Source organism: Photobacterium sp. GB-210 (assembly GCF_003026075.1).
Classification (GTDB): domain Bacteria; phylum Pseudomonadota; class Gammaproteobacteria; order Enterobacterales; family Vibrionaceae; genus Photobacterium.
In genome coordinates this window covers 1-57,671 of sequence record NZ_PYNU01000016.1, presented here as the reverse complement: position 1 = coordinate 57,671, position 57,671 = coordinate 1, and the positions used below count along the sequence as shown (strand labels likewise).

Annotated in this window: 51 protein-coding genes (1 of these 51 running past the window's edge); 25 read left to right on the top strand and 26 right to left on the bottom strand. The window is 43.6% G+C overall.

Annotated elements, in window-relative coordinates; genetic code table 11:
- Both groL and C9J38_RS15965 read right to left on the bottom strand, forming a co-directional pair.
- Window positions 1–259: the 5' portion of a chaperonin GroEL gene (gene groL, locus C9J38_RS15970; RefSeq protein WP_105061388.1), read on the bottom strand. The gene continues 1,385 nt to the left of window position 1, outside the view; the window shows 259 of its 1,644 coding nt (coding positions 1–259); it begins with the start codon at window positions 257–259; its stop codon lies beyond the left edge, outside the window.
- 41 nt (window positions 260–300) lie between these two features.
- Window positions 301–591 (bottom strand): co-chaperone GroES, encoded by a 291-nt coding sequence (locus tag C9J38_RS15965; protein ID WP_005372610.1) that lies wholly within the window; start codon window positions 589–591, stop codon window positions 301–303.
- Between the two features lie 209 nt (window positions 592–800).
- Here C9J38_RS15965 and C9J38_RS15960 point away from each other — a divergent pair, with 209 nt between their 5' ends.
- On the top strand, window positions 801–2,174 hold the full coding sequence (locus C9J38_RS15960; RefSeq protein ID WP_107207978.1) for an MATE family efflux transporter: 1,374 nt from the start codon (window positions 801–803) through the stop codon (window positions 2,172–2,174).
- A gap of 74 nt (window positions 2,175–2,248) precedes the next feature.
- On the opposite strand, the gene C9J38_RS15955 is transcribed toward C9J38_RS15960, so the two are convergent.
- Window positions 2,249–2,764 carry an FxsA family protein gene (locus C9J38_RS15955; RefSeq protein WP_107207977.1) on the bottom strand — a complete coding sequence of 172 codons (516 nt, stop codon included), beginning with the start codon at window positions 2,762–2,764 and terminating at the stop codon, window positions 2,249–2,251.
- 446 nt (window positions 2,765–3,210) lie between these two features.
- Between C9J38_RS15955 and aspA the strand changes: the two genes are divergently transcribed.
- The 7 genes from aspA to C9J38_RS15920 all read left to right on the top strand — a co-directional run bounded on the left by aspA (window position 3,211) and on the right by C9J38_RS15920 (window position 10,578).
- On the top strand, window positions 3,211–4,674 hold the full coding sequence (gene aspA, locus C9J38_RS15950; RefSeq protein WP_107207976.1) for an aspartate ammonia-lyase: 1,464 nt from the start codon (window positions 3,211–3,213) through the stop codon (window positions 4,672–4,674).
- 132 nt (window positions 4,675–4,806) lie between these two features.
- Window positions 4,807–6,114 (top strand): anaerobic C4-dicarboxylate transporter, encoded by a 1,308-nt coding sequence (locus C9J38_RS15945; protein ID WP_107207975.1) that lies wholly within the window; start codon window positions 4,807–4,809, stop codon window positions 6,112–6,114.
- A 136-nt stretch (window positions 6,115–6,250) separates the two neighbouring features.
- The gene (locus tag C9J38_RS15940) at window positions 6,251–6,832 is read left to right on the top strand and encodes a thioredoxin fold domain-containing protein (RefSeq protein WP_107207974.1); all 582 of its coding nucleotides are present in this window, start codon (window positions 6,251–6,253) and stop codon (window positions 6,830–6,832) included.
- A gap of 159 nt (window positions 6,833–6,991) precedes the next feature.
- Window positions 6,992–7,621, top strand: a complete 630-nt coding sequence (locus C9J38_RS15935) for a response regulator transcription factor (protein ID WP_005372631.1) — start codon at window positions 6,992–6,994, stop codon at window positions 7,619–7,621.
- Window positions 7,622–7,766: 145 nt separating this feature from the next.
- The gene (locus C9J38_RS15930; protein ID WP_107207973.1) at window positions 7,767–8,399 is read left to right on the top strand and encodes a MarC family protein; all 633 of its coding nucleotides are present in this window, start codon (window positions 7,767–7,769) and stop codon (window positions 8,397–8,399) included.
- A 197-nt stretch (window positions 8,400–8,596) separates the two neighbouring features.
- Window positions 8,597–8,863 (top strand): DUF4212 domain-containing protein, encoded by a 267-nt coding sequence (locus C9J38_RS15925; RefSeq protein ID WP_005372635.1) that lies wholly within the window; start codon window positions 8,597–8,599, stop codon window positions 8,861–8,863.
- A gap of 11 nt (window positions 8,864–8,874) precedes the next feature.
- Window positions 8,875–10,578: a sodium:solute symporter family protein gene (locus C9J38_RS15920; protein ID WP_107207972.1), complete on the top strand. Its 1,704-nt coding sequence runs from the start codon at window positions 8,875–8,877 to the stop codon at window positions 10,576–10,578.
- Between the two features lie 85 nt (window positions 10,579–10,663).
- Here C9J38_RS15920 and C9J38_RS15915 read toward each other — a convergent pair whose 3' ends face one another.
- Both C9J38_RS15915 and C9J38_RS15910 read right to left on the bottom strand, forming a co-directional pair.
- Entirely contained in the window at window positions 10,664–14,116 is a 3,453-nt protein-coding gene (locus C9J38_RS15915) for a PAS domain-containing hybrid sensor histidine kinase/response regulator (protein WP_107207971.1), read from the bottom strand.
- 170 nt (window positions 14,117–14,286) lie between these two features.
- The gene (locus tag C9J38_RS15910) at window positions 14,287–15,462 is read right to left on the bottom strand and encodes a 3-phenylpropionate MFS transporter (RefSeq protein ID WP_107207970.1); all 1,176 of its coding nucleotides are present in this window, start codon (window positions 15,460–15,462) and stop codon (window positions 14,287–14,289) included.
- Window positions 15,463–15,847: 385 nt separating this feature from the next.
- Between C9J38_RS15910 and acs the strand changes: the two genes are divergently transcribed.
- From acs to fis, 9 genes are all read left to right on the top strand, one after another.
- Window positions 15,848–17,797, top strand: a complete 1,950-nt coding sequence (gene acs / locus C9J38_RS15905; RefSeq protein WP_107207969.1) for an acetate--CoA ligase — start codon at window positions 15,848–15,850, stop codon at window positions 17,795–17,797.
- A 497-nt stretch (window positions 17,798–18,294) separates the two neighbouring features.
- Window positions 18,295–18,747, top strand: coding sequence for a type II 3-dehydroquinate dehydratase (aroQ, locus tag C9J38_RS15900; RefSeq protein ID WP_105061395.1), 453 nt, complete (start codon window positions 18,295–18,297; stop codon window positions 18,745–18,747).
- A gap of 27 nt (window positions 18,748–18,774) precedes the next feature.
- Entirely contained in the window at window positions 18,775–19,245 is a 471-nt protein-coding gene (gene accB, locus C9J38_RS15895; protein WP_107207968.1) for an acetyl-CoA carboxylase biotin carboxyl carrier protein, read from the top strand.
- 14 nt (window positions 19,246–19,259) lie between these two features.
- Complete coding sequence (gene accC, locus C9J38_RS15890) at window positions 19,260–20,603, top strand: acetyl-CoA carboxylase biotin carboxylase subunit (protein WP_105061397.1); 1,344 nt, start codon at window positions 19,260–19,262, stop codon at window positions 20,601–20,603.
- 197 nt (window positions 20,604–20,800) lie between these two features.
- A complete protein-coding gene (locus tag C9J38_RS15885; RefSeq protein WP_045084725.1) occupies window positions 20,801–21,082 on the top strand; it encodes a YhdT family protein in 282 nt (93 codons plus the stop codon).
- On the top strand, window positions 21,075–22,532 hold the full coding sequence (gene panF / locus C9J38_RS15880; protein WP_107207967.1) for a sodium/pantothenate symporter: 1,458 nt from the start codon (window positions 21,075–21,077) through the stop codon (window positions 22,530–22,532). Before C9J38_RS15885 ends, panF begins: the two co-directional genes overlap by 8 nt.
- A gap of 163 nt (window positions 22,533–22,695) precedes the next feature.
- Window positions 22,696–23,580, top strand: coding sequence for a 50S ribosomal protein L11 methyltransferase (prmA, locus tag C9J38_RS15875; RefSeq protein ID WP_107207966.1), 885 nt, complete (start codon window positions 22,696–22,698; stop codon window positions 23,578–23,580).
- A 176-nt stretch (window positions 23,581–23,756) separates the two neighbouring features.
- Window positions 23,757–24,722 carry a tRNA dihydrouridine synthase DusB gene (dusB, locus tag C9J38_RS15870; RefSeq protein WP_199187146.1) on the top strand — a complete coding sequence of 322 codons (966 nt, stop codon included), beginning with the start codon at window positions 23,757–23,759 and terminating at the stop codon, window positions 24,720–24,722.
- Window positions 24,723–24,745: 23 nt separating this feature from the next.
- The gene (gene fis / locus C9J38_RS15865; protein ID WP_005372656.1) at window positions 24,746–25,042 is read left to right on the top strand and encodes a DNA-binding transcriptional regulator Fis; all 297 of its coding nucleotides are present in this window, start codon (window positions 24,746–24,748) and stop codon (window positions 25,040–25,042) included.
- Window positions 25,043–25,153: 111 nt separating this feature from the next.
- Here the strand turns inward: fis and C9J38_RS15860 are convergent, their stop codons facing one another.
- From C9J38_RS15860 to malX, 3 genes are all read right to left on the bottom strand, one after another.
- Entirely contained in the window at window positions 25,154–26,791 is a 1,638-nt protein-coding gene (locus C9J38_RS15860) for a methyl-accepting chemotaxis protein (protein WP_107207964.1), read from the bottom strand.
- Window positions 26,792–27,094: 303 nt separating this feature from the next.
- The gene (locus C9J38_RS15855) at window positions 27,095–28,273 is read right to left on the bottom strand and encodes a MalY/PatB family protein (protein ID WP_107207963.1); all 1,179 of its coding nucleotides are present in this window, start codon (window positions 28,271–28,273) and stop codon (window positions 27,095–27,097) included.
- 71 nt (window positions 28,274–28,344) lie between these two features.
- Complete coding sequence (gene malX, locus C9J38_RS15850) at window positions 28,345–29,925, bottom strand: maltose/glucose-specific PTS transporter subunit IIBC (RefSeq protein ID WP_107207962.1); 1,581 nt, start codon at window positions 29,923–29,925, stop codon at window positions 28,345–28,347.
- A 286-nt stretch (window positions 29,926–30,211) separates the two neighbouring features.
- On the opposite strand from malX, the gene malI reads away from it, so the two are divergent.
- Window positions 30,212–31,237 carry a Mal regulon transcriptional regulator MalI gene (malI, locus tag C9J38_RS15845; protein ID WP_107207961.1) on the top strand — a complete coding sequence of 342 codons (1,026 nt, stop codon included), beginning with the start codon at window positions 30,212–30,214 and terminating at the stop codon, window positions 31,235–31,237.
- A gap of 71 nt (window positions 31,238–31,308) precedes the next feature.
- Here the strand turns inward: malI and C9J38_RS15840 are convergent, their stop codons facing one another.
- Window positions 31,309–31,590 carry a pyrimidine/purine nucleoside phosphorylase gene (locus tag C9J38_RS15840; RefSeq protein ID WP_006647687.1) on the bottom strand — a complete coding sequence of 94 codons (282 nt, stop codon included), beginning with the start codon at window positions 31,588–31,590 and terminating at the stop codon, window positions 31,309–31,311.
- Between the two features lie 181 nt (window positions 31,591–31,771).
- On the opposite strand from C9J38_RS15840, the gene C9J38_RS15835 reads away from it, so the two are divergent.
- Window positions 31,772–31,975, top strand: a complete 204-nt coding sequence (locus tag C9J38_RS15835) for a hypothetical protein (protein WP_105061403.1) — start codon at window positions 31,772–31,774, stop codon at window positions 31,973–31,975.
- A 10-nt stretch (window positions 31,976–31,985) separates the two neighbouring features.
- Here C9J38_RS15835 and zntR read toward each other — a convergent pair whose 3' ends face one another.
- On the bottom strand, window positions 31,986–32,453 hold the full coding sequence (gene zntR / locus C9J38_RS15830; RefSeq protein ID WP_107207960.1) for a Zn(2+)-responsive transcriptional regulator: 468 nt from the start codon (window positions 32,451–32,453) through the stop codon (window positions 31,986–31,988).
- Window positions 32,454–32,689: 236 nt separating this feature from the next.
- On the opposite strand from zntR, the gene purH reads away from it, so the two are divergent.
- Entirely contained in the window at window positions 32,690–34,282 is a 1,593-nt protein-coding gene (purH, locus tag C9J38_RS15825) for a bifunctional phosphoribosylaminoimidazolecarboxamide formyltransferase/IMP cyclohydrolase (RefSeq protein WP_107207959.1), read from the top strand.
- A 105-nt stretch (window positions 34,283–34,387) separates the two neighbouring features.
- Window positions 34,388–35,677, top strand: a complete 1,290-nt coding sequence (gene purD / locus C9J38_RS15820) for a phosphoribosylamine--glycine ligase (RefSeq protein ID WP_107207958.1) — start codon at window positions 34,388–34,390, stop codon at window positions 35,675–35,677.
- 70 nt (window positions 35,678–35,747) lie between these two features.
- On the opposite strand, the gene C9J38_RS15815 is transcribed toward purD, so the two are convergent.
- The gene (locus C9J38_RS15815; protein WP_233218515.1) at window positions 35,748–36,434 is read right to left on the bottom strand and encodes a DUF1481 domain-containing protein; all 687 of its coding nucleotides are present in this window, start codon (window positions 36,432–36,434) and stop codon (window positions 35,748–35,750) included.
- A 43-nt stretch (window positions 36,435–36,477) separates the two neighbouring features.
- Window positions 36,478–36,750: a nucleoid-associated protein HU-alpha gene (gene hupA, locus C9J38_RS15810; protein ID WP_005372678.1), complete on the bottom strand. Its 273-nt coding sequence runs from the start codon at window positions 36,748–36,750 to the stop codon at window positions 36,478–36,480.
- 226 nt (window positions 36,751–36,976) lie between these two features.
- Between hupA and C9J38_RS15805 the strand changes: the two genes are divergently transcribed.
- Complete coding sequence (locus tag C9J38_RS15805; RefSeq protein WP_005372680.1) at window positions 36,977–38,035, top strand: CNNM domain-containing protein; 1,059 nt, start codon at window positions 36,977–36,979, stop codon at window positions 38,033–38,035.
- Between the two features lie 66 nt (window positions 38,036–38,101).
- Here C9J38_RS15805 and brnQ read toward each other — a convergent pair whose 3' ends face one another.
- From brnQ to C9J38_RS15795, 3 genes are all read right to left on the bottom strand, one after another.
- Entirely contained in the window at window positions 38,102–39,409 is a 1,308-nt protein-coding gene (gene brnQ / locus C9J38_RS15800; RefSeq protein ID WP_107207956.1) for a branched-chain amino acid transport system II carrier protein, read from the bottom strand.
- Between the two features lie 115 nt (window positions 39,410–39,524).
- Window positions 39,525–39,647 (bottom strand): hypothetical protein, encoded by a 123-nt coding sequence (locus tag C9J38_RS22130; RefSeq protein ID WP_255418321.1) that lies wholly within the window; start codon window positions 39,645–39,647, stop codon window positions 39,525–39,527.
- 352 nt (window positions 39,648–39,999) lie between these two features.
- Window positions 40,000–40,587 carry a YjaG family protein gene (locus C9J38_RS15795; RefSeq protein ID WP_005372684.1) on the bottom strand — a complete coding sequence of 196 codons (588 nt, stop codon included), beginning with the start codon at window positions 40,585–40,587 and terminating at the stop codon, window positions 40,000–40,002.
- Window positions 40,588–40,654: 67 nt separating this feature from the next.
- On the opposite strand from C9J38_RS15795, the gene C9J38_RS15790 reads away from it, so the two are divergent.
- Entirely contained in the window at window positions 40,655–41,566 is a 912-nt protein-coding gene (locus tag C9J38_RS15790; protein ID WP_107207954.1) for a D-2-hydroxyacid dehydrogenase, read from the top strand.
- A gap of 31 nt (window positions 41,567–41,597) precedes the next feature.
- Window positions 41,598–42,185, top strand: a complete 588-nt coding sequence (locus C9J38_RS15785) for a uracil-DNA glycosylase family protein (protein ID WP_107207997.1) — start codon at window positions 41,598–41,600, stop codon at window positions 42,183–42,185.
- A 54-nt stretch (window positions 42,186–42,239) separates the two neighbouring features.
- Here C9J38_RS15785 and hemE read toward each other — a convergent pair whose 3' ends face one another.
- Together hemE and nudC are read right to left on the bottom strand one after the other, a co-directional pair.
- Complete coding sequence (gene hemE / locus C9J38_RS15780; protein ID WP_005372689.1) at window positions 42,240–43,307, bottom strand: uroporphyrinogen decarboxylase; 1,068 nt, start codon at window positions 43,305–43,307, stop codon at window positions 42,240–42,242.
- A gap of 118 nt (window positions 43,308–43,425) precedes the next feature.
- Window positions 43,426–44,202, bottom strand: coding sequence for an NAD(+) diphosphatase (nudC, locus tag C9J38_RS15775; RefSeq protein ID WP_107207953.1), 777 nt, complete (start codon window positions 44,200–44,202; stop codon window positions 43,426–43,428).
- Window positions 44,203–44,351: 149 nt separating this feature from the next.
- Between nudC and rsd the strand changes: the two genes are divergently transcribed.
- Window positions 44,352–44,834, top strand: coding sequence for a sigma D regulator (gene rsd, locus C9J38_RS15770; protein ID WP_107207951.1), 483 nt, complete (start codon window positions 44,352–44,354; stop codon window positions 44,832–44,834).
- 166 nt (window positions 44,835–45,000) lie between these two features.
- Here rsd and rpoC read toward each other — a convergent pair whose 3' ends face one another.
- The 9 genes from rpoC to C9J38_RS15725 all read right to left on the bottom strand — a co-directional run.
- Entirely contained in the window at window positions 45,001–49,218 is a 4,218-nt protein-coding gene (gene rpoC / locus C9J38_RS15765) for a DNA-directed RNA polymerase subunit beta' (protein ID WP_107207949.1), read from the bottom strand.
- A gap of 100 nt (window positions 49,219–49,318) precedes the next feature.
- On the bottom strand, window positions 49,319–53,344 hold the full coding sequence (rpoB, locus tag C9J38_RS15760) for a DNA-directed RNA polymerase subunit beta (RefSeq protein ID WP_105061413.1): 4,026 nt from the start codon (window positions 53,342–53,344) through the stop codon (window positions 49,319–49,321).
- A 228-nt stretch (window positions 53,345–53,572) separates the two neighbouring features.
- A complete protein-coding gene (gene rplL / locus C9J38_RS15755; protein WP_105061414.1) occupies window positions 53,573–53,938 on the bottom strand; it encodes a 50S ribosomal protein L7/L12 in 366 nt (121 codons plus the stop codon).
- A gap of 59 nt (window positions 53,939–53,997) precedes the next feature.
- Window positions 53,998–54,492: a 50S ribosomal protein L10 gene (gene rplJ / locus C9J38_RS15750; RefSeq protein ID WP_107207948.1), complete on the bottom strand. Its 495-nt coding sequence runs from the start codon at window positions 54,490–54,492 to the stop codon at window positions 53,998–54,000.
- A gap of 234 nt (window positions 54,493–54,726) precedes the next feature.
- A complete protein-coding gene (rplA, locus tag C9J38_RS15745; protein WP_107207946.1) occupies window positions 54,727–55,431 on the bottom strand; it encodes a 50S ribosomal protein L1 in 705 nt (234 codons plus the stop codon).
- 4 nt (window positions 55,432–55,435) lie between these two features.
- Complete coding sequence (gene rplK / locus C9J38_RS15740) at window positions 55,436–55,864, bottom strand: 50S ribosomal protein L11 (protein ID WP_005372708.1); 429 nt, start codon at window positions 55,862–55,864, stop codon at window positions 55,436–55,438.
- Window positions 55,865–55,989: 125 nt separating this feature from the next.
- Window positions 55,990–56,535, bottom strand: coding sequence for a transcription termination/antitermination protein NusG (nusG, locus tag C9J38_RS15735; RefSeq protein ID WP_045084741.1), 546 nt, complete (start codon window positions 56,533–56,535; stop codon window positions 55,990–55,992).
- 11 nt (window positions 56,536–56,546) lie between these two features.
- Window positions 56,547–56,924 carry a preprotein translocase subunit SecE gene (gene secE, locus C9J38_RS15730; protein ID WP_107207944.1) on the bottom strand — a complete coding sequence of 126 codons (378 nt, stop codon included), beginning with the start codon at window positions 56,922–56,924 and terminating at the stop codon, window positions 56,547–56,549.
- A 241-nt stretch (window positions 56,925–57,165) separates the two neighbouring features.
- Window positions 57,166–57,671 (bottom strand): EF-Tu/IF-2/RF-3 family GTPase (locus C9J38_RS15725; protein WP_255418665.1); only part of this gene is annotated, 506 nt, incomplete at its 5' end.

The following is a 57,671-nucleotide window of genomic DNA, read 5'->3' as shown; positions in this document are numbered from 1 at the left end:
CACCCGCCGCATCGTTAGCTTGTGATGCAACTTCTTTCACCATTTGTGCGCCCATGTTCTGGAATTTATCTTCCAGTTCAATTTCACGCGCAACAGAAACACCATCTTTAGTGATAGTTGGTGCACCAAATGATTTGTCTAGTACAACGTTACGGCCTTTAGGACCTAATGTTACTTTTACTGCGTCAGCTAGAATGTTGACACCTTCTAGCATTTTAATTCGTGCGTCGTTACCAAATTTAACGTCTTTAGCAGCCATCTTGCGTTTCCTTTCTTAATTTTTAATTCGATGTGATCGGATTATTCAACGATTGCCATGATGTCATTTTCAGACATGATTAGAACTTCTTTGCCATCGATCTTTTCAGTCTTAGTGCCGTAGCCTTCAGCAAAGATAACAGTGTCGCCAACTTTAACGTCAAGTGGCTGAACAGAACCGTTTTCTAAAATACGACCTTTGCCTACTGCAAGTACTTTGCCGCGTGTTGATTTTTCAGCCGCAGAACCTGTTAATACAATGCCGCCAGCAGACTTAGATTCAACTTCTTGGCGCTCAACGATAACACGGTCGTGTAAAGGACGAATATTCATCGGTCGTCTCTCCTGATAATTGGTAATTTCCATACATGAATGTACACACAAACTGATGTTTGGCGACTTTTCTATTATCTAATCATGTTGGGTCTAATTAGAGAGAACCCAAGGTTTAGACCGATTTTTTTTCATTATTTATTTGAGAACTTTTGCCCGATCACATTCTTTGCATTAGGGTATGCAAGCATCCTTACAATGAGACCGCCATGGAAACCAACAACAAGCCTGATAAATACGGCTTATTATCCGATCCGATCCCAGATGCATTACGCCGTTTAGCTGTACCAATGGTCTTCGGTATGATTGCTATCTTAATGTTTAATCTGGTTGATACATTTTTTATCTCACTGCTTGGCACCAAGGCATTAGCCGCAGTCAGTTTTACTTTTCCCGTTACCTTTGGTCTGAACTGTATCACCATGGGAATGAGTGTTGGGATCTCCACCAGCATTGGACGTTTGCTCGGAAGTGGTGATACCAAAAGTGCAGCAAGGCTTACCACGCATGGTTTATTGCTTGCCGTTATTTTAATGGTGTTAGGCTCAACCGTTGGTTGGCTAACAATCGATCCACTCTTTTCCTTAATGGGCGCCAGTGCGGATTTACTGCCAATCATCCACGAATATATGACTGTGTGGTACATCGCGATCCCCTTATTGGTGATCCCAATGACGGGTAACAGTGCAATACGCGCAACAGGCGATGCCAAAAGCCCAGCTAAAATTATGATCATAGCGGGTTTAATTAACGGTATCCTCGACCCTTTATTGATCTTTGGTTACGGGCCGTTTCCAGAATTAGGAGTGAAAGGCGCTGCAATCTCAAGCGGGATCAGTTGGGCAGTAGCATTAACCGCATCATTGTATTTGCTCCATCGCCGTGAAAAGTTACTCACAATGCCGGTACTCCTAAAATTAAAATCTGATTGGCAGCAGATTTTACATATTGGCGCGCCTGCTGGATTATCAAACGCACTCAATCCATTATCGAGTGCTCTATTAATGTCATTGCTTGCCGCGCAAGGTACCGCATCAGTTGCCGCATTCGGTGCCGCGATGCGTATTGAATCAATTTTAGTGATAGGGATGATGGCATTGGGCTCAGCATTAATGCCGTTTATGGCGCAAAACCTTGGCGCCAATAAACCGGAACGGGCTTTTAAGGCGCTTTTTACTGCCATGCATTTTGCGATTTTATTCCAACTGTTGATTTTTATCGCCATGGTGCCACTCAGTGTGCCATTAGCTTCACTGTTTTCTCGTGATGCCACAGTACAACATCAACTGTGGCATTATTTATTAGTCGTACCAGCTAGTTATGGTTTACAAGCAGTATGTATGCTACTCATTAGCGCGCTCAATGCATTACATAAAACCGTCAACGCACTGATTTGGAACCTGTTACGTTTATTTGGTTTTCTGCTACCAAGCGCTTGGGTAGGCAGCTTGTACTATGGTACGAAAGGGCTCTTTATCGGCATCTCCATTGCCAATGTTATTGGTGGTATTTGTGCTTATTTGTATGCGCGGCGATTACGAAAAACGACCTTATCTTCGCTCGTTATCCCCTCTAAAATATGAATAGTGTAAATATAAAAAAGGCAGCTAACGCTGCCTTTTTTATTAATAACTTTTTATATACTACGTTTAAAGACCTACTTTAAACGTGGGTTTTGATGGTTGTTATTTTGATCATCTTTACGTTCAAATTCACCATCGAAAACATCACCATTGTCATTTTTATGACTAAACGGCCCAGTTGATTGCCCATCAAACCCTGAGCTAAAACCGCCACCAAACTGATTAAAGTTGCTCTGCACTTTTACGCGCTGCATTAATTGCTGTGCAATTTTGGCACGAATAGGCGGCAGTAAAATACACATGCCTAATGCATCTGTCATAAATCCAGGCGTAAGCAATAACACTCCAGCAACGGCTAACAGTACACCTTCAACAATTTCTTGTGCTGGCATTTGCCCTTGCTGCATCTTTGTTTGTACAGACATTAATGTCGCTAATCCTTGGCTACGTACCAAAGAAGCCCCAACCACGGCAGTAATAAACACTAGCATCATGGTCGGCCAAAAACCTAAAAAGCCACCGACCTGAATAAATAGACCAATTTCAATCATTGGAACGGCGATAAAAAGCAGCATTAATATTGCAAACACACCTAACCTCTTTTTTATAACGTATCGGTATTCAAAACGCTGAATGACTCAATATAGTATTACATGTTTAAACGCTAAATACCGTGTCGCCTAAGATAAAAAATCGTTAACAAATAATTCAACAGTTCTTTTTGCACTAAACCTTAAATACACATTTCCCCCTCAAACAACTTGTTCATATTTTGTTATTTCTTTTCATTTTTAGATAAATAAGCCACCCCTCCTGTTAACAACTTTTGTGAGTAGGATCGCGTTTCTGTGCAAATATTTTCAGGCTCACGTAAAAAGTGATCTGGATTATGTTTTTAGCCAATCAGGGGAGTATCATCAGCATCAATTAAGATGTCAGGTACGATCATCTTGCTTCAACTTAGCAAAACGGACCCTTTGCTTAGACAGTTGGCTTAATCATTGATTTTATTAAAAGATTCCCAAAGGGCTATATTATGTCTCAGATGATTGATCTTGAAAAAAATAACGAAGCAGCACTGAATGTTGCAACTCGAATCGAAGAAGATCTTCTTGGTGAGCGTCACGTTCCAGCAGACGCGTATTGGGGTATTCACACTCTACGTGCAATCGAAAACTTTAATATCTCTAATACCACCATCTCAGACGTACCTGAGTTTGTTCGCGGCATGGTTTTCACCAAAAAAGCTGCAGCGATGGCGAACAAAGAACTGGGTGCGATCCCTTCAGAAGTCGGTAACTACATCGAGCAAGCTTGTGATCTTATTTTAGAAACAGGCCGTTGTATGGATCAATTCCCTTCTGATGTATACCAAGGCGGCGCTGGCACATCTGTCAACATGAACACCAATGAAGTGATTGCAAACCTTGCTCTTGAGCTTATGGGCAAAAAGAAAGGTGAATATGACATCATTAACCCGAACGATCACGTAAACAAGTCACAATCGACTAACTGTGCTTACCCTACTGGTTTCCGCGTTGCGGTATATAACAGCATCATTAACATGCTAGAAGCATTAGAGTACCTAAAGACAGCCTTCGATGTGAAAGCAACGGAATTTGCTAGCATCTTAAAAATGGGCCGTACTCAGCTACAAGACGCTGTACCAATGACGGTAGGCCAAGAATTCCATGCTTATAGTGTGTTGTTAAAAGAAGAAATCAAAAACCTGCATTACACCGCGCAGCTACTGCTTGAAGTCAACCTAGGTGCGACGGCTATCGGTACTGGTTTGAATGCAGCGACAGGTTACCAACACCTAGCGGTTCAACGTCTAGCTGAAATTACAGGCCTACCTGTTACCCCAGCAGAAGACTTGATCGAAGCAACATCTGACTGTGGCGCTTATGTTATGGTTCACGGCGCGCTAAAACGTACTGCGGTGAAACTCTCTAAGATCTGTAACGATCTACGTCTACTGTCTTCTGGTCCTCGTGCTGGTTTGAACGAAATCAACCTTCCTGAAATGCAAGCAGGCTCATCTATCATGCCAGCAAAAGTAAACCCTGTTATCCCAGAAGTGGTTAACCAAGTTTGCTTTAAAGTAATTGGTAACGATACAACCATTACTTTTGCAGCAGAAGCAGGTCAGCTTCAACTTAACGTCATGGAGCCTGTGATTGGCCAAGCGTTGTTTGAATCAATCAGCTTACTTAAAAATGCGTGTGTTAATTTACGTGAGAAATGTATCGAAGGCATCACAGTCAATCAAGATGTCTGTGAGAGCTACGTGTTTAACTCTATCGGTATCGTGACTTACTTAAACCCATTCATTGGTCACCATGAAGGCGATATCGTAGGTAAAATCTGTGCTGAAACCGGTAAGAGTGTCCGTGAAGTGGTGCTAGAGCGCGGCTTGCTGACGGAAGAGCAATTAGATGATATCTTCTCCATCGAAAACTTAATGCACCCTCAATACAAGGCACAGCGCTATAACTAAGCGTAGCGGTACCTGAGTAATACAGCGGATTTTCACTAGAGGATCCGCTTTTTTTTGCGAAATTTTTTGTTTTTACCTCAAACTTTTTATTTTTAACTTCTATTTTTTAAACTTTTAAACAGGAAAAATTCTATGATTGGAATAGAGCTCTTTGTTGTCCTTGCCTTTATCTTTTTAGGGGCAAGGATTGGTGGGATCGGGATTGGTTTCGCCGGTGGTGCAGGCGTTATTGTTTTATCGCTAGTGTTAGGTGTGCCTACCAGCCAATCATTTATCCCTGTCGATGTTATCTTAATCATTATGTCAGTGATCACTGCCATTGCCGCCATGCAAGTCGCGGGCGGTATGGACTGGCTGGTACAACTTGCAGAAGATTTTCTACGTAAAAATCCAAAGCGCATTACTTTCTATGCGCCAATCGTGACCTACTTCATGACGGTAATGGCAGGTACTGGACATACCGCATTTTCAACTTTACCGGTTATTGCAGAAGTGGCTAAAGGCCAAGGTATTCGCCCATCTCGCCCTCTTTCTATTGCCGTTATTGCCTCACAAATTGCAATTACTGCATCCCCAATATCTGCGGCCGTTGTTGCTTTCTCCGGTATTTTAGAACCTATCGGCGTAAGCTACGTAACACTACTGGCAATCTGTATCCCTACAACATTCATTGCTTGTATGGTTGGCGCTTTTGTTGCCAATTTTATGGGGTGTGAGCTAAAAGATGATCCTATTTATCAAGAACGCCTAGCAAAAGGTCTAGTAACGGCTGATAATACAAGCCGTCGCGAAATTAAACCTCAAGCAAAACGGGCAACTTACATCTTTTTAGTCGCGATTATCTTTGTCGTTTGCTACGCCGCTGCTATTTCGCACTCTATTGGCTTAATTGACAACCCAACTCTAGGTCGTAACGAAGCAATCATGTCGGTAATGCTAACAGCAGCTGCAGCTACCGTTTGGTTATGTAAGATTGACGCATCAAAAATTGCTTCTGCGCCGACGTTCCGTTCAGGTATGACTGCCTGTATCTGTGTATTAGGTGTGGCATGGTTAGGTTCAACATTTGTTAACGCCCACGTTGATGGTATCAAGGAAGTTGCTGGTTCTCTATTAGGTGAATACCCATGGATGCTATCACTGGTATTATTCTTTGCATCAATGCTACTTTACTCTCAGGGCGCAACAACTGTTGCACTGATGCCAGCAGCATTGGCGATTGGCGTCGCACCGCTAACTATGATTGCTTCATTTGCAGCAGTGAGTGCATTGTTCGTTCTGCCTACTTATCCAACCCTATTGGCAGCCGTTGAAATGGATGACACAGGTTCCACCCGTATTGGTAACCTTGTATTTAACCACCCATTCTTTGTCCCTGGTGTCGTTACGATAGCGACTTCCGTAGCACTTGGTTTTGCTGTTGGCGGCTTCTTGCTGTAATACCAAATACACATTCCAATTTTAAAAAAGATTGCTCTCGAGCAATCTTTTTTTGTCTTAACTTTGACATCCATTTACACAAATTGATGAAATTCTTGCTAAGCTAATAACATCCCCAAAGATAAGAGTTATCACTATGATGTTATTAACTAATTACCCGATTATCATGGCGATAACGATTATATGTATCCTGTTATCTTGCGGAACACTCTGGTTTATCTGCCGCCACCCTATCCCATATAAAGGGTTATATAGCATTGGACTTGGGATCATTATTGGTCTGTGCTCTATTTTCCTCTTTACCACGATTAAACATTTAGAACGCCAAGCTCAGCTCATTTCGACCACTACTTTTATCTCTATTCAATCTATTGATGATTTAGATCTAGCGTTAGCAGACGCAGCAAGCCAACATAAACCGGTATTGCTGGACGTAACCGCTGATTGGTGTGCGCCTTGTATTACCTACAAAAAAGAAGTCTTCCCTTCACCATCAGTGGCGATGCAATTACAGAAATACACCTTACTCGAAGCGAATGTGACCGCTAATACCCCACAAGATCTAGCGTTGATGCAACAGCTAAATGTCATAGGTTTCCCAACATTATTGTTCTGGGATAATAACGGTAACCAAGCAACGAAAGCCCGAGTAACAGGGTTTATGGATGCCAGTAAATTTAGTGAACACCTGCACCAACAAGCACTGCATCTCCAGTAACTATTTGCAGAAAAACAGTCACATTTAACAAAATAGAAGTGTTGAGTTACAACTAAAGTGAATGATTAAGGATCAACTTCAGATCTTTATGGTATGAAAATTGCGCAGTGATCAGTGAAGTGTTAGCGTTAGTTTATTAATAATAAAAAAAGTACTGCCATGGAAGCTCAGCACACTATCGTTATTGCCGATGATCATCCTCTGTTTCGTAATGCCCTGTTTCAATCGGTCCATATGGCGATTAGCGGTGCGAACCTGCTCGAGGCAGACTCCCTTGATTCCTTATTTGCGTTGTTAGAAAAAGAGCCTGATGTCGATTTGCTGTTACTCGATCTCAAAATGCCTGGTGCAAATGGCATGTCTGGATTAATCCAACTTCGTCAACAATACCCAGAACTACCGACTGTTGTGATCTCTGCCAGTGAAGAAGAAAAAGTCATTCGTCAGGTTCATAGTCATGGTGCATTTGGCTTTATTCCAAAATCTAGTGATATGCGTGCGTTGATCTCTGCACTGAATCAAGTCCTCGATGGTGAACCTTTTTTTCCTGAAGACATCGCAGATAACAATAACGCTTATCGAGATCTAGCAGATAAAATTGCCACCCTAACGCCACAGCAATATAAAGTATTAGGCATGTTGTCAGATGGCTTGCTCAACAAACAGATTGCTTACGAGCTAACCGTTTCTGAAGCAACGATAAAAGCACACATGACCGCGATATTTCGCAAGCTTGAAGTCAAAAATAGAACCCAAGCCGTTATATTGTTGCAACAGCTGGATCTATAACGCCCCTTTCACTATCGGTCTGATAATATTTTGTTACGTTATCATGCCTTAAATAAAATGTGACTAACCATCACAATTGAATATTTTGATACACTCGTAAGCGGCTACTCACACTATTTCATTGCCTTAGCTTATGGAGGGTCGTTTGCTTACTGCCTTAGTGACTCAATTTGTTCTTATTTGGGCTGTGATTGATCCTATCGGTTCAGTCCCGGTTTACCTTTCTCAAACCCAACAATTAACTGCACAACAACAGCGTATTGTTGCTTTAAAAGCCGTTGCTATTGCAACAGGTGTATTATTATTTTTTGTTATTGTCGGTCAGGTACTATTAGAAGCGATGCAAATTCCATTGCCCGCTTTTCAAGCCGCTGGCGGGCTCGTTCTACTACTTTTTGCCTTAACCATGATTTTTGGTGAGGGTAAAGTCGATCAAGAATGTAAAATGAGCAAAGAAGAAGTCGCTCATTCAGAGTTGGGCAGCTTAGCTGTCTACCCACTTGCTATTCCCTCCATTGCATCTCCTGGCGCCATGATGGCTATCGTGATGCTGACAGATAACAATCGCTACGCCATCAGTGAACAAATCATTACGACACTGGTGATGATATCGGTATTACTGATTACCTTATTACTCTTACTTGGCGCCAATAAAATCCAACAATACATTGGTAATGTAGGCGCGGCGATCATCAGCCGTGTCATGGGATTAATATTGGCCGCTGTTGCCGTCAATAATCTTTTAATGGGTATAAAAGATTTCTACCTATTAACTTAGACTTTTGGCTAATCATAATTGCCGTCTTCATTATAAAAAGCGATTTACCGCTCACAAAAACGCCCTCATCAGGGCGTTTTTGCTTTTTTACCCTCGACTAAAGTTGCACAGATAGAATCTACTTTCATTGCTATTGTTTCTTTCGTAACAATTTATTAACAACAAATATCGTATTTGAAATTGTGAAGGAGATAACAATGGCGTTCGCATCCAAGGAGCAAGCACAAGCCTATTGGAAAGAAAATCTCAGTATCATGGGATCGCTACTCGCAATCTGGTTTGGTGTTTCGTATGGCGCAGGGATCTTATTTGTTGATGCCCTCAATACCATTCAAATTGGTGGTTTTAAGTTAGGTTTTTGGTTCTCGCAGCAAGGGGCGATTTATACCTTTGTCATTCTGATCTTTGTTTATGTTAATCGCATGAATGCACTCGATCGTAAATTCAACGTTCAGGAAGATTAAGGAAGCGTCACATGGATATTCAAACTTGGACCTTTATTCTCGTCGGCATTACATTCGCCATTTATATCGGTATTGCGATTTGGGCTCGTGCAGGATCAACCAGTGAGTTCTATGTTGCTGGCGGTGGTGTCCACCCTGTCGCTAACGGCATGGCAACAGCTGCAGACTGGATGTCAGCCGCCTCATTTATTTCAATGGCAGGGATCATCTCATTCATTGGTTACGATGGTGGCGTCTACTTAATGGGTTGGACTGGCGGCTACGTATTATTAGCGCTATGTCTGGCACCTTACTTACGTAAATTCGGTAAATTTACGGTACCTGATTTTATCGGCGATCGTTATTACTCTAAAACTGCCCGCATGGTGGCTGTGTTCTGTGCCATTTTTGTTTCATTCACTTATGTAGCAGGCCAAATGCGTGGAGTCGGGGTGGTATTCGCTCGTTTCTTAGAAGTGGATATCAACATGGGGATCATTATCGGTATGGGGATCGTCTTCTTCTACGCAGTAATGGGTGGTATGAAAGGGATCACCTATACCCAAGTCGCGCAATATTGTGTGTTAATTTTTGCCTTCATGGTTCCCGCTATTTTTACTTCTTTAATGATGACAGGATCCCCTATTCCACAATTTGGTTTGGGATCAACGGTCAATGGTTCTGAAACGTACCTACTTGAAAAGCTTGATGGTTTAACCACTGAACTTGGCTTCACCGCTTACACCGATGGTTCAAAAAGTATGGTCGATGTGTTCTTCATCTGTGCCGCTCTTATGGTGGGTACTGCAGGTCTACCTCACGTAATTATCCGTTTCTTCACTGTACCAAAAGTAAAAGATGCACGCGTATCAGCGGGCTGGGCATTAGTCTTTATTGCCATTTTATACACTACCGCACCAGCTGTTGCCGCATTTGCCCGTGTCAATATGATTGATACGATCAATGGCCCAGACATGAAAGGGGTTCCTGCCGAGCAAGCACCTAGTTGGGTGAAAAACTGGGAAAAAACGGGCCTTGTCGCGTGGGAAGATAAAAATAATGACGGCAAGATGTTCTACTCTGGCGATGATCGTAATGAAATGAAGATCAACCGTGACATCATTGTATTAGCCAGCCCTGAACTAGCTAAGTTACCTAACTGGGTTGTCGCACTGCTTGCCGCCGGTGGTTTAGCTGCCGCACTATCAACCGCTGCAGGGTTACTACTGGTGATATCCACCTCTATTTCACATGATTTACTGAAAAAAGGCTTGAAACCGAACATGACCGACAAACAAGAGTTACTCGCCGCCCGTATTGGTGCCGCCGTAGCGATTGTGGGTGCGGGCTACTTAGGAATTAATCCACCTGGCTTTGTTGCTCAAGTAGTTGCTTTCTCATTCGGCTTAGCCGCCGCGTCTTTCTTCCCTGCCATTATTCTTGGGATCTTCTATAAGAAGATGAATAAATCAGGGGCGATAGCAGGCATGATTTCGGGTATTACTTTCACTGCAGCTTACATTATTTACTTCAAATTTATTAACCCTGCAGCAAGTACACCTGACAACTGGTTCTTTGGTATTAGCCCAGAAGGGATCGGTACGCTTGGTATGTGTCTAAACTTTGTTGTCGCGATTGTGGTGAATAAGTTTACTGCCGAAGTACCTGATGATGTCCAAGAGATGGTGGAATCTATCCGCTTCCCTCAAGGCTCTGGCGCTGCCCAAGATCACTAAGCAATACCTCACTTCTCCTTAGCTATACTTCCCTAGCTTTTGCGGAGTCCATTGGACTCCGCCTTTTTCTTTGTACTAATTCACATTATGCTTCTACAGGCAAACATTGATTCAGTACCGCGCGAAGCTTTAATGGCTTAACTGGTTTACTGATAAATCCAAAACCATGGCCTCGGATCGCGGCCTGATTTTCGGTCATTCTATCTGCGCTAATCACCACCCCTTTAAAACTATCACCTAAGCTTGAACGGCATTGCAACAATACTTCTAATCCTGTTTGTTGATGGGATAAATGGTAATCACTAAAGATCACATCGGGTTGCCACTGTTGTTCGAGAGCACACATAGCTTCATCAAGGTTTTCAGCTAATTTAACCTCACAACCCCAGCGAGTGAGTAAGGTTTCCATTCCTAATAAAATGTCATTTTCATTATCGACACACAGCACTTTCAGCCCAGCTAATGGCGCTTTGATCTCAGTTGTGGATACCTGCGTACAAGCAGCTAGCATAGACGCATTACCTAATGGTACTGATAACGAAAAGACTGTGCCTTTTCCCTGCCATGAGCGTAAATCTAATGGGTGATCCAATACCCGTGAGATCCCACGCGCAATCGCCAGCCCTAATCCCAAGCCATGCTCGCTCCCTGTTTGTTCTATACGGGTAAATTCATCAAAGATATTGGTCTGCTTTTCTATCGGGATCCCCGGTCCATTGTCCCAAACCTCAATCTGTAAACGCAGGCCTCGACGCCTCACACCTAACAACACTTTACCGCTAGGGTTATAACGAAAAGCATTAGTTAAGAAATTTTGCAAAGCACGGCGTAAGAGCTTGGCATCTGAGATGATCACTGCATCACTGCATACCACATCAAAGGTGATCTGTTGTTGTTGCGCTAAAGCACCAAATTCAGCCGATAATGTATTGAGCACATCACTGACTTTAAACGGCACAATATGTGTTTGTAATTTACCTGCTTCTAAACGAGAAACATCCAACAGATCTCCAATCAGATCTTCTGCTGCGCCTAATGCACTTTCGATATGAGTGGCTAAACGCGCACTTTCTTTGCCCTCAGCAACTTCAGTTAACGAAGATGAAAAAAGGCGCGCAGCATTGAGCGGTTGCATCAAATCATGACTCACCGCCGCTAAAAAGCGACTTTTGGATTGCGCTTGTTGCTCCGCTTGCTGAGTGGCTATCATTAATTGATGATTCAATTGTTCAAGCTGTTGGGTCCGCTCTTTAACTCGCGCTTCAAGGTTTTCATTGGCTTCTTTTAATGCCATTTCAACCTGACGAAACGCGGTAATATCACTAAAACTCATCACAAAACCACCACCAGGCATTGGATTACCTTGCACTTCTATCACTTGTCCATCAGGCCGAATTCGCGATGACGTATGTGCCGTTCCCCGCTGTAAATGCTCAACTCGTTTAGCTACATGTGCTTCAGGATCGCCGGGGCCACATAATCCTTGCTCAGCGTTATACCGAATCACATCAGTAATAGGGCGACCAACTTGGATCAAACCGGGAGGAAAAGAAAACAGCTCTAAATACCGTTGGTTCCACGCCACCAGCCGAAGCTGTTTATCAACCACAGCGATACCTTGGCTAATATGCTCAATCGCTCCTTGTAATAACCCTCGGCTAAAGTCAAACAACTCAGAAGCTTCATCAACAATCGTTGCGACTTCTTCTAATTGCATGTTTCTTCCTTGCAAGGCAGAAGTAAGCACTAACCTTGCTGAAGAGGCACCAAAAACGCCAGCCAATACTCTTTCGGTATGGCGGATCATACTGGCAGAAGCTTGTTGCTGAGGCTCTAAGCGATTACCTTGCTGCTCGGCAAACTGAGCAAATGCATGGCGAACGCGTTTACGGCCAACAAAACGAGAAGCCAACATTTCTAATTCAGCGACCGTCACACGGGTTTGATATAAGCTTCCATCTTCCGTTTCTGCAGGAGAAGCACCAACAAAAGAAGCCGCTTGTAAACGCTCAGTGAGTGACGACCGTGTTATTAATGAAACCCCGACAAACAAACTAACATTGACACATAAGCTCAACAACATGCCCCAATCAACAGAAGTCAAGCTTCGTAAAATAGGCAGTTGTGGTGGACTTAATAACCACAGTAAAACATTACTGCCCGCATCCCCTGCCAACATACTGGTTTGGCTCATCATGGTAATAAGCCAAATCGTCATCCCACCAACTAAACCGGTATACACCCCTTTTTTATTACCAAAGCGCCAGTAAATACCGCCAAGCAACGCTGGAGCAAATTGTGCAATCGCAGCAAATGACAATAAACCTATCGCCGACAGTGAATGAACGTTATCTAGCACATGATAAAAGCCCCATGCTGCAAGTAATAACACCGCAATTAACACCCGACGGACATTTAATAATAAGCCAGAAAAAGCTGAAAAATTACGCGGCCCAATGCGTACTCGACGTAACATTAAGGGCATCACTAAATCATTCGATACCATAATTGCCAAAGCGATGGTTGAAACAATCACCATTCCTGTCGCCGCAGAGGCCCCCCCAATAAAAGCGAGCAGCGCAATACCGTTCGCACCTTGCTGTAACGGTAAATTAATTACGTAAGTATCTGCTGAAACATTCGGTAGTAATTGCTGGCCAATCAAAGCAAGGGGAATAACAAAGATCCCCATTAAGAACAGGTAACAAGGAAAGATCCAACGCGCTTTATGTAAATCAGCTTGGCTATGGTTTTCCACCACAATGGTATGAAATTGACGTGGCAAACAAATAATTGCCGCCATGGTAAGTAGCATATGAATAAATAAACTACCAATATTAGGTGACGTGTAAGTAAGTGATTGCCAACTTAGCGCATTAAGCTGAGGAGCGGTTTGAAATAAACTCAGCGCGAAAATGCCAACCGCGAGAAACGCTGCAAGCTTGATCAATGACTCAAACGCTATCGCCATCATCATACCGCGGTGGTGCTCGGTGGAATCAATATGCCGAGTACCAAACAAAATAGAAAATAATGCTAATACACCGGACACTATCCACGCAGTATCTAACCCTTCTTGATTAAACATCTCGCCTAAATTCGGCGTGATCTGTTCAAGCCCCAGCGTAATGCCACGCAACTGCAACGCGATATAAGGCAAAATACCTATCACCGCGATCACGGTGACGAGCATGGCTAAACCTTGCGATTTTCCGTAACGGGCTGCGATGAAATCCGCTATTGAAGTAATGTGTTCTCGCTTAGCAATAAAGATCAGCCGAGCTAAGACTTTCCAGCCTAAAGTAAATACGATAATTGGCGCGAGATAAATGGGAAGGAAAGACCACAGCTCACGGCTAGCTTGTCCCACCGTGCCAAAAAAACTCCACGAGGTACAATACACCGCAATGGATAAACTATATATCCACGGTCGCCACCCTGCTAACCATTGGCTTTTTTTATCGCCATACCATGCAATCGCGAACAGTACGCCGAGATATACCAGTGATACGGTTATAACAATCCATCCCTGTACCATCACACATCATCCTTTTAAAACTGATTCACCACTGTAACTAAGTTGTCACAGCTTACTCAATCCTGTCTGATCACAGTTCTCTCAGTAAGATAGTGAGCCTTCTCTTTTCTTTATCGCAATAAAAAAGCGCAGCCATCAAGACTACGCTTTAGAATAGAAGTTAGTAATCACTATGCTTTACTGGTTTGATAGTCGGTCACCGCGATCTGTTGAGAAGGCGTTAAACGAATAAAGAACACCGGAAAAGCCATCGCGGCCATGATCCAAAACACATTAGCCCCCCAATTGCCATACATCCAACCACTCATCGATGTTAATACTGCCATTACGGCTCCCAACGGAATCGCGTTGTATAACGATTGCAGCGCAACAGAATGGTTACTCGGCTGTTGTTGAATATAGCGAATCGCCGCTAAGTGAGCTGCAGCAAAAGTTACGCCATGTAAAGCTTGAACGGGGAACATCAGCCACTGATCTGTCAAAGTGGCGGTTAATCCCCAACGCACCAAGACACCGAATGCTGCTAAGCGAAACATATTATTTACCGACCAACCAGAAAATAAGCGCTTACTAACCAGAAATACCATCACTTCTGCAGCAACACTGAAGCTCCATAGGTAACCAATCATTGATTCACTAAAACCAATTTTCTGCCAATAGATAGAGCTAAAACCATAATAAGCAGCATGACTACCTTGCAATAAAGAAGCAATGACGAGCAATTTTATCACCACACTATTGCGTAAAATACCCCATAACGCAGGGCGCACTTGCTCTACACTGCCCTCATCAACCGGCATTATCGCAGGATTACGCGCAGCCATGATTTGTGAGAAAGCTAATCCAGATAATGCCACCCACGGAATAATATCGGCACCATAGTGATTTGCCAGTAGACCGACAATGGTAGAGCCGGCAATAAACGCAATTGACCCCCAAAGCCGAGTACGACCGTAATCCACTAGCCCTCCTTTAGCATAATGATTCACGATCGCATCAGAGATGGGCACGATAGGCCCTGCGGATAAATTAAATAAGATAGTGACAGCAGCTAGTACCCATAATCCCCCGCCACCGACAATATAAAGAATACAGGCAACGAGACCTAGCAGAGTAAAGCCTCTAAGTGCCGGAATAAGATGCTCTACCTTGTGAATACGTGGTGTTATCACTAAGTTCGCAATACAACGAACTGTAAAACCTAAGCCCAACAGCAACCCAATATCAGAATCATCCACTCCAATATGCTTAAACCAAATAGCCCAAAATGGCAGGTAAACACCGTAAGAGAAGAAGAAGCCCCACAAGTATTGTGAGCTCCAGCTGTAGGGCGAACGTGTAAACATAGTGATCTCGCATAATGTGGTGAATAAAAAAGCAACATATTATGACGTAGTTTTCTTCTCAAACTAATGTCAGTCCGCAATTTAACCCCACTAACAACACATAATTACTCTAATAGTGCGACTGAGATCTCCTTTTTATTTTTATTCGCCTCACGCTATCACTCAAGTTCCTATATTCATCTACAAATTGTCATGAAAAATCCATGTAACTTGCATTTACGCCCTTTGATCCAGCTCTCTCATCCTAAAGTCTAATTGTAGACACACACAAAATGGCACAACGTATACGCAGCACAAAACAACTATAAAAAGTCAGTTTGCTCACCCTTATTACATCGGCTAAGGATGCAGGGCGCAGAAAGTATAAGAACTCAAGGAGAATAGGATGAGTGAGGTTCACGTTTATCCGGTCAATGAGACCATCGCAAAAACAGCTCATATCAATGAAGAGCAATACCGTGAGATGTATCAGCAATCAGTGATTAACCCTGAAGGTTTTTGGCGTGAACATGGCCAAATCGTTGATTGGATGACACCATTTACTAAAGTTAAAAACACCTCATTTGATACCGGCCACGTCAGCATTAAATGGTTTGAAGACGGTGAGCTTAATGTCTCTGCTAACTGTATTGACCGCCACCTCGCGACCAAAGGCGATCAAGCAGCAATTATTTGGGAAGGTGATGATCCTAATGATGACGCCACCCTAACCTACAATGAATTACATCAAGAAGTCTGTCAGTTTGCTAACGCCCTGAAGAGCCAAGGTGTACGTAAAGGTGACGTAGTGTGTCTTTACATGCCAATGGTTGCCGAAGCGGCAATTGCAATGCTCGCTTGTACCCGTATTGGTGCGGTGCACACTATCGTCTTTGGCGGTTTCTCTCCGGAAGCCTTGGCTGGGCGTATTATCGATTCAAATGCAAAAGTAGTTGTGACTGCTGATGAAGGCGTACGTGGTGGTCGTGCCGTTCCCCTTAAGAAAAATGTCGATGACGCGCTAGTCAACCCTGAAGTAACGACGGTTGAAAAAGTGGTTGTCTTTAAACGTACAGGCGGTGAAGTTGCTTGGAATGATGATCGCGATGTATGGTGGCATGAAGCAACAGCAGTGGCTTCGGCTCACTGTGCTCCTGAGCCAATGAACGCTGAAGATCCTCTGTTTATTCTTTATACGTCAGGCTCAACAGGTAAGCCTAAAGGTGTACTTCACACTACAGGTGGCTATCTGGTTTACGCCACGATGACGTTTAAATATGTATTTGATTACCAAGAAGGTGATGTGTACTGGTGTACTGCTGATGTGGGTTGGATCACAGGTCACAGTTACTTGGTATACGGACCTCTAGCTAATGGTGCAACCACGGTATTATTTGAAGGCGTGCCAACCTACCCATCAACCAGTCGCATGAGCGAAGTGGTGGATAAGCACCAAGTCAGCATTTTATACACAGCACCGACCGCGATTCGTGCTCTGATGGCAAAAGGCGATGAAGCAATTCAAGGTACTAACCGTTCATCATTGCGTATCATGGGCTCTGTCGGCGAACCCATTAACCCTGAAGCATGGGAATGGTATCACCGTACAATTGGCGACAAACGTTGCCCAATCGTGGATACATGGTGGCAAACAGAAACAGGCGGGATCTTAATTACCCCACTACCGGGTGCTACCGCACTAAAACCAGGCTCTGCAACCCGTCCATTCTTTGGTGTACAACCAGCACTGGTTGATAACGTCGGTAATATCCTTGAAGGCGCGACTGACGGTAACTTAGTCATGACCGATTCATGGCCAGGTCAAATGCGTACGCTTTGGGGCGATCACGAACGTTTTGAACAAACCTATTTCTCTACCTTTAAAGGCATGTACTTCACCGGTGACGGCGCACGTCGTGATGAAGACGGTTATTACTGGATCACAGGTCGTGTCGATGACGTATTAAATATTTCAGGTCACCGTATGGGGACGGCTGAAATTGAATCTGCACTCGTTGCTTTCGATAAGATTGCAGAAGCGGCGATTGTGGGTGTACCACATGAGATAAAGGGCCAAGCAATTTACGCCTATATCACCCTAAACGATGGTGAAATCCCAAGTGCAGAACTGCATAAAGAAGTGAAAAACTGGGTACGTAAGGAAATCGGTCCTATCGCTACACCAGACTTCTTACACTGGACAGATGCATTACCGAAGACCCGTTCAGGTAAGATCATGCGCCGAATTCTTCGTAAGATAGCAACTGGAGATACCTCAACCTTAGGTGATACTTCAACCCTTGCTGATCCAACCGTCGTTGATCGACTCATTGAAGAAAAACAAAAAGTGATGTAATTCAACTTTTTTATCAATATACAAAGGCCGCTCAATTGCGGTCTTTTTTATTTTCTCGCCATCCTTATCTTCATTCAATTCAGCTAACTACCAGCATTCTCAGCCTAAAATACGCCACTTTGATCGCAATGCTGAATAAATCAACAGCTTGATTGTTGATTTATTCGTCAAATATTATCGACTAAACTTTACCGTTTTTCATCTTGTGGGTATGGTTCGAATTTAGTCATAATTATTACTAAATTCTTACACTTAGTAGAGTGAACTTGTCGTAAGATAAAACCTCTAATAGTAACGACACTCCTCACTAAGGCTTACACGTGTTCGCACAAAAAAGTGGTGATTAGACCAGTATTTTGCTGCGATTTGCGGTGAATTCACTATAATTGCTCAACAATGAACGTTTAGCAGTAAAAAAACGGACACACGGAAACAAAATTGCATAAGTCTGCAAGTTGTTAGAGTTTAACCTCATAAACAAGTGAAAATACGTCAAGATGTCGACCGTTAAACGAATTTTATTAATAAATGGACCTAATCTTAACTTACTAGGTCTACGAGAGCCGGGCCATTATGGCCATCAAACATTAACTCAAGTGGTTGATGGGCTCACTGCTAAAGCTACCCAATTAGGTGTGGCATTAGAGCATATTCAATCCAACGCGGAACATGTGTTAATTGATGCAATCCATCAAGCTTATGGCAAGGTCGATTTCATCATTATCAATCCTGCTGCTTTTACTCATACGAGTGTAGCCCTTCGTGATGCCTTACTCGGCGTCGCCATTCCGTTTATTGAAGTGCATTTATCTAATGTCCACGCTCGTGAACCTTTCCGTCATCATTCTTACTTATCCGATAAAGCAGTAGGCGTGATTTGTGGCTTAGGCCCTGACGGCTATGAATTCGCCCTGAATGCAGCGGTACGTCGTCTGCATGCAGATAGCTAACTGAACAATATAAAAAGAGAAATATAAATGGATATTCGTAAAATCAAGAAGCTAATTGAGCTTGTAGAAGAATCAGGCATCGCTGAGCTAGAAATCTCTGAAGGTGAAGAATCAGTACGCATCAGCCGTAGCGTTCCAGCAACAGCAATGCCACAACAATACATGGCAGCGCCAATGGCACAACAGCCTATGCAAACTGCACCTGTAGAAGCGCCAGCAGCAGCACCTGTAGCTGCAACTGAAGCACCAGCACCTGTTGCATCAGGTCACTCTGTGCTTTCACCTATGGTTGGTACTTTCTACCGCTCTCCAAGCCCTGAAGCAAAATCATTTGTTGAAGTTGGTCAATCGGTGAATATCGGCGACACACTATGTATCGTTGAAGCGATGAAAATGATGAACCAAATCCAAGCTGACAAAGCCGGTAAAGTTGTCGCTATTCTTGCAGAAGACGGCGATGCGATTGAATTCGATCAGCCTCTTATCATCATCGAGTAATCGAGGCTCTGGCTATGTTAGATAAATTAGTAATTGCAAACCGAGGTGAAATTGCACTTCGTATCTTGCGCGCTTGTAAAGAGCTAGGGATTAAAACGGTTGCGGTTCACTCAACCGCTGACCGCGATCTTAAGCACGTTCTACTTGCTGACGAGTCAGTATGTATTGGTCCTGCACGCGGTATCGATAGTTACTTAAATATTCCTCGTATTATCAGTGCCGCTGAAATTACAGGGGCAGTCGCTATCCACCCAGGCTACGGTTTCCTTTCTGAAAATGCTGACTTCGCAGAACAAGTTGAGCGTTCAGGCTTTATTTTCGTAGGTCCAAAAGCTGACACTATTCGTCTAATGGGCGATAAAGTTTCTGCTATTACGGCAATGAAAAAAGCTGGCGTACCTTGTGTACCTGGCTCTGACGGCCCACTTGATGACGATGAAGCAAAGAACAAATCTTTTGCTAAACGTATCGGTTATCCTGTGATCATCAAAGCCTCTGGTGGCGGCGGTGGTCGTGGTATGCGTGTGGTTCGTTCAGAAAATGAATTGACTGAAGCGATCGCAATGACCCGTGCTGAAGCAAAATCTTGTTTCAATAACGACATGGTTTACATGGAGAAATACCTTGAAAACCCACGTCACATTGAAGTTCAAGTCTTAGCTGATGGTCAAGGTGGCGCGATTCACTTAGGTGAACGTGACTGTTCGATGCAGCGTCGTCACCAGAAAGTGGTTGAAGAAGCACCTGCACCGGGCATTACCGAAGAAATGCGTAAGTACATCGGTGAGCGTTGTACTCGTGCATGTTTAGAAATCAATTACCGTGGCGCTGGTACATTCGAATTCCTTTACGAAAACGGTGAGTTCTACTTCATTGAAATGAACACCCGTATTCAGGTTGAGCACCCAGTAACCGAAATGGTAACAGGCGTTGACTTGATCAAAGAGCAGCTACGTATTGCCGCAGGTCAACCGCTGTCATTTAGCCAAAGCGATATTCAAATTCGTGGCCATGCTATCGAGTGTCGTATTAATGCTGAAGATCCAGAGCGTTTCCTACCTTGCCCAGGTACTATCGAGCGTTTCCATGCGCCAGGTGGTATGGGTATCCGTTGGGAATCACACATCTATTCAGGTTACACAGTACCGCCTTACTACGATTCAATGATCGGTAAGTTAATTGCGTACGGTGAAAATCGTGATGTCGCTATTTCTCGTATGCGTAATGCATTGAGCGAAATGATCATCGACGGCATTAAAACCAACGTTCCGCTTCAGCAAGATATTATGGCTGACGAGAACTTCCAAAAAGGTGGCGCAAACATCCACTACCTTGAGAAGAAACTCGGTCTGCAATAAGCGCACTTGCTTGACGATAAAAGGCTACCTTCGGGTAGTCTTTTTTGTTTATACCCAATCTCAATTCACCTCGATTGATCGGTTCACATGGCATAACACAGTATCTTTTGCCACAATAGCCCACCTTTTTGACCAACCCTACTAGTTACTACACTGTATTGAGTAGGAAAACACTTGATAACAACTGGAGATACAGCATGAAAACGCTCTCAGCACGCTATCGCCAAGCCCATAAAGAGGCACTCTGGGCGATAGGACTAGCGTTAGCTTATTTTCTTTGGTGGTACCTATCCGCCTACGGCTTAGCGCCCGCCATCGGTGATCTAAGCATGCCAACCCTATATTTTGGCTTTCCACTCTGGTTCTTGATGTCATGCATTGTCGGCCCGATCATTTTTACCGTCATGTGCGGTGTCATGGTCAAAGTCGTCTACCGAGATCTTCCTTTAGATATTAACCACGAAGACCCCCATGAATAGCCAACTCATTATTCCTATCGTACTGTACCTTGCCGCAGTCTTTGCGATGGCACTTTACACCCGACGCTTTCAAAGCAAAGGAAACTTTCTTACCGAGTACCTAGTCGGTGGGCGTAGCATGGGCGGCTTTGTCCTTGCGATGACCCTTGCAGCCACTTACGCCAGCGCCAGCACCTTTATTGGTGGTCCAGGGGCTGCCTATAAAATGGGCTTAGGCTGGGTATTACTTGCGATGATCCAGTTACCCGCAGCATGGTTGACCCTTGGTGTACTCGGTAAGAAATTTGCCATCGAAGCGAGACGTCATAACGCATTAACCCTTAATGACATCCTTTATGCTCGCTATAAAAACCGTGGGGTCGTCATTTTTGCTTCACTGTCATTACTGATCGCCTTCTTTGGCACCATGGTCGTACAGTTTGTCGGTGGTGCACGTCTGCTCCAAACCGTAACAGGCCTATCGTATATGCATGGCTTAATGATCTTTGCGATCACCGTAGGCCTATACACGACAATTGGTGGCTTTCGTGCTGTTGTGATGACTGATACTTTACAGGGCTTGATGATGATCATCGGTACCATTGCGTTACTGGTTGGGATCGTGCATGCGGGCGGAAGTATCGGCGCATTAGTCACCAAGCTTCACGATATTGATCCGGCGTTAATTACCCCTTACGGTCCAAATCATTTCCTCAGTCAGCCCTTTATGTTGAGTTTTTGGATTTTGGTCTGTTTTGGTGTCATCGGTTTGCCGCATGCTGCGGTACGTTGTATGTCTTATAAAGACAGTAATTCACTGCATAAAGGCATGGTACTCAGTACCATCATGGTAGCGCTACTGATGTTTGGGATGCACTTAGCAGGCGCATTAGGCCGTGCTATCGTGCCTGATATCGCTAGCCCCGATCAGATCATGCCAACCCTTATGGTAACCGTATTACCACCTGTTGTAGCCGGTGTGTTCTTGGCAGGCCCAATGGCGGCGATTATGTCGACTATCGACTCACAACTCATTCAAGCTTCAGCAACACTGCTCAAAGATTTATATATCAACTATATCAATCCAAACATTGCCAATAATGAACACGCTGAAAAGCGCCTACCTAAATTATCACTATGGGTAACAGGGATTTTCTCAGGCTTAGTGTTTATCGCTGCGATGAATCCACCGGATATGATCATTTGGCTTAACCTATTAGCCTTTGGTAGCTTACAAGCCGTATTTTTGTGGCCTCTGGTACTCGGCTTATATTGGAAAAAAGCCTCCGCAACCGGCGCTTTTGCTTCCATGATCGTCGGCTTGAGTAGCTACATTATTTTGTCATTTAGTAAACCCGATATGAATGGCGTTCATGCGATTGTACCAACGCTGTTATTAGGTTTGATCGCTTTTGTCGTTGGTAGCTATGCCAAACCAACAAAAGTAGAAACACCGCAATTAAGCGACTAAAATCGGCTATATCACGCTAAATAATCAACTACATTAAAGATAGTGCCAGTCGGTACTATCTTTTTTTTATCCCTAGAATGGCATCTGATAATGGGGATTGGTGAAATTTCATGCTAGACTTCGCCCCCTATGTTCAAGTAGTCACAAAATAAGCGAATAAACCATGCCTTGGATTCAAATTAAACTGAACGCAACTGCAGAGAGCGCAGAAGCAATTGGCGACATGCTAATGGAAGAGACTGGTGCTCTGTCTGTCACCTTCCTAGACGCACAAGACACGCCAGTTTTCGAGCCTATGCCAGGTGAAACCCGCCTTTGGGGTGATACCGATGTAATTGGTTTGTATGATGCTGAAGCCGACATGGATTTCGTGCTGAACATGCTTAAAAACAGCCCATTAATTGCTGATGATTTTGCTTATAAAATCGAGCAGTTAGAGGATAAAGACTGGGAACGTGAGTGGATGGATAACTTCCACCCTATGCGTTTCGGTCGTCGTCTATGGATCTGCCCAAGCTGGCGTGAAGCGCCAGAGCCAGACGCGGTGAACGTACTATTAGACCCAGGTCTAGCATTTGGTACAGGCACTCACCCAACAACATCACTTTGTCTTGAGTGGTTAGACAGCCAAGACCTAACCGGTAAAACGGTTATCGATTTTGGTTGTGGTTCAGGCATTTTAGCGATTGCTGCACTAAAACTTGGCGCAGCAAAAGTTATTGGTATTGATATCGACCCACAAGCGATCTTAGCGTCACGTGATAACGCAGAACGTAACGGTGTGTCTGACAATCTAGAACTATACCTACCACAAGATCAGCCTCAAGGTATTCAAGCTGACGTTGTAGTTGCTAACATCCTTGCAGGCCCACTGCGTGAACTATCACCAGTGATCAAGAGCCTTGTTAAAGACGGTGGCGACTTAGCGATCTCAGGTGTGCTAGAAAGCCAAGCGGCTGATGTGTCAACCTACTACAGCGATGAACTGGCTTTAGACCCAGTAATTGCACGTGAAGAGTGGTGTCGCATCTCAGGCCGTAAGGCATAATCACACGCAGTTTTGGGTACTACTGCTGATTTTTATTTATAAATTTAATCGGTCAATTGATTGAAAATCATACGATTTTGGCAAACAAAATCATCATGCTCAATTATTGGCCTTTTCAGCAGAGCAAAAAATGCGTAAAATGCGCGCCCTTACTGGCACAGTCAGGTAGAGACATTTTGCAAATCGGTCCTTATCAACTTAAAAACCAGCTGATAGTCGCGCCTATGGCGGGTGTGACCGATCGGCCATTTCGTGAGTTATGCCTTCGCTACGGTGCAGGTATGGCAGTTAGCGAGATGATGTCGTCGAACCCAGATCTCTGGAAGACGTCTAAATCGCTCAATCGTATGGTTCACGAAGGTGAATCAGGTATTCGTTCGGTTCAGATAGCAGGGGCTGATCCAAAGTTGATGGCTGAAGCTGCGCAGTTCAGTGTTGAAAACGGTGCGCAAATCATCGATATCAACATGGGATGCCCAGCAAAGAAAGTAAACAAACGATTAGCCGGTTCTGCACTACTGCAATATCCCAACCTTATCGAAGACATTCTTCGTACAGTGGTGGATGCGGTAGATGTTCCAGTTACGCTTAAAACCCGTACTGGTTGGGATCTGGAAAATAGAAACTGTGTCGACATAGCCAAACTCGCCGAGCAATGCGGCATACAAGCCCTCGCCCTTCACGGACGTACCAAGGCATGTATGTACAAAGGTGAAGCGGAATATGACTACATTAGAGCGGTGAAACAAGCCATCTCGATCCCAGTTATCGCTAACGGTGATATCGATAGCCCGGAAAAAGCACGCTTTGTACTCGATTATACGGGTGCCGATGCTCTAATGATTGGCCGACCTGCACAAGGGAAGCCGTGGATTTTTAGAGAAATCCACCATTACTTAACAACTGGTGAACACCTCGCTGCCCCATCAATTGATGAGATCAGTGAAATCATGTTGGGACATGTTCAAGAACTCCACCAGTTCTACGGTGAATACCTAGGACTGCGCATTGCACGTAAACACGTGTCTTGGTACTTGAAAGAACATGCACCAGCCGGTGATTTCCGCCAGACCTTCAACGCACTCGAGGATGCTCAACAGCAACTTGATGCGCTGCAAGGCTACTTCGAAAACGTTGCATAAATACTAGAAGAGCTTACAGAATTATGTTCGAACAAAATCTGACTTCCGAAGCGTTAACAGTAACAACTGTAACTTCACAAGACCAAATCACACAGAAACCATTACGTGATTCAGTGAAGGCATCCCTTAAAAACTACCTTGCTCAATTAAATGGTCAGGAAGTCGACGATCTGTACGAGCTTGTGCTTGCAGAAGTTGAACAACCACTATTAGACACTATCATGCAGTACACTCGCGGTAACCAAACTCGCGCTGCAACCATGATGGGTATCAACCGTGGTACGCTACGTAAGAAGCTTAAAAAATATGGCATGAACTAATACATTTAGTTTAAGTTATTGATAAAAAAGCCATCCCTGTATTTCAGGCATGGCTTTTTTATTGGCTGCTATTCGGTACTGTCATGCTAAATAAAACATAATAGTCCTACTTTAATGCAGTTTAAAACGCTGAATCGTCACCATTAGATCTTCCGAAATTTGATTGAGCTCTTCACTCGATGACGACATCTGATTAGATTCAGTCGACAATGATATCGAGCTATCATTCAAACTTGCCACATTTTGATTAATACTATTAACGGTTAATGATTGCTGCTCTGTTGCGGCTGAGATCTGCTGATTCATCCCTTGTATCGCATGAACTTCTTCAACAATTAAATTCAACGCTTCCCCTGCCGATGCAGAAATCTTTGACGCATTCTGGGCTTTTTCAGCCCCCTGATTCATGACACCAACCGCTTGCTCCGCACCTTGTTGTAATTTTTCAATAATGGTTTGAATTTCAATCGTCGACTCTTGTGTGCGCTGTGATAGGGTGCGAACTTCATCAGCAACAACAGCAAAGCCTCGCCCTGCATCACCGGCTCTTGCAGCCTCTATCGCAGCATTTAACGCTAATAAGTTGGTCTGCTCTGCAATGCCACGTATCACTTCCAACACGGTATCGACATTACGGCTATCTGTTGCTAGTTGGGTGATCACTTTACTGGCTTCACCAATATCTAATGCGAGCAATTGTGACTCTTCAATATTACGCTGAATAATCACTTTACTGGCTTCTGTTTGTTTCGCTGCTTTAATACTAAAATCAGTGGCATCAACGGTTCTGCCTGCAATTTCTTCAACCGCAGTGAGCATTTCCCCCATTGACCCCACGAGTTGATCGGTGTCTTCTTTCTGTTGATTTAAATTACTATCCATCGATAACACTGATTGTGATAAACAACGCGAAGAGTGAGTCAGTTGTGAACCTGCATCACTAATATTATGGATAATGGCCTGAATAGAAATAACAAAGCGATTAAAATGTTTCGCAAGTGCCGTTAATTCAGGACCGCCCTCTTCTTTAAGACGCTGAGTTAAATCACCTTCACCGGTTGATAGATCGCGCATCGCAGCAACGGTTTTTTTAATTGGCAAAGTAATACTACGAATAAAATACGCCATCAATAATGACAGTATTGCCAAAATAACAGCAACATTCACAAACGATAGCCATTGGCTGGCTTGAATATCTTGGTTTAAGGCTTTGATATTCATTCCTGCGCCAATCATCCAGCCCCAAGGATGAAAATAATCAGCATAGCTCGTTTTTAAAATCAGTTGATTAGGATCTGACGATGACTTCCACATATAATCAACAAAACCACCACCTTGCTTACCGACACTGTAAAGCTCTTCGACGAATCGTCGTCCATTACCGTCTGTTAGTGACAGAATGTCAGTCCCCATCATTTCATCAAAACGGGTTGCGATTTGATAGCCTTCCTTATTTCCCGCAAAAATATAATTTCCGCCATCAAAACGCATTGCGTTAATTGCCGCTAAAGCCTGTTTTTGCGCTTCTTCTTCGCTCAATGTGCCATTGGAGCTAAGTGCATGATAGTAATTAACCACTCCTACCGCCCCTTCTACTATTTGCTTAATACCTCCCTCATAATTAGCTCGCATATGTTGATTAGTTGAGGAAATATTTAATGCAGAAATAGAAATAAGACCGATGGCAAATAACAGCCATATGATCCAAGCTTTGGTACTAATTGATGCATGTGTTAACGATAGATTCATAGAACTCCCTATCCTACTTATTACGTTTAGTCATGAAATAGTTTCGCTATAACGACAAGATCAATTAGGCTCTAAGTATCTAAAGCAACATGTTAGGCGTGATTAACCAGAACTCAACCTTGCTAAATACTGTTACTATAATGCTTTCTCTCCAGATAATTTTTATAAATCCAACATGTGCGTTACATGTCATATAAAGGCGCAATTGATAAAACGCTTGATCTCTAAAAATGAGTGGCAATAACAGATACAAAAAAGCTCCGCCGACGCGAAGCTTTTCTTAGTTATAAAACAAGCAATATTCTATTGATGTTTTAGATCATGCAATGCACTCATCAATGCCTTGAGACCTATTTCTACTTTGCTACGAGGACAACCGACATTCAAACGAACATAGCCTTGCCCTTCTTGACCATAGGTATCACCGCGCATAATGGCGACTTTGTAATGACTAATTAGACGTTGTTGTAGGGCATCCATATCCACGCTCAATGGCGTTAAATCAATCCACGCTAAATATGTCCCCTCAGGCACTTGGTAATTCAACTCAGGAAAGGCCTGATTTAACTGCTCTGCGACATAACAAAGGTTAGCTTGAAGGTAGTCTTTTAAACTATCGAGCCATACTTCACCTTGGTTATAAGCGGCAATATGTCCTATAACGCCTAAAATCGACGGTGACGATAAACCATGTGCCGCTTTTAACTGAGTAAGGTACCGTTCACGCACCGTTTGATCGGCAATAAACGCATATGCGCCCGTTAATGCAGGAATATTAAATGACTTTGATCCTGAAGAAACCAACGCCCAATTATCATCTAATGCCACTTCAGGCCAAGGAATATAATCATTAAATGCCATATCCATATGGATATCATCGGAGATCACTTTCACCTGATGTTGCAAACAGATCTGTGCCATACGGCTGAGTTCATCACGTGTCCATACTCTTCCAGTTGGATTTTGTGGACTACACAGTAATAACACTTTACAGTTTGATTTTGCCGCTTGTGCTTCAAATTGTGCCCAATCAATCTCATAACTGCCACCAGCCGTTTTTAACAACGGGCTTGTTAGCATGAGACGATCATTAGCCGCTAACATATTACCAAACGCATCATAGGCTGGAGTATGAATGAGGACTCCTTCCCCCTGCTTTGTCCACTGCATCACTAATTGCGAAATGATGTAAATCACCGATGGACCATACACAATATGCTCGGGATTGATTGGACTATGATAGCGGCGTGAAAACCATCCTGTGATCGCAGATTTAAAATCATCATGATTCCATCGGCTATAGCCAAATACACCATGTGCTAATCGCTCAGATAACGCTTTCTCAATACATGGCGCAACGGCGAAATCCATATCAGAAATAGTAAACGGCAATAAATCCGCTTCACCAAACCGATCTTCAACATAATCCCACTGGGTACAATAGGTACCATAACGGTTAACTGGGGTAGAGAAATCAAACATATCAACCTCTTGCAACAAGCAAAAACAGTTATCCAAAACAAAAAAGCGGAGCACTAGGCTCCGCAATCATATTATGCCGTCGCTGGCATTAAGCCCTGCATTTCATTTTTGACCATATGCACCTGAGGCCCAATCACGACTTGTAAGTTATGATCGTCAAGCTTAACGACCCCCAACGCACCGTTAGCTTTGAGTACGGCGTCATTCACTAAACTCATATCATTAACCGATAAACGTAAACGAGTAATACAGTTATCCAGTGACGTAATGTTTGCAGCACCACCCAGTGCTTCTAAAATAATATTACCTTTGTAACCCGTCGTTTTCTCACCCGTTTCCGCAAAGGCTAACTCATCTTTTACATCAGCCACTTCACGGCCTGGAGTTTTTAAATTAAAGCGAGTGATCACAAAGCGGAATACGCTGTAATACATCACAAACCATACTGCAGCAACAAGAGGTACTAAGTACCATTTCGTTGCCGTACCTTGAAGTACACCGAAAATCAAAAAGTCGATAATGTTGCCATCAGTATTACCAATCGTTACGCCTAATAGGTGCATCGCCATAAAGCCAACACCTGTTAAAATAGCATGAACAAAGTACAGTGCTGGTGCAACGAACAGGAATAAGAATTCTAATGGCTCTGTGATACCACCAATCACACACGCAACCACACCTGATAACAATAACGCTTTTACTTTGCTGCGATTTTCAACGCGAGCACAGTGGTACATCGCAAGAGCAGCACCGGGTAATCCACCAAGGAAAGCAGGCATTTTACCTTGCGACAAGAATGATGTTGCCGAGTTAGAGAAGCCATTAGTTGTTGAGCAAGAAAGCTCTGCATAGAAAATATTTAATGCGCCACTTACCGTGTTACCACACACATCCATCGTGCCACCCGCTTCCGTAAAACGCACCAATGCAACAAGAATGTGGTGTAAGCCAAATGGCAATAACAAACGCTCACCGGTACCGAAAAGGAATGGACCAAATGGGCCTGAGTGAGAGATTAAGCTACCAATACCATTAATACCCATAGCAAAGTAAGGCCATACTAGCGGTACTAATAGACCAACCACACCGAGCGTTAAGGTTGAGATGATCGGAACAAAACGCGCGCCACCAAAGAAAGCTAATGCATCAGGCATTTTGTAGGTATAGAAACGTGCATGCAGTTTCGCCACAATAATACCGACGATCACCGCGCCTAAAATGCCAGTATCAATCGACTCTATGCCTAAAACAGACTTCACACCGTAGGCTTTTTCTTCGGTCGCATTGCCTAATACGCCAGCCACTGTTAGGTAAAAATTAATCGATAAGTTAAGTGCTGCGTAACCAACAAAACCGGCAAACGCGGCAACACCTTTTTCTTCACGAGCAAGGCCAAGAGGAATGGCTACGGCAAACATGATAGGTAAATAGATAAATGCAACCAAACCAACTTTGGTCATCCACATGAACAGCAATTGCAGTACGGTATTATCAAGAAAAGGCATACTTTCTTTTACTGCAGCACTTGATAACGAGCTACCAATACCCAGTAAAATACCGGAAAACGCCAAAAGTGCCACTGGCAACATAAACGTTTTACCTAAGCTTTGGAAAAATTCCCATAGCGTTGTTTTATTTGCAGATTTAGACATCATTGTCACCTGATCACTGTTTTATCTTCGTCAAAAACAAAGTGGTAAAACGTTTTATCACTTTGTTGAAAAAAAACGTCGACGAAGATGAGCTCAAAACTTCTGCCAACGCTTTTGCTGAATTACGAAATAAATGATAAAACGTTTTATCAACTTTTATCGGCATCGAGATCACGGAACATATCTCGCGCCATAACACATATTAAAAACTGTGATCCTGTTAATATTCGGATTATAGATATAACGTTTTATATTGATAGATAAATACAGGGTAATTAACTATCTAATGGCTAAATCAAGCAAAGTAAAGATCACCGATGTTGCCGACTATGCCGGCGTCTCCGTTTCTACTGTTTCTTTGGTGCTGGGCAATAAAGGCCGTATATCAAAAGCGACAATCGATAAGGTCAATCAAGCAGTTGAAGCCTTAGGCTATGTTCGCAATAACGCCGCAGCGAATTTACGATCCAATCACTCAAATTTGATCGGCTGGATCTTAGCGGATATTACAGATCCCTTTTATACCGAAGTCACGGCAGGGTTAAGCGATGAGCTTGAACAACATGACCATATGTTATTTCTTGCTCAGTCCAACCATCAAGCAGACAAATTAATCCAATGTGTCCAATCGATGATCCAACAAGGTGTCGCAGGTATTGCATTTAGCCCGGTAAGAGAAGCAACCAACAAAGTACTCGAAATGGCAAAACAAGCCAATATTCCTGCGGTTTGCTTGGCCCGCTCCGCCGTGAATAATGAGGTCGATTATATTGGGCCTGATAATCATCAAGCCGCAATCCTTGCAACTCAGCACTTGATCCAACAAGGTCATCGTCATATTGCGTATATTGGTGGCAGCAGTGACTCACTCACCCGTGCTGAGCGTATTGGCGGCTATGGCACGACATTAATGCAATATGGCTTACCGTTTAAAAATGAATGGATAATTGAAGCTCAGAATAACCAGTGCCAAGCCGCGGATCATGTTCAACAACTGCTAACTCAGCATCCTAAAATTACCGCGCTATTATGCCACCGACCAGCCATTGCATTAGGGGCGATGTATGGTATTCAACGGGTAGGGAAAAGTGTCGGAAAAGATAACTATATTGGTCAACAAATCGGCTTAATTGGGTTTGATGATACCCCTGAAGCGGCTTTAACTCAGCCAAGCCTAACCATGATCAGCTCTCCTACGCGACAAATGGGTCAACTTGCAGGACAACGGTTACTCGCAAAAATGACGGTTCATAATGAAACGGCACAACAGTTTATTTTACCGCCACAATTAATTGAACGAGGATCGGCATAGAGATATCAAACAGCGGCAAACAAAAAAGCTCCACCGAAGTGAAGCTTTTAGATAATCACTATAATTTAAAATTATAAGTAATCACAAAGATAAGCAGTAGTAACCAATACTTTCACATTAAATGAACTGTCACCTGGAACTTCAAAGTTATCGCCTGCGTTGTAAGTTTCCCAGTCAACATGGCCTGGTAGTTTTACAGTTAATGCACCTTTAACCACCGTCATACGCTCAGGTGCTACAGTACCAAAAGTATATTCGCCAGGTGCCATTACGCCAACACTGACATGATCACCCGAAGATTCAAAGCCAATTGATTTTACTTGGCTATCAAAATATTCATTTACTTTTAACATCGATTTTCCTTATCTTTAATTCGTATTAGCGATACGCTTTTGACTGGAAATTATCACAAAATTTCACAATGCCCTAATGAAATATAATGACGCTAATCACGATATTCATGACATGAATTTAACTTGGTTCATGATAAAAAAACGCTACACTAGTCTTTGAAATTTTATCAAGGGATCTCAGATGTTAAATAAACATGTTTTAGCGGTACTACTGATCGCTTCGTTACCATTAGTTGGTTGTAGCAGTAGCGATAAACAAAATATTAAAGATGGCTTCACTGAGATTGGTCACGCGACCCGTGATGCAACCAAAGCAACGGGACACTTTTTCCGTGATACCACAAAAGATGCGATCCAAAATGCAAAAGAAGCCACCAGCGATTAATTTATACGTTCTATTTCTTGTGCCTTGAACAACATGACTTGGTGTCACCGATAGGATCTGGCGTATCACAGCTATCGTTCAAGGCCTCAAGGATTGAGCAATGGCTCGCATCATCATCCACATGGCCACAACACGCATCATTGATCTTTTTTAACGCGCGTCGAATACGCGAGAGTTCCTTTATTTTCATATCCACTTCGTCAAGCTTAGCTTGGGTGATCGCTTTTACTTCCGCACAACTATGTTGACTAGCTTCCAGTCGGATATCTAATAGCTCACGAATTTCTTCCAAACTTAAGCCAATAGCTTTGGCCCGTAAGATAAATTTAACTCGCGATAAATTATCATCACTATATAAACGATAACCACTGTCGCTTCGGCCTGCAGGCTGGAGCAAATCATTTTTTTCGTAAAACCGTAATGTATCGCTACTGACCTGACATAACTTTGCTAATTGACCAATCAAATACATCGCCATCTTGCTCATTTCTCCTAAAGACACCCAAAAAAGCAAACGTTTGCGTAATCTTCCTATTCATGTAAAATAATGGTCACATTACACACAAATGACCATTATTGATAAATCACTATTGTCATCACCCAAACATTGTTGATGTGATGAGAATCAGGATATTTCCCAAAACCAATTCACACCAAATGGGCTTGGTCTTGGGAAATATTCTATTCACCGTGTAATTAAAAGAGATAGTAGCCATGGAAAACGCTCGTCCTATTCGCCGTGCACTGATCAGCGTATCAGACAAAACAGGTATTGTGGAATTCGCACAGGCTCTTGCCAATCGCGGCGTAGAAATCTTATCGACAGGCGGTACCGCTCGTTTACTTGCCGAGAAAAACATTCAAGTCACTGAAGTTTCTGATTACACCGGTTTCCCAGAAATGATGGATGGCCGTGTAAAAACCCTTCACCCAAAAGTTCACGGTGGCGTACTAGGCCGTCGTGGTACTGACGACGAAGTAATGGAAAAGCACGGTATTAACCCTATCGATATGGTTGTTGTTAACCTTTATCCTTTTGCTGAGACTGTTGCCAAAGCCGGTTGTACGCTCGCCGACGCAGTTGAGAACATCGACATCGGTGGTCCAACAATGGTTCGCTCTGCAGCAAAAAACCATAAAGATGTAGCGATTGTCGTTAATGCGCACGATTACGACCGCGTACTAACAGAAATTAGCACCAACAATGGCTCACTAACTCAGGCAACACGTTTCGATTTAGCTATCTCAGCTTTTGAACATACTGCAGCTTACGACGGTATGATCGCCAACTACTTTGGTACTATGGTGCCATCTTACGGCGACAACAAAGAAGGTGACGAGGAATCGAAGTTTCCACGCACTTTCAATCAGCAATTCGAGAAAAAACAAGACATGCGCTATGGTGAAAACAGCCACCAAGCAGCAGCATTCTATGTTGAAGCCAACCCACAAGAAGCTTCTGTCGCAACGGCAACGCAACTTCAAGGTAAGGCGCTATCATACAACAACATCGCCGATACAGATGCAGCACTTGAGTGTGTGAAAGAATTCGATTTACCCGCTTGTGTGATTGTAAAACATGCTAACCCATGTGGTGTCGCACTCGGGGACAATTTACTTGAAGCTTACGATCGCGCTTACAAAACTGACCCTACCTCAGCATTTGGCGGCATTATTGCGTTCAACGGTGAATTAGATGCAGCAACTGCACAAGCGATTGTTGATCGTCAATTTGTCGAAGTTATTATCGCGCCGAAAGTATCAGCAGAGGCGGCAGCCGTTGTTGCAACCAAGAAAAACTTACGTCTTCTTGAGTGTGGCGAATGGACAACCAAAACTACGGGTTTTGACGTTAAACGTGTAAATGGTGGTTTATTGGTTCAAGACCGTGACCAAGGTATGGTATCGGTTGATGATTTAACCGTTGTCACTCAACGTCAACCAACCACAGACGAACTGCGTGATGCACTATTTTGCTGGAAAGTAGCGAAATACGTGAAATCAAACGCGATTGTGTATGCAAAAGGCAATATGACCATAGGTGTTGGTGCAGGTCAAATGAGCCGCGTTTATTCTGCCAAAATTGCAGGTATTAAAGCTGCTGACGAAAACCTAGAAGTCGCGGGTAGCGTAATGGCATCAGATGCATTCTTCCCGTTCCGTGATGGTATTGATGCCGCAGCAGAAGCAGGCATTACTTGTGTTATCCAACCGGGTGGTTCAATGCGTGATGATGAAGTCATTGCTGCTGCTGACGAGCATGGCATGGCGATGGTATTTACCGGTATGCGCCACTTCCGCCACTAAGTTGTCATCACAAACTTGAGTGAATAAAACTATCGATTTAGTCTCTGCTCTTTTTTAAAGAGCAGAGATTTTTAAGTATTTAGCGCGAAGCAATAAGGATTAACGATGAAAGTACTGATCATTGGTAACGGCGGCCGTGAACACGCATTAGGCTGGAAAGTTGCACAAAACCCACAAGTAGAAACGGTATTTATTGCTCCTGGTAATGCAGGAACAGCACTTGAACCTAAACTGGAAAATGTTGAGATTGGTGTTGAAGACATCGCAGCATTAGTTGAATTTGCGCAAAATAATCAAATTGGTTTAACCATTGTCGGCCCAGAAGCGCCACTGGTTATTGGTGTGGTTGATGCGTTCCGCGCAGCTAAACTGCCCATCTTTGGTCCAACAGAAGCCGCAGCACAACTTGAAGGCTCTAAAGCTTTCACTAAAGACTTCCTTGCTCGCCACAATATTCCAACGGCGGAATATCAAAACTTTACTGAAATCGATCCCGCTCTTGCTTACTTAAAGCAAAAAGGCGCACCGATTGTAGTAAAAGCGGATGGCTTAGCAGCAGGTAAAGGCGTGATTGTCGCAATGACAGAGCAAGAAGCCGAAGATGCCGTACGCGATATGCTCGCTGGCAATGCATTTGGTGAAGCCGGACACCGCGTAGTTATCGAAGAGTTCTTAGATGGTGAAGAAGCCAGTTTCATCGTAATGGTAGACGGTAAAAACGTTCTACCTATGGCCACCAGCCAAGATCATAAACGTGTTGGAAATGGCGATACTGGCCCTAACACGGGTGGCATGGGCGCTTATTCACCAGCCCCTGTTGTAACACAAGATATCCATGACCGCGTGATGAAAGAAGTGATCTACCCAACGGTTGAAGGGATGGCCGCAGAAGGCGCACCTTATACAGGTTTCCTTTATGCTGGCTTGATGATCATGAGCGATGGCACCCCAAAAGTGATCGAATACAACTGTCGCTTTGGTGATCCGGAAACTCAACCTATCATGTTACGTATGCAGTCTGATTTGGTTGAGCTATGTTTAGCAGCGATTGATGGCAAGCTAGATACCGTAGAATCGAAATGGGATCCACGCGCTTCTATCGGTGTTGTTTTAGCCGCTGGCGGCTATCCAGCAAGCTACAACAAGGGTGATGTGATTTCAGGCTTGCCGCAACAAGAAGTGGCTGGCGAGAAAGTCTTCCACGCCGGCACAACGAATAATCAAGGCGATATCGTCACTAACGGTGGTCGTGTGCTGTGTGCAACCGCGATGGGCGATACTGTCTTAGAAGCACAACAGCGTGCTTATACGTTGGCAAAACAAATTTCGTGGGATGGCATGTTCCATCGTGACGATATTGGTTATCGCGCTATTGCTCGTGAGCAACAGCAATAAAACGCATTCTCCCTAAGTTAAAAAACGCGCTTAATCAGCGCGTTTTTTATTGTCTTTTTTTTGCAAGCATTTATTGCTTCGTATCAATCAGTGTCGGTGCTTGTAGACAAGTCTCACTCACCACACCCGATAACAACTTATGAATTCTTAACCTACCGTTTTTCTGCTCGCCAATAGCCGCCCAATGTCCCGATGGGGAAAATGCGGATAATACATTAGGATCATCAATCGTGATCGGCTGTTGAGTTTGACAAGAGATCTGCTGTTGTTGCTGTCTATAGCCTTGCTCAAAATACTGTTTTGATCTTTTTAGTCGTTCAATCCGATGGACTAAATATTCGCTGTGCTGTTTGAGCTCCGTTATTTCATTTGTCGTTAACGGTAAGATATGCCCATCTTCTTTATAGCGTTGATAAACTGCGACGCCTTGGCTATCGAAGCGAAGTTGTAATTCAAAGGGAACTTGCTGTCCATCGATTAACCGCTCACCCTGTTGTAACAGCGTTTTAAGCTTACCTGACTGCCATTGGTAATCACTTTGATAATCACCTTGCTTAGTACTGTACACACGCTCTCCTAGCCGTTCTGGAGCATTCTGACGGGATAAATACCAATAGATATATGTACCATCTACTTTTTGCTCAGCAACATTCACCTTAGTGATCGGCAATGCGGTGTTATCAGCAAGGTTTCCTGCAACACATCCAGTGAGAATGAGAGGAAGAAGAAAAGAAAAGAGAAATGAAATTTTAGACATAAAAAAACCGCCAGATGAATAATTCATTCTGGCGGTATCACAATTACTTCAATGCATCTTTTAGTGCTTTACCAGCAACAAACGCAGGAACGTTAGCTGCAGCAATTTGAATTTCAGCACCAGTTTGTGGGTTACGGCCAGTGCGAGCTGCACGATGGTTTACTTTAAATGTACCAAAGCCAATTAGTTGAACCTGGTCACCGTCTTTTAGCGCATCAGTAATGCCGTCAAGAGTAGATTCCAAAGCTGCTTTTGCTTGTGCTTTAGATAGATCCGCTTTTTCTGCGATCAGGTCAATCAGTTGGGTCTTGTTCATTAGGTTTCCCTTCTAAGGTTTTTCGTAAGACGAGACAACTCTAATTCAAAAGAAGCCCGTGTGGCAAAGGTTTGTCTGCTTTATTCGACTCAGGTGCGGACTCTTTAACCACAATCTGAGCGCAAGTTCACAAAATGTTACCAAATACCGCATAAAAATAGTTGTATTTATTCTGCCCAGCCCCGATTAATATAGCTGATATTCGCTAATTTACTGATAGGTTGACATGGTACTCCTTACGATTTACATCTCCGTTGCGATTGGTGTTTCGTTTATTTGTTCCGTATTAGAAGCGGTGTTACTTAGTATTTCACCAAGTTATATCGCCACATTACGCCAACAAAACCACCCTGCGGCGGCAAAACTCACCGCGCTCAAAGATAATATTGATCGGCCTCTTGCCTCGATCTTGACCCTAAACACCATCGCTCACACCATCGGTGCTGCAACCGCAGGTGCACAAGCGACTATCGTATTTGGTAGTGAATGGTTAGGTGTGTTCTCGGGCGTATTAACCATAGGTATTTTATTACTGTCTGAAATTGTGCCAAAAACCATTGGTGCAACTTACTGGCGTCAACTTGCACCATTCTCAGCGACTATGTTGCGTTGGATGGTATTACTTTTGATCCCTCTAGTGTGGGTATCAGAACAAATTACTCGTCGTTTATCACGCGGTCATGAGCAACCAAAATTACGTGATGAAATTTCAGCAATGGCGTTACTAGCACACGAAACAGGTGAGTTAGGTGAAGGCGAGTCAAAAATCCTAACCAACTTACTGCAATTCCGTGATGTAAGCGTAACGAAAATTATGACGCCACGTCCGGTGCTATTCCGTGTTGATGCAGAGCAAACCATTAATGAATTCTTGTCTCAGCATAAAAATAGTCCGTTCTCTCGTCCATTGGTATATAGCGAGCAGAGTGACAACATTGTCGGTTTCGTTCACCGCCTAGAGCTATTTGCTGAAAGCCAAGCGGGTAAAGGGGGCCAAGAACTCGGTGTATTAATGCGCCCACTACCCGTTATTATGAATAACGTTAGCGTACCTAAGGCTTTTGAGCGCTTAATGCAGGAACGTTCACAGCTTATCTTAATCGTTGACGAATACGGCACAGTACAAGGTCTCGTGACCTTAGAAGATATTTTCGAAAGCCTGGTAGGTGAAGAAATTGTCGATGAAGCCGATAAAAATACTGACATGCAGCAACTGGCTTTCCAGCGTTGGGAAAAGTGGAAGAAAAAGCATGGTGTAATTCAAAATAATGATGAAGAAAAATAATCCTCCATCATGAAAAAAGGGACCTTTCGGTCCCTTTTTTATTATCTCTTTAAACCACTCAGTACATTAGTATTCTTTAGTCAGTACTTGGCGTTTTACTGTCAAACGCTGCGCAATTAATCCGATAACCAAGGTGATTACCGTCGGCAAAATCCAACCTGCGTAATAGTGATATAACGGTAGATTAGCCTCTAGTATCTTATCCATCTGTGCTGGCATCGCTTCAAGAATATGCGTTGCATCAATACAGCCAAAAATCATCGCAACGGCTAAGGTTGCCAATACCATCTTTTGTGATAATTGATGACGCAGTGGTGCAATAATCAGTAATGAAATCGCAATAGGGTGTAACGCAACAACCACAGGTAATGTCACTTTCAACAATTGCGATAAGCCAACGTTAGCAATAATGCCTGATAGCACCATAATCACAATAACACTTTTACGATAGGTCACCGGTGTGAAAGTACGGCTATAAAACTCACTACCCGCAGTTGTCACCCCAATCGCTGTTGTTAAGCACGCCAATACCAATACCGCACCTAATAACAAAGTACCAAACACACCAAAATGATAATTGGTGAAAGCGGTTAAGATCTCACCACCATTAGTGAAGTTTAATCCCAGCCCTTCGCTTGTTACGCCAATATAAGCAAGAGACAAGTACACTAATGCCATTGCACTTGAATACATAAGCGCCGCAATTAAGGTGTATTTTGCAATGGCTTTAGGCTCTTTAACGCCCATACCTTCAATAGCACGGAAGATAACCCAGCCAAAACCAATCGATCCTAACGCATCCATTGTCATATAACCTTGGGTTAAACCTTCAGCCATCGCCCCATTAACATAAGCTCCCGTCGCTTCAGTGACATAACCTGAAGGATATAAAATAGCGACAACAGCCATCACACCTAAAATCGTTAGCAGTATTGGCGTTAACCATTTGCCTAATGTGTCCACCAGCTTACCGGGATATAACGAGAACAAAATAGCGGCGATACAAAATGCTATAGAAAAAGGGATAAGACCAACATCACCCATGAAGGGAGCAAGACTAAATTGGTAAGCCACGGTGATCGTACGAGGAATAATAAAAGCAGGACCAATCACAATAAACAACATCACCCAAAAGCTAGTTGCTAAAGGCTTCGGTAATGCGGCGGTTAAGTTATCAGAGCCTCGAACCCAAGCGACAATCACCAGCGCAATCGCAGGTAAACCCACTCCAGTTAAAAGAAAGCCTGTCATGCCACTTAGAAAGTTATCACCAGCTTGATAACCTAAGAATGGAGGGAAGATTAAGTTTCCCGCGCCTAAATACATGGCGAATGTCATAAAGCCTAATGCGGCAATATTGCGTGCACTTAACATAGTATTCCTTTGATTGTGACTTTCAGCTTGGAGGAAGCGAGATGGGAATATGTTTCAAAGGACCTATCAGCTTCTTCGCAAGCTGACAGTAATGTTTAAATATAAGCAGCCAGCTCTAAATACGTTTTAGAGAGAGCATGAGGAGTTGGCGGATATTACCGTCACACATCGCATATTGCGCAGTAATATTACGACCACAAAAACAGGTAGCGAATGTCATTGCTATAAATGTATGCATTGTACCTCCTCGTGAATAAACCATTATTGCCATAAACAATGTGCTACGGCGCTGTAACGTTATAAACGGTGAAGGGATCGAATTACAATAGCCAAAATAAAATAAGTGCAATGGTGCAAATTTAAATCACCAAGCAGTGATATTCACTGGCTTTTAAATTAAAAACCAGAACTAAAAACTTCACAAACCCCAAACATACTGAAACACAAACAATACAAATGATGAAATAACCGTCTTTTCTACGATATTTTGCTTATATAACGAAATATTTTTATGCTGAACAACGCACTTTCACCCGATACAAAAAAAGAGCCCTTAGGCTCTTTTTTTACTGTCATGGCGATATTAGCTGTTAGAGCTCAATACCGATATTACTGACAGGCTCATCACGCAACTCTGCACGAAGATCTTTAATCAATTCAATATCACGTGTTTCTGCTTCTTTTAATGCACGGAAAATCGCCCACTGGGTATCCCATTCCGCACATACTGCTTCATTTTCTTTTTGATTATCGTTAGTGATCTCAATACCTGTTTGTGCGTACTCAAGATTAGCAACCGTTTCTGCCGATAAAGCACTTAGTTTGATCACTGTTTCCATCATAAGATCACGATCTAACATCGCATGCAGAAGATCAGCAAGTGCAACACACGCATCAATCGCAGGGCTTACCGCGTAGATATCAAACTCATCTTCGCTTGGCACCATATCTTCTAATTTTTCTAGCTGATTCTCGAAGTTAATTTTGGCGTTTTTAACGGTCAAAATCTCCCAGACGCTATCTAAGATCACTCGATATTTATAAGAATCAGCAAATCCTGTTTCTGCACAGAAAAATACATAATTTGGGTACATACGCTCACACAAAGACACCATAAATGTCAGGTGTTGCCACGGTTCTAATTTTTCTAAGCGTAACTGGATCGGATTTTTAAGCATGAGATAATCTACAGTAGTGATTTGAAGTGAAGTTTACTTGATAAACGAATAAGGCTAAAGGAAAAGCATGATCAAAGTTTCAGTAATATCAAAGCAACAACAACGCTATACCCAATTATTGGCACAGGCGCAGTTACCGGACCTTTGCTTAACCGATGATCCTTCGCAAGCAAGCATAATTCTAGCGGATCCTCCTTTGATCGCCAACCAACTCGAACAATTACCCAAACTAAAATGGTTACAATCAACATTTGCAGGCATTGATGCCCTCATTAAACCTCACCTACGACAAGATTATTTACTCACTAACGTTAAAGGATATTTTGGCCCTTTGATCAGTGAATATGTTATTGGTCAGTGCCTTAATTACTATCGTCACTTCCACCAATACGCACAGCAACAAACACAATCTTTATGGCAGCCAATCCCTTATCAATCTGTCAGTGGCAAAACCATGGTAATCATAGGAACAGGAAGCATCGGCTGTATACTCGCAAAAACGGCAAAAGCATTGAACTTCTCGGTCATTGGTGTCAACAGGCAAGGCTTATCAGCCTCTACTGATTTTACTCAAACATATCCAATTACAGAATTGCAGCACGCACTCAGCAAGGCAGATGTGATTGTTTCTATTCTGCCATCAACAGAACACACGAATGATATCTATAACCAACAATGCTGGTCCCACTGCCGTAATGCACTTTTTTTCAATGTTGGTAGAGGTAATACTGTTGTTGAATCAGACTTAATTAATGCGCTTGATAATAAACAACTCAACCATGCTTACCTTGATGTGTTCAAGCAAGAGCCACTTAACCAAGATCATCCTTTTTGGCATCATCCAAAAATCAGTATCACTCCACATATAGCGGCGGAAAGTTTTCCAGAACAAGTCATAGAGATATTCAAAACTAATTACCTCCGCTTTAAACAACAGCAAGATCTAAATTATCTTATTGATTTTAAAAGTGGATATTAAAAGTGCAACTATATTTGAACGTACAACCAAGATGAAACAAGTTGATAACTTACGCGATCTTATTCACCACTGCGAGATCTGCAAAGATCACCTAGTACCACAACCTGTGATTCAATTTAGCTCTAAAGCTAGGTTATTGCTTATTGGACAAGCGCCCGGATTAAAAGTCCATCAAACAGGGATCCCATTCAATGATCCTAGCGGTGATCGTCTACGCCAATGGCTTGGGTTGGACAAAGATACCTTCTATAACCCAGAACACATTGCCATTATGCCGATGGGTTTATGTTATCCCGGAAAAGGGAAAACTGGTGATTTACCGCCTCGCCCAGAGTGTGCGCCAAAATGGCATCAGCCAGTGCTTGATCTGATGCCTAATATCGGTATGACATTACTGATCGGACAATACGCACAAAACTATTATTTACAAGATAAGCCGAAAACACTCACAGAAACCGTAAGGCAATGGCAACAATGGGCACCACGCTACATTCCATTGCCTCACCCATCGCCTCGTAATGCCATTTGGCTTAAAAAGAACCCATGGTTTGAATCAGATGTCGTTCCTTATATTCGCCAATACGTCCACCAGCATTTAGCAATCAAAGACCAAGTTTAGAGATAAAAAAACCCACGCTATTGCGTGGGTTTTTTATCATATCAATTTGGCAAATTACTTATGGTAAGGCTTCGATAATTCATGCACGGCTTCAACAAACACACCAGCATTTTCAGGCGGAACATCCAAGTGAATACCATGACCTAAGTTAAAGACATGGCCTGTACCACCATCGCCAAAACCTTCAAGAATCGTTGCTACTTCTTGACGAATACGTTCAGGTTGCGCATAAAGCATGGATGGATCCATATTACCTTGTAGTGCAACCTTATCACCGATGCGACGTTTCGCTTCTGCGATATCAATGGTCCAATCTAAGCCTACGCCATCACAGCCCGTCGCTGCGATTTGCTCAAGCCACATGCCACCATTTTTAGTAAACAGCGTAACAGGTACACGACGACCTTCATTTTCACGAATTAAGCCATCTACAATCTTATGCATGTAACGCAGCGAGAATTCGTTGTAATCACGTGGGGTTAACACACCACCCCAAGTATCAAATACCATCACAGCCTGTGCACCGGCTTTGATCTGTGCATTTAGGTATTCAGTAACACTATCCGCTAACTTATCTAGCAATAGGTGTAGTGTTTGTGGCTCTGCATACATCATCTTCTTGATCTTAGTGAAAGCTTTAGAGCTACCACCTTCAACCATGTAAGTCGCCAATGTCCATGGGCTACCAGAGAAGCCAATCAATGGTACTTCACCTTGCAGATCATGACGAATTTGACGAACGGCATTCATTACGTATTGCAGCTCACCTTCAGGATCGGGTAAACCAATTTTATCTACGTCAGCTTTACAAGTAATAGGACGTTGGAATTTAGGTCCTTCGCCTGCTTCGAAGTATAAGCCAAGACCCATTGCATCAGGAATCGTCAAGATATCTGAGAACAAGATAGCAGCATCAAGCGGAAAACGCTTAAGTGGCTGCAATGTGACTTCACTTGCTAGCTCAGCGTTCTTACATAGCGACATAAAGTCACCTGCAACGCTACGTGTTTCACGGTATTCTGGGAGATAACGACCCGCTTGGCGCATCATCCACACCGGCGTGTAATCAACAGGCTGTTTTAACAACGCACGTAGGTAGCGGTCATTCTTTAATTCGCTCATTTGAGACTCCATGGGTAAATTCTGCATTTATTGTATCATTCATTACTCAGAACAAAATAGAGCATATCTTATTCTATCAATAGGAAATAACGATACGATAACGCGTTAAACCTGATTGTTAATCATTACAGGGCGAGCTTGAAAAAGACAACGTATGGTCTATTAATCGACGTGCGATTGTCCCTTGTGGCGGTAACTGAGGTAAATGCTCCGCATCAGCCCAGATTGCGTCGGTTAACTCTTCATAATCAGGCTTAATATCACCACTGGCGTAATCAGCAGTAAATCCCATCATCAGATTAGAGGGAAATGCCCACGGCTGACTAGCAAAGTATTGAATATTCGCAACAGTAATGCCTGTTTCTTCCAATACTTCACGTGCAACACATTGCTCTAGTGTTTCACCGGTTTCAACAAAACCCGCAATCACGGTATACATACCTGTTTTATGTCGGGGATGCTGCGCGAGCAAAATTTTCTCATCTTTACGTACCGCGACAATAATACAAGGCGAAACACGTGGATAATCCATTGCCTTACAAGTTTGGCACTGCATTGCCAATTGATCATCATGTAATTGTGCTTCATAGCCACAGCGACCACAATAACGCTGCTGAGTAAGCATATAAGATAATTGAATCGCGCGTCCTGCAAGATCAAAAAGGGCCGGCTCAATATGAAGTAATTCCCGCAAACCATAAAAATTAGCAGGATCGTTATTATCATCAGCCTCTAGCCAATAAACAAGATAACCATTAAAGCGGCCAATAACACGGCTAGATATCGTCGATAGCGTAATATCAGCCATATTTCGCAGCGGTAACGTCTTATTTTCAAGCCATATTTTTCCCTTCTGAATAATGCAGCAATATGCCAAATTCTCATTTTTTAACATTTTTATTACTTTCATCCTTGCGGCTGCGTAAATTTACTGGCAATCTAAAGTTTAAACCAAGTAGTTATCCGAACAACTAGCTCTCTTTAAAAGAGAAAGATCATCGACTATCGATTTAACGATATCGACATGACCATGAGGACGTGCTCATGCTTAGTAAATTCGAACAAGTCAAAAAAGAATGGGGCGGTCATAATGACGTCATTGACCAATGGCTGATGATGCGTCAACAACTGCTTATCGATTTTTGTAAACTAGCAGGCTTAGCCCCGAAAGAAGAGGCTAACCGCCAACTTCCTACCGCCTCTCAATTATCGTTATTCAGTGAAGCTCTGGTTGATTATATTTCAGCGGGTCACTTCAAAATTTACGATAACGTAATGGAGCGCTGGCATCAAACAGGTTATTCACCTACCGAAGAAATTTCCACTCTTTACGCAAAAATCACTTTAACGACAGATCCATTATTGAACTTCAATGATAAATACAGTGAAGTCAAAAAAGACGATTTACTTGAAAAATTTGATGAAGATTTATCTCAAGTGGGTGAGCTAATGGAACTTCGCTTTGCCCTTGAAGACAAACTGATTGAGCTGATCAGCGACAGTCTATCTTGCCCTCCTGGCGCATAGCCTAGCCATTATAATATGTGGCAGTAACATAGGCTGCCACTTCATTACACACTATCCAACACCTTCTTTTTCCCTCTTACATAACCCGTCCACTAGCCTGGTATTTATTACAAACAATAAAAAAGGCACCCCGAAGGATGCCTTTTAGAATCAGTTACGTTGAGAATTAATTCTCGTCGTTAAGACCTGCATTCAATAGTGCCGCTAAGTCTTGAGAGGCTTGCTCTGCATCAACTTGTGGTGCTACTGGCTCAAGCTCAACATCACGCTGCAATTGACGACGTTGGTGGTAAGAGAAACCTGTACCCGCTGGGATCAGACGACCCACGATTACGTTCTCTTTCAGACCACGTAGGTCATCACGCTTACCAGAAACAGCAGCTTCTGTTAGTACGCGCGTTGTTTCCTGGAACGATGCTGCTGAGATGAATGACTCAGTCGCAAGCGATGCTTTAGTGATACCTAGTAAGTCACGAGAGTAACTTGCAGGAGTCTTACCTTCAGCTTCAAGCTGACGGTTAGCAATCGTTACGCGAGAGAATTCAACTTGCTCGCCTTCTAGGAACTCAGAATCACCAGCAACAGTGATAGTTACCTTACGTAGCATCTGACGAATGATAGTCTCAATGTGCTTATCATTAATCTTAACGCCCTGTAGACGGTAAACTTCCTGAACTTCGTTAACGATGTATTCTGCAACTGCGTGTACACCACGTAGACGTAGAATATCGTGCGGAGTTTCTGGACCATCAGCGATTACGTCACCCTTCTCAACTTTTTCACCTTCGAAAACGTTAAGCTGGCGATGCTTCAGGATCATCTCTTCGTACGGCTGACCTTCACTTGGTGTGATGATCAAGCGACGCTTACCTTTAGTTTCTTTACCGAACGATACTGTACCGGTAATTTCTGCCAAGATAGCTGGTTCTTTTGGCTTACGTGCTTCGAACAAGTCAGCAACGCGTGGTAGACCACCCGTGATATCCTTGTTACCGCCAGATTTTTGCGGAATACGTGCAAGCGTATCACCGATACCAACCATAGCGCCGTCGTCAAGCTGAACAATCGCCTTACCAGGTAGGAAGTATTGAGCTGGCATATCAGTACCAGGGATCATTACATCATTACCATCAGCATCAACAAGTTTGATAGCTGGACGCATATCTTTACCTGCTGCTGGACGAGCTGCTGCATCAGTTACTTCGCTTGAAGATAGACCTGTTAGGTCATCTGTTTGACGAGAAACTGTTACGCCGTCGATCATGTCAACGAACTGGATACGACCAGCCACTTCAGTGATGATTGGCATGGTGTGCGCTTCCCAGTTTGCTACTGTTTCACCAGCAACAACGTCTGCACCGTCACCTTTGCTTAAAATAGTACCGTAAGACAGTTTGTAGTTCTCTTTCGTACGGCCGAACTCATCAATGATGCTTAGTTCAGATGCACGAGAAGTAATTACAAGCTTGCCAGCATTGTTCGTTACGAACTTAGCATTGTGCAGCTTCATAGAACCTGTAGTTTTCACTACAACGCTATTGTCTGCTGCTGCTGCTGATGCCGCACCACCGATGTGGAACGTACGCATCGTAAGCTGTGTACCCGGTTCACCGATTGACTGAGCAGCAACAACACCCACTGCCTCACCAGAGTTAACCAAGTGACCACGAGCAAGGTCACGACCGTAACAGAACTTACAACAACCGAAGTCATTTTCACACGTTACAACTGAACGTACTTTAACTTGGTCTACAGAGTTTGCTTCTAGGATCTCACACCACTTCTCATCAAGAAGCGTATTACGTGGTGCTAGAACTTCTTCTGTACCCGGTTTTAGAACGTCTTCAGCAACAACACGACCAAGAACACGATCACCAAGTTGTTCTTTAACATCACCACCCTCGATTAGAGGCATCATGGTGATACCAGCGTAAGTACCACAGTCATCTGCTGTGATCACTACGTCTTGCGCTACGTCTACTAGACGACGCGTTAGGTAACCTGAGTTTGCTGTCTTAAGTGCGGTATCCGCAAGACCCTTACGAGCACCGTGAGTAGAGATAAAGTACTGGAGTACGTTTAGACCTTCACGGAAGTTCGCAGTGATCGGCGTTTCGATGATTGAGCCATCTGGCTTAGCCATCAGACCACGCATACCCGCCAACTGACGAATCTGTGCAGCAGAACCACGAGCACCAGAGTCGGCCATCATGTATACGCTGTTGAACGATTTTTGCTGCTCTTCTTCACCGTCACGGTTAATAACAGTATCGAAAGACAGGTTATCCATCATAGCTTTAGCAACTTGTTCGTTCGCTGTAGCCCAGATATCGATAACTTTGTTGTAACGTTCACCAGCAGTTACAAGACCTGATTGGAACTGCTCTTGGATTTCAGCAACTTCAGCTTCAGCTTCAGCGATCTTAGTGTATTTAGCCGCAGGTACAACCATATCGTCGATACCAACAGATACACCAGAAAGTGCAGCGTAAGCAAAACCTGTGTACATAATCTGGTCAGCAAAGATAACAGTATCTTTCATGCCCAGCTTACGATAACAGGTGTTAAGAAGCTTAGAAATTTGCTTCTTACCTAGTGCTTCAGTATTTACAAGGCTAAATGACAGACCTTTCGGTACGATAGGCCATAGCATTGCACGACCAACAGTAGTATCAACAAGTTGAGAATTCTCAACAAAGTTACCCTGCTCGTCTTTCACATATTCTGTAATACGTACTTTAACGCGAGCATGAAGCTCAGCCATCTTAGTACGGTATGCTTTCTCAGCTTCAGCTGGTCCAGCAAGGTACATGCCTTCACCTTTCGCGTTGATTTTCTCACGCGTCATGTAGTAAAGACCCAATACAACGTCCTGAGAAGGTACGATGATCGGATCACCAGATGCTGGTGAAAGAATGTTGTTTGTTGACATCATTAGAGCACGTGCTTCTAGCTGTGCTTCTAGCGTCAACGGCAAGTGAACCGCCATCTGGTCACCATCGAAGTCGGCGTTGTATGCCGCACACACAAGTGGGTGAAGCTGAATCGCTTTACCTTCGATTAGGATTGGTTCAAACGCCTGAATACCTAGACGGTGCAGTGTTGGTGCACGGTTAAGCATTACTGGGTGTTCACGAATAACTTCGTCTAGGATATCCCAAACGACTGCTTCTTCGCGCTCAACCATCTTCTTAGCAGCTTTGATTGTCGTAGCAAGACCACGAGTCTCTAACTTACCGTAGATGAATGGCTTAAATAGCTCTAGTGCCATCTTCTTAGGAAGACCACACTGATGCAGACGTAGGTATGGACCTACTGTGATAACAGAACGACCTGAGTAGTCTACACGCTTACCAAGAAGGTTCTGACGGAAACGACCTTGTTTACCCTTGATCATATCAGCAAGAGATTTCAGAGGACGCTTGTTAGAGCCAGTGATAGCGCGGCCACGACGACCGTTATCTAGCAATGCATCAACAGATTCCTGAAGCATACGCTTTTCGTTACGTACGATGATATCAGGAGCAGCCAGGTCTAAAAGACGCTTCAGACGGTTGTTACGGTTAATAACACGACGGTATAGATCATTCAGATCTGAAGTCGCGAAACGGCCGCCGTCTAGTGGTACCAACGGACGTAGATCCGGCGGTAGAACTGGCAGTACAGACAGGATCATCCACTCTGGGTTGTTACCTGACTGTAGGAAAGCTTCAACTAGCTTAAGACGCTTAGTTAGCTTCTTACGCTTAGTTTCAGAGTTAGTTTCTTCTAACTCTTCACGCATATTTTCGATTTCAGCATTTAGGTCCATGTTGCCTAAAAGTGCTTTAACCGCTTCTGCGCCCATCTTAGCGTCGAACTCGTCGCCCCACTCTTCAAGTGCATCCAAGTACTGCTCTTCAGAAAGCAGCTGGCTACGCTCAAGGTTGGTCATACCAGGTTCAATAACTACGTATGATTCAAAGTAAAGTACACGCTCGATATCACGTAGAGGCATGTCCATTAACAAACCGATACGAGATGGCAGTGACTTTAAGAACCAGATGTGGGCAACAGGTGAAGCAAGCTCAATGTGACCCATACGCTCACGGCGTACTTTAGTCTGAGTAACTTCAACACCACATTTTTCACAGATCACACCACGGTGCTTCAGGCGCTTGTACTTGCCACAAAGACACTCGTAGTCTTTTACTGGGCCAAAGATACGTGCACAGAAAAGACCGTCACGCTCAGGCTTGAAGGTACGATAGTTGATTGTTTCTGGCTTTTTAACTTCACCAAAAGACCATGAACGGATCATGTCAGGTGAAGCTAGACCGATTTTGATTGCATCAAATTCTTCGGTCTTATGTTGTGCTTTCAGAAACTTAAGTAAGTCTTTCACATTCGGCTCCTGTGAGGAGTTGACCCATAAAGGCGCCAGTCTACTGGCGCCTTCATATTTATACCGGAGTAACTAATAAGTATAGGTGACTAACCCAGTCTTATTCGTCTTCCAGCTCGATGTTAATACCCAACGAGCGGATTTCTTTCAACAATACGTTGAATGATTCCGGCATACCTGGTTCCATACGATGATCACCGTCAACGATGTTTTTATACATCTTCGTACGGCCGTTAACGTCATCTGACTTAACGGTTAGCATTTCTTGAAGGGTATATGCTGCGCCGTATGCTTCAAGCGCCCATACTTCCATCTCACCAAAACGCTGACCACCGAACTGAGCTTTACCACCCAGCGGCTGCTGAGTAACAAGGCTGTAAGAACCGGTAGAACGGGCGTGCATCTTGTCATCAACCAAGTGGTTCAGTTTAAGCATGTACATGTAACCAACAGTTACAGGACGCTCAAATGCATCACCAGTACGGCCATCAAACAACGTTAGCTGACCTGATTCAGGTAGATCACCCAATTTTAGCAACTCTTTAATTGATGACTCAGGTGCGCCATCAAATACAGGTGTTGCAATCGGTAGACCTTTACGAAGGTTTTGTACAAGAGTACGCACTTCCTGATCAGTAAGAGCTTCGATATCAACTTTCTGGCGAGTATCACCTAGGTTGTATACGCGTTGTAGGAAGTTACGGAACTTGTGTAACTCCTGCTGCTCTTTAAGCATATCGTTAAGTTTGTCACCGATACCTTTCGCCGCAAGACCTAAGTGAGTCTCAAGGATCTGACCGATGTTCATACGAGACGGTACACCCAGTGGGTTCAGAACGATATCAACCGTTTGACCTTTCTCATCGTAAGGCATGTCTTCAACAGGGTTAATCTTAGAGATAACACCCTTGTTACCGTGACGACCCGCCATCTTATCACCCGGTTGGATGCGACGACGTACAGCTAGGTATACTTTAACAATCTTAAGTACGCCAGGTGCTAGGTCATCACCTTGAGTGATCTTACGACGCTTAGTTTCAAACTTCTTATCGAACTCAGCTTTCAGTTCATCATACTGCTCTGCAAGCTGTTCCAACTGGTTTTGTAAAGCTTCGTCATCAAGCGTAACAGCGAATAGTGCATCGCGGTTCATTGAAGCAATCTTGTCTTCGCCGTAACCCGCAGATAGTAGAAGCGTACGAACACGAGCAAGAAGACCACCCTCAAGGATCTGGAATTCTTCTGTGATATCTTTCTTCGCTTCTTTCAGCTGCATCTCTTCAATTTCAAGAGCACGCTTGTCTTTCTCAACGCCATCACGAGTGAATACTTGTACGTCAATGATCGTACCAGTAACACTTCCAGGAACACGTAGAGATGAATCTTTAACATCAGATGCTTTCTCACCGAAGATAGCTCGTAGAAGCTTCTCTTCTGGTGTTAGTTGTGTTTCACCCTTAGGCGTCACTTTACCAACTAGGATGTCACCACCCTTCACTTCAGCACCGATGTAAACGATACCTGACTCGTCCAACTTAGAAAGCGCAGCTTCACCCACATTAGGGATATCAGCAGTGATTTCTTCAGAACCCAGCTTCGTATCACGCGCCACACAAGAAAGCTCTTGAATGTGGATTGTTGTGAAACGATCTTCCTGAACTACACGCTCAGAAACTAAGATGGAATCCTCGAAGTTGTAACCGTTCCAAGGCATGAACGCGATACGCATGTTTTGACCAAGCGCTAGCTCACCAAGGTCTGTTGAAGGACCATCAGCAAGAACATCACCGCGTGATACTGGCTCGCCAGGTAGCACGGTTGGACGCTGGTTAATACATGTGTTCTGGTTAGAACGCGTGTACTTAGTTAGGTTGTAGATATCGATACCTGCTTCACCAGGGATCAACTCGTCATCGTTAACTTTGATAACGATACGAGATGCATCTACAGACTGAACTGTACCACCACGTTTAGCTACAGCTGTAACACCAGAATCAACACCGATTTGACGCTCAATACCAGTACCTACTAGCGGCTTATCAGCACGGATAGTTGGAACTGCCTGACGTTGCATGTTCGCACCCATTAGGGCACGGTTAGCATCATCGTGTTCTAGGAACGGGATCAGAGATGCCGCCACAGATACAACCTGGTTGGTTGCAACGTCCATGTATTGAACATGGTCACGTGGGTGCAGACCTGAATCACCTTTCTGACGAGCAGTGATCAATTCGTCAGCAAATGAACCGTCTTCGTTAAGCGCGGCGTTAGCCTGTGCAATAACGTATAGACCTTCTTCGATTGCTGATAGGTATTCGATATCGTCTGTAACTTTTCCGTCTACCACTTTACGGTAAGGTGTTTCCAAGAAACCGTAAGGGTTACAACGCGCAAAAACAGATAGCGAGTTGATTAGACCGATGTTTGGACCTTCAGGCGTTTCGATAGGACATAGACGACCGTAGTGCGTCGCGTGTACGTCTCGAACCTCAAAGCCAGCACGCTCACGAGTCAGACCACCTGGACCAAGCGCCGAGATACGACGTTTGTGAGTAACTTCTGACAGTGGGTTGTTTTGGTCCATAAACTGTGACAACTGAGAAGAGCCGAAGAACTCTTTCACTGCCGCAGAAATAGGTTTAGCGTTAATTAGGTCTTGAGGCATGATTGCATCAAGATCGCCTAAGCTTAGACGCTCTTTAACAGCACGCTCAACACGTACTAGACCAACGCGGAATTGGTTTTCAGCCATTTCGCCAACAGAACGAATACGACGGTTACCAAGGTGGTCGATATCATCAACTTCACCTTTACCGTTACGGATATCGATCAGTTTACGCATAACATCAATGATGTCTGCGTGGTCTAAGATACCAGGGCCTGTAGTCTCTTCACGAAGTAGAGAACTGTTGAACTTCATACGACCAACAGCAGATAGATCGTAACGATCTTCTGAGAAGAACAAGCTTTCAAAAAGTTGCTCAGCTGCTTCACGTGTTGGTGGCTCGCCAGGGCGCATCATACGGTAGATTTCTACCAATGCACTTAAACGGTCAGTTGTGTTGTCGATACGTAGGGTATCTGACATGTAAGGACCGTGGTCTAAATCGTTCGTAAACAGAACTTCAATAGACTTGTGACCCGCCTGAGATAGAAGTGCTAATGCTTCCAGGCTTAATTCCTGGTTAGCCGCTACAATCAGTTCACCGGTTTCTTCGTTGATGTAATCGCGTGATGCGATCTTACCAACGATGTACTCAACTGGTACTTCGATGTGATCAATGCCATCTTTGCCTAATTGGCGAATATGACGAGCAGTGATACGACGACCTTGCTCTACGTAAACTGTACCGTTCGCTTCAATATCAAAGCTTGCAGTTTCGCCACGTAGACGATCCGGTACCAACTCCATAACAAGAGATTTACCTTGAACTTCGAAATGAATTTTTTCGAAGAACATGTCAAGGATCTGTTCTGTTGTGTAGTTAAGTGCACGAAGGATGATAGACGCAGGTAATTTACGACGACGGTCGATACGTACGAATACACTGTCCTTAGGATCGAACTCGAAATCCAACCATGAACCACGGTAAGGGATTACGCGAGCGTTATATAACACTTTACCTGAGGAGTGGGTCTTACCCTTATCGCTGTCGAAGAAGACACCCGGGCTACGGTGTAGCTGGGATACGATAACCCTCTCGGTACCGTTAATAACGAATGTACCGTTATCTGTCATGAGCGGAATTTCGCCCATGTAAACTTCTTGTTCTTTAATGTCTTTTACAGTGCCAGCCGGCGCGTCTTTATCGTACATGACAAGACGTAGCTTCACACGCAGTGGAGCAGAATAAGTTACGCCACGAATCTGACATTCTTTAACATCGAAGACCGGCTCACCGAGACGATAGCTAACGTATTGCAGCTCGGAATTGCCATTGTAGCTCTGGATTGGAAAAACAGAGCGAAAGGCAGCTTCTAGACCGTAATGCCCTTCTGGATCCTGCTCGATAAATTTTTGGAAAGAATCAAGCTGGATCGACAGCAAGTATGGAGCATCCAACACTTGCGGACGCTTACCAAAATCCTTACGGATACGCTTTTTCTCGGTATAAGAGTAAACCATAGGTTCCTCAGATCGCTGATAAGTGATCCAAACTACCCCAATACACACGGGGGGTAGTGACTAAACGTTGTTTATGTGTAGGAACAACCCAATGAAATCAGGGTCGTTTTTTTGCTAGACAGTGGATACAAAACAAGGTGAAAATTACCACTGCCCTACAGCGCAAAAAGGCCGGTGGCAATTTGCCACCAGCCAATAGCCATAAAAGGCTATGAAATCAAATAATTATTACTTGATTTCAACAGAAGCACCAGCTTCTTCTAATTGAGCTTTAAGAGCTTCAGCTTCAGCTTTCTCAACGCCTTCTTTTAGAGGTGCTGGAGCGCCGTCAACTACTGCTTTAGCTTCTTTAAGACCAAGACCAGTTGCGCCACGTACTGCTTTGATTACAGCAACTTTGTTAGCGCCACAAGCTGTTAGGATTACGTCGAATTCAGTTTGCTCTTCAGCTGCATCTGCAGCTGCGCCGCCTGCTACAACTGCAGCTGCAGCAGTAACACCGAATTTTTCTTCCATAGCTTCAATTAGCTCAACAACTTGCATTACAGACATTTCTGCAACTGCGTCTAGGATTTGCTCGTTAGTGATAGACATAACAATTCTCTTTTAAAGTCAACAATAAGTTTAAATAGTAATCAGATAAAACTCTGCTATTAAGCAGCAGCTTCTTCTTTCTGATCACGTACTGCAGCGATAGTACGTACAAGTTTACCAGCAGACGCTTCTTTCATGCACATCATTAAGCGTGCGATAGCTTCGTCGTAAGTTGGTAGAGTTGCTAGTACTTCAACGTTTGCAACAGCGCCTTCAAATGCAGCTGCTTTGATCTCGAATGCTTTGTTCTCTTTAGCGAAGTCTTTAAAAAGACGCGCTGCAGCACCTGGGTGCTCATTAGAGAAACCGATTAGAGAAGGACCAACAAAAACGTCTTGTAGACATTCGAAGTCAGTTCCTTCCACTGCACGGCGTGCTAGTGTGTTACGAACAACTTTAACGTATACGCCAGCTTCACGAGCTTGCTTACGTAAAGTAGTCATCGCACCCACAGTAACACCGCGAGAGTCAGCAACAACAGCAGAAAGTGCACCGTTGGCAGCTTCGTTGACTTCAGCAACAATTGCTTTTTTGTCTTGAAGATTTAATGCCATTGGATTTGCTCCTGGATTGTTTGACACCACTCACTGCTCAAATAGCAGGAGAGTCTTACGGCGCAGATCCAAGAAAGACATACATCAATCATGCTCTGGCACCGTCTACGTAGGTAAATATTAAGTTCCGAAAAACACCTACGGTCTTTGACGGAGGCTAACTGCAAGCAATTAGCCCCAGCCACGAATTCGGAAGCGACAAATTATACACTAACTTATCGCTTCTGCAAATTATTACGCTACGTTAGTTTTCAGAGAGTTCTGATCTAATGCTACGCCTGCACCCATAGTAGTAGAGATGCTTACTTTCTTAATGAAAGTACCTTTCGCTGAAGAAGGCTTAGCTTTCTTCAGTGCAACTAGAAGAGCTTCTAAGTTCTCTTGTAGTTGAGCGGCATCGAAGTTCACTTTACCGATAGTAGTGTGAATGATACCGTTTTTGTCGTTACGGTAACGAACCTGACCTGCTTTAGCATTTTTAACTGCTTCAGCAACGTTAGGAGTTACAGTACCAACTTTAGGGTTTGGCATAAGACCACGAGGACCTAAGATAGTACCAAGTTGACCTACAACGCGCATTGCATCAGGAGATGCGATAACTACGTCGAAGTTCATCTCGCCTTTCTTAACTAGATCAGCTAGATCTTCCATACCTACAAGCTCAGCGCCAGCTTCTTTAGCAGCTTCAGCGTTTGCGCCTTGAGTAAATACAGCAACACGGATATCACGACCAGTACCGTTTGGTAGTACAGTTGCACCACGTACGTTTTGGTCAGATTTACGTGCATCAATGCCTAGGTTAACTGCAACGTCAACACTTTCATTGAATTTAGCAGTAGCTAGTTCTTTTAGAAGAGCAACAGCTTCGTTGATTTCGTACTCACGAGTAGAGTCAACTTTGTCACGGATAACGCGCATGCGCTTAGTCAGTTTAGCCATCTTATTAACCCTCTACCACTAGGCCCATTGAGCGAGCAGTACCAGCAATTGAACGCTTCATAGCTTCAATATCAGCACCAGTCATGTCTGCAGCTTTAGTCTCAGCGATCTCTTGGATCTGAGCGTCAGTTACAGTACCTACTTTCTCAGTGTTCGGACGACCAGAACCAGACTTAAGGCCAGCTGCTTTAAGCAGAAGAACTGCTGCAGGTGGAGTCTTAGTTACGAACGTGAATGAACGGTCACTGTAAACAGTGATAACAACTGGAGTTGGAAGACCTTTCTCTACTGAGTCAGTCTTAGCGTTAAACGCTTTACAGAATTCCATGATGTTAACACCATGTTGACCAAGAGCTGGACCAACTGGTGGACTAGGGTTCGCCATACCAGCTGCAACTTGCAGCTTGATGTAAGCTTCTACTTTTTTAGCCATTGCTATATACCTAAATTTGGGTTCAAACGTCTATTTTTAAACAAACAGACTCCCCGTCTAACGAAAGGGCGCGAAATTATAGCCTAATCTCACGCCCCTGACAATACAACTTGAACAGAATTTGATCAGTTCTTTTCGATTTGACCGAACTCTAATTCTACTGGCGTTGCACGACCGAAAATCGATACAGAAACCTTCACGCGGCTCTTATCGTAATCTACTGATTCAATTGTACCATTGAAATCAGCAAATGGACCATCAGTCACACGAACAACTTCACCAGGTTCAAATACTGTTTTATGAACAGGAGACTCACTAGCTTGCTGTAGACGGTTTAGGATCGCATCCGCTTCTTTATCAGAAATCGGAGCTGGGCGATCAGAAGTTCCGCCAATGAAGCCCATAACACGTGGAATACTGCGTACTAAGTGCCATGTTTCGTCGTTCATCACCATTTGTACCAGTACGTAACCTGGGAAGAACTTACGCTCACTCTTACGGCGCTGACCTGCACGAACTTCAACTACCTCTTCTGTAGGAACAAGAACTTCATCAAAGTGCTCTTCCATACCGTGCATTTTGATATGTTCGCGTAGTGACTGTGCAACTCGGCCTTCAAAACCTGAAAAAGCCTGTACTACATACCATCGTTTTTTTGGAGCTTCGCTCATGAATTCTTACCTCACACGCCGGTAAATAGGCGTACTAAACGGACCATAATGCCGTCGATACCCCAAAGGGCTAACGCCATCACTACAGTGACTGCTAGAACGATAAAGGTTGTCTGCGTAGCTTCCTGACGAGTAGGCCATACCACCTTGCGGACTTCCATGCGCGACTCACTTGCAAAACGAATCGCGGCTTTACCTTTTGCTGTAAATGCAGCAGTGATCCCAGCAACTGCCACTAAAGCAATTACTGCAGATGTACGCAGCACAACAGAAACATCACTGTACAGGTAATTACCAACCACAGCAGCAGCTAGCAAAGCAAAAACTACGACCCATTTCAGGCCATCCATTTTGCTTTCGCTTTCTTGGTTTTCGGCATTCGCATTCATACAACCAACCTGTAACTAGTCTTTATTTAGACGAAAATAACCCCGCTATAGCGAGGCCATGGATGAAGAAAAAGGGGTAAGCCTTTAATAACATTAATAAAAAACTTCATCTTACGAAAATTTATCTCTATCACTTGAACAAAAAACATGCATTTTTGTATTAAAGTGTAGAAAAAGGGCATCAAATGATGCCCTTTTTTGTGCGCTGTCGTCAAATTAAATTCAACGAAGTCGTCGTAACTTATGCAATGATAGTTGCAACAACACCAGCACCAACTGTACGGCCACCTTCACGGATAGCAAAACGTAGACCTTCGTCCATCGCGATAGGTGCGATTAGAGTAACAGTCATAGCGATGTTATCACCAGGCATTACCATTTCAACGCCTTCTGGTAGCTCGATAGTACCAGTTACGTCAGTTGTACGGAAGTAGAACTGTGGACGGTAACCTTTGAAGAAAGGAGTGTGACGACCACCTTCATCTTTAGAAAGCACATAGATTTCTGAAGTGAAAGTTGTGTGTGGAGTGATTGAACCTGGCTTAGCAAGTACTTGACCACGTTGAACTTCATCACGCTTAGTACCACGTAGAAGAACACCAACGTTCTCACCAGCACGACCTTCGTCAAGAAGCTTACGGAACATCTCAACACCAGTACAAGTAGTTGTAATAGTGTCTACGATACCAACGATAGCAACTTCGTCACCAACTTTGATGATACCTTGCTCAACACGACCAGTTACAA

Bases quoted from the DNA above. Each gene is read 5' to 3' on its own strand.
- secE (WP_107207944.1), bottom strand. From the start codon at position 56,924: ATGAATGCGAATGCCGAAAACCAAGAAAGCGAAAGCAAAATGGATGGC.
- C9J38_RS15840 (WP_006647687.1), bottom strand. From the start codon at position 31,590: ATGTTAAAAGTAAATGAATATTTTGATAGCCAAGTAAAATCAATTGGC.
- purD (WP_107207958.1), top strand. From the start codon at position 34,388: ATGAAAGTACTGATCATTGGTAACGGCGGCCGTGAACACGCATTAGGC.
- accC (WP_105061397.1), top strand. From the start codon at position 19,260: ATGTTAGATAAATTAGTAATTGCAAACCGAGGTGAAATTGCACTTCGT.
- C9J38_RS15805 (WP_005372680.1), top strand. From the start codon at position 36,977: ATGGTACTCCTTACGATTTACATCTCCGTTGCGATTGGTGTTTCGTTT.
- rplK (WP_005372708.1), bottom strand. From the start codon at position 55,864: ATGGCTAAAAAAGTAGAAGCTTACATCAAGCTGCAAGTTGCAGCTGGT.
- rsd (WP_107207951.1), top strand. From the start codon at position 44,352: ATGCTTAGTAAATTCGAACAAGTCAAAAAAGAATGGGGCGGTCATAAT.
- fis (WP_005372656.1), top strand. From the start codon at position 24,746: ATGTTCGAACAAAATCTGACTTCCGAAGCGTTAACAGTAACAACTGTA.
- C9J38_RS15940 (WP_107207974.1), top strand. From the start codon at position 6,251: ATGATGTTATTAACTAATTACCCGATTATCATGGCGATAACGATTATA.
- aroQ (WP_105061395.1), top strand. From the start codon at position 18,295: ATGTCGACCGTTAAACGAATTTTATTAATAAATGGACCTAATCTTAAC.
- C9J38_RS15960 (WP_107207978.1), top strand. From the start codon at position 801: ATGGAAACCAACAACAAGCCTGATAAATACGGCTTATTATCCGATCCG.
- malX (WP_107207962.1), bottom strand. From the start codon at position 29,925: ATGTCTAAATCTGCAAATAAAACAACGCTATGGGAATTTTTCCAAAGC.
- rplJ (WP_107207948.1), bottom strand. From the start codon at position 54,492: ATGGCATTAAATCTTCAAGACAAAAAAGCAATTGTTGCTGAAGTCAAC.
- C9J38_RS15815 (WP_233218515.1), bottom strand. From the start codon at position 36,434: ATGTCTAAAATTTCATTTCTCTTTTCTTTTCTTCTTCCTCTCATTCTC.
- C9J38_RS15795 (WP_005372684.1), bottom strand. From the start codon at position 40,587: ATGCTTAAAAATCCGATCCAGTTACGCTTAGAAAAATTAGAACCGTGG.
- purH (WP_107207959.1), top strand. From the start codon at position 32,690: ATGGAAAACGCTCGTCCTATTCGCCGTGCACTGATCAGCGTATCAGAC.
- C9J38_RS15790 (WP_107207954.1), top strand. From the start codon at position 40,655: ATGATCAAAGTTTCAGTAATATCAAAGCAACAACAACGCTATACCCAA.
- C9J38_RS15965 (WP_005372610.1), bottom strand. From the start codon at position 591: ATGAATATTCGTCCTTTACACGACCGTGTTATCGTTGAGCGCCAAGAA.
- C9J38_RS22130 (WP_255418321.1), bottom strand. From the start codon at position 39,647: ATGCATACATTTATAGCAATGACATTCGCTACCTGTTTTTGTGGTCGT.
- C9J38_RS15860 (WP_107207964.1), bottom strand. From the start codon at position 26,791: ATGAATCTATCGTTAACACATGCATCAATTAGTACCAAAGCTTGGATC.
- malI (WP_107207961.1), top strand. From the start codon at position 30,212: ATGGCTAAATCAAGCAAAGTAAAGATCACCGATGTTGCCGACTATGCC.
- rpoB (WP_105061413.1), bottom strand. From the start codon at position 53,344: ATGGTTTACTCTTATACCGAGAAAAAGCGTATCCGTAAGGATTTTGGT.
- panF (WP_107207967.1), top strand. From the start codon at position 21,075: ATGAATAGCCAACTCATTATTCCTATCGTACTGTACCTTGCCGCAGTC.
- hupA (WP_005372678.1), bottom strand. From the start codon at position 36,750: ATGAACAAGACCCAACTGATTGACCTGATCGCAGAAAAAGCGGATCTA.
- C9J38_RS15855 (WP_107207963.1), bottom strand. From the start codon at position 28,273: ATGTTTGATTTCTCTACCCCAGTTAACCGTTATGGTACCTATTGTACC.
- C9J38_RS15835 (WP_105061403.1), top strand. From the start codon at position 31,772: ATGTTAAATAAACATGTTTTAGCGGTACTACTGATCGCTTCGTTACCA.
- C9J38_RS15915 (WP_107207971.1), bottom strand. From the start codon at position 14,116: ATGGTACAGGGATGGATTGTTATAACCGTATCACTGGTATATCTCGGC.
- C9J38_RS15785 (WP_107207997.1), top strand. From the start codon at position 41,598: ATGAAACAAGTTGATAACTTACGCGATCTTATTCACCACTGCGAGATC.
- C9J38_RS15935 (WP_005372631.1), top strand. From the start codon at position 6,992: ATGGAAGCTCAGCACACTATCGTTATTGCCGATGATCATCCTCTGTTT.
- C9J38_RS15920 (WP_107207972.1), top strand. From the start codon at position 8,875: ATGGATATTCAAACTTGGACCTTTATTCTCGTCGGCATTACATTCGCC.
- C9J38_RS15945 (WP_107207975.1), top strand. From the start codon at position 4,807: ATGATTGGAATAGAGCTCTTTGTTGTCCTTGCCTTTATCTTTTTAGGG.
- zntR (WP_107207960.1), bottom strand. From the start codon at position 32,453: ATGGCGATGTATTTGATTGGTCAATTAGCAAAGTTATGTCAGGTCAGT.
- C9J38_RS15885 (WP_045084725.1), top strand. From the start codon at position 20,801: ATGAAAACGCTCTCAGCACGCTATCGCCAAGCCCATAAAGAGGCACTC.
- hemE (WP_005372689.1), bottom strand. From the start codon at position 43,307: ATGAGCGAATTAAAGAATGACCGCTACCTACGTGCGTTGTTAAAACAG.
- acs (WP_107207969.1), top strand. From the start codon at position 15,848: ATGAGTGAGGTTCACGTTTATCCGGTCAATGAGACCATCGCAAAAACA.
- rplL (WP_105061414.1), bottom strand. From the start codon at position 53,938: ATGTCTATCACTAACGAGCAAATCCTAGACGCAGTTGCAGAAATGTCT.
- C9J38_RS15910 (WP_107207970.1), bottom strand. From the start codon at position 15,462: ATGTTTACACGTTCGCCCTACAGCTGGAGCTCACAATACTTGTGGGGC.
- brnQ (WP_107207956.1), bottom strand. From the start codon at position 39,409: ATGTTAAGTGCACGCAATATTGCCGCATTAGGCTTTATGACATTCGCC.
- aspA (WP_107207976.1), top strand. From the start codon at position 3,211: ATGTCTCAGATGATTGATCTTGAAAAAAATAACGAAGCAGCACTGAAT.
- prmA (WP_107207966.1), top strand. From the start codon at position 22,696: ATGCCTTGGATTCAAATTAAACTGAACGCAACTGCAGAGAGCGCAGAA.
- nusG (WP_045084741.1), bottom strand. From the start codon at position 56,535: ATGAGCGAAGCTCCAAAAAAACGATGGTATGTAGTACAGGCTTTTTCA.
- C9J38_RS15925 (WP_005372635.1), top strand. From the start codon at position 8,597: ATGGCGTTCGCATCCAAGGAGCAAGCACAAGCCTATTGGAAAGAAAAT.
- nudC (WP_107207953.1), bottom strand. From the start codon at position 44,202: ATGTTAAAAAATGAGAATTTGGCATATTGCTGCATTATTCAGAAGGGA.
- accB (WP_107207968.1), top strand. From the start codon at position 18,775: ATGGATATTCGTAAAATCAAGAAGCTAATTGAGCTTGTAGAAGAATCA.
- rplA (WP_107207946.1), bottom strand. From the start codon at position 55,431: ATGGCTAAACTGACTAAGCGCATGCGCGTTATCCGTGACAAAGTTGAC.